The organism is Lactobacillus apis (assembly GCF_003150935.1).
Classification (GTDB): Bacteria; Bacillota; Bacilli; order Lactobacillales; family Lactobacillaceae; genus Lactobacillus; species Lactobacillus apis.
Genome location: NZ_CP029476.1, coordinates 1,475,692 through 1,533,362, shown reverse-complemented (window position 1 = coordinate 1,533,362; position 57,671 = coordinate 1,475,692). Strand labels below are relative to the sequence as shown.

Here is a 57,671-nt window from a genome sequence, read left to right as displayed (position 1 = left end):
TTAAGATCGGTTACGTAAATCAGGTCACCTATTTTGGCTAAATGCAGATTGTCTAAAACCGCTGGTCCATATGATCCCATGTAATGGCCGGCTAAAACGTAGTTGTTTTTGCCGCCCATCGTTCTGTCGGGCAGGCAGGTAACCACACCGTATTCTAAATTTTGATTTTGATCACCGTATCCGGCAAATAAAGGATTATGAATGTTAACGGCTGGAATTGAAATACGTCCAATTGCATAGGCCTTAACTTGTTTTGATTTTAGTATCCTGCTTGCGCTAATCGATTCTGTTTTGCTCGCATCATAGTTAGTCTTGCGCTTTTTGTTTTTGGTGGCTTGTTTAGGGGTTAATTCCGAAGTTGCTTTTTCAGCGTTCTGTTGGAAAAGATAGGAGCTACCAAAGCCTGAACCAAAAAAGATTAGGGTAACGCCCAAGTAAAAAAGGGCACCAATCAGAATAATTTGAATAGAAGACCATATTTTTTGTTTTAATGATGAAGAGTTTTGCTTTTTTTTAGCCAATTTAGTTTACCTTCCGCTATTTTTAATAATCACTATACTTTATTTTAGAGAAAAAAGCGCTATTTGCACATTTATTTGAAATAAATACAAGTACTGATAAAAAATCTTCAAATAATTGTTGAAATCGCTTTAACACTGTTCTATAATCATATACGTAAATAAGTGTGTTACTGATTCGATCAGGCATTAACCTATGAACAACAAGGATATAAGCCCATAGTGTTGTTCATAGGTTTTTTTATTGAAAGAGGAGTTTGCTGAGTGAAATTTATCAAAAATTTTAACAACAACGCTGCCTTGGTGTCGGATGAATCTGGTGTTGATTGGGTAGTAATCGGAAATGGCATTGGCTTTGGTAAAAAGCCAGGCGATCCGATTGATGAAGATAAAATTACCCGTCGCTTTGTTGCAGTTGAGAAGAACATGGAAATGATTGATAGTGTTAGTGATCTTGACGATCGAACATTGTCCTTAACAACCGATGTTATTAATCTAGTTAACAAGCGATTGGACGTAAAGTTTTCTGATTATCAGTATCTGGTTTTAGCTGATCACATCGATTTTATGCTAAAGCGAAACGATGAAGGTGTTGAACTTGGGCAGGATACGCTCGGCTGGGAATTAAATAAACTATTTCCAAAAGAGTATGCGGCTGCAAAAGACGCACTGAGGTTGATTGAAGGGGAAACAGGATTAGCTTTTCCAAAGACGGAAGAAGTTTTTCTTACTTACCACTTTATCAACGCCGGTTCAAATCAAGCTAAAATTCAAGACACAATCAAGATTACCAAGCTGATACGCGGTGTAGTTGAAATTATTGAATATCAATACGGCATGCAACTTGACACTGAATCATTTAATTTTAGTAGATTTATGACGCATCTTAGATCATTTATGGTACGCCATCTCTACCCAATAGATGACGAAGGTGATGGGAGTGAGCTTGATATTTCTTTACTTGAACTAATGAAAGTAAAGTATCAAAAAGCATACGAGACGGTTTTAAAAATCGGCACTTATTTATCTAAACAAGCTGGTTGGAAATTGCAACCTGATGATGAAGTATATTTAACGCTTCATGTATGGCGAGTTACTCATCGCCAGAAGAGTGATCATACTGATGATTCAGAGCAATCTTCAATTAAAAATTAATTACTAGTTTAAACGGTGTGTTACTGTTTACAGGCATTAACCCGAGAACTTAAAGATGAGCTATGTATTTTGCGTAACGTAATTTACAGAGCAGATTCTTTATATTCTCGGGTTTTAGATTTTTGGAGGAAAAAATGGCTTACGAAGAACTAAGTCGTGAAATTATCGCCAACGTTGGTGGTAAAGAAAATGTTGCCAGCGTGGTGCATTGTACAACTCGCCTACGCTTTAAATTGAAGGATACTTCAAAGGCAAATGACGAAAAGATGAAAGCAACTGATGGTGTTTTGTCACTAGTTAAATCTGGTGGACAATATCAAGTTGTTATTGGAAATAACGTTGCTGACGTCTACAATACTTTAATTAAAATTGGTGGCTTTGGAGATGGTGGATCAGTTCCTGATGACTATGTTGATAACAGTAACATGAGTTTAACTGATAAGTTTATCGACTTAATCTCTGGTATCTTCAATCCACTTTTAGGTGCAATGTGTGCTGCTGGTATGATCAAGGGCTTTAACGCAATGTTCTTAGCTTTGGGTTGGTTATCAGCAACCTCAGGTACCTACATTATCTTAAACGCAATTGGTGATAGTTTATTCTACTTCTTACCAGTTATTTTAGGTATTTCATCAGCTAACAAGTTTGGCATAAATACTTATTTAGGTGCAACTATCGGTGCTGCACTCTGTTATCCATCAATTGTTGCAATGACTGGTAGTAAGACTGCATTGTTTACTATCTTTAAAGGTACTTTCTTACAAGCCCCAATTCATATGACTTTCTTGGGCATCCCAGTAATTTCAATGAATTATACTTCATCAGTTATTCCAATCATTATTGCTGTTTGGTTTGCTTCTAAGGTACAAAAAGTTGCTCGTAAGATTATTCCTGACGTTGTTAAGACTTTCTTAGTACCATTTGTTGTTTTACTGATTACTGTTCCAGTTACTTTCCTTGTTATCGGACCAGTTGCAACTTGGGCAGGTAATGGTATTGCTGCAATCGTAAGTGCTATTTACAACTTTAGCCCAATTTTGGCCGGTGTATTAATGGGTGCTTTCTGGCAAGTATTTGTTATCTTTGGCGTTCACTGGGGCTTCGTTGCGGTTATGATGACCAACGTTGCTGCAATGGGCTATGACCCAATCGTTGGTTTATCATTAGCTGCATCATTTGCTCAAACTGGTGTTGTTTTAGCAATGATCTTCCAAACTAAGAATGAAAAGACTCGTAGTATTGCTATTCCAGCCTTTGTTTCAGGCATCTTCGGTGTTACTGAACCAGCTATTTACGGCCTTACTTTGCCACGTAAGAAGCCATTTATTATCAGTTGTATTGCTTCCGCAATCGGTGGTGGTTTAATCGGATTCTTTGGTACTAAGCTCTACATTATGGCCGGAATGGGTATTTTCTCAATTCCAGGTGCAATGGGCAAGAACGGTTTTGACAGTACTGTATACGGTTTGATTATTGCAATGGTTGTTGCAACTGTTCTTGGTTTTGTTCTTCAAATGATTTTTGGTAAGAACAGTGTTGACGAAACTTTAGATGAACAAGTTGCTCTTGCTACTGCTGGCACTGCTGCAGAAGCAGGAAACATTAAATCAGAAGAAGAAACAGAAACTGCTGCAAAGCCAGCAGCTCAAGCTTCATACAATGAAGCTCAAAAATTAGTTGCTCCATTAAATGGTACAATCGTACCTCTTAGTGATGTTAAAGACGAAGTATTTTCAAGCGGTTCAATGGGTCAAGGTGTTGCAATCGAACCAAAAGATGGCCAAGTGTGTGCACCATTTGATTGTGAAATTGCAATGACTTTCCCAACTGGTCATGCAATTGGTTTAAGATCACCTAAGGGTGCCGAAGTTATGATTCATATCGGCATGGACACCGTTGAATTAGACGGTGAAGGGTTTAAACTATTAACTGAGAAGGGTAAAACTGTTAAAGCAGGCGAACCACTCATCGAATTTGATATTGATAAAATTAAGAAGGCTGGCTACGAAATTACAACGCCAATCATTGTTACTAACACTAATAACTACCATAAAGTTAATGTGGTTGCTAGTGGTGATGTAACAGTTGGTGACCAATTGCTAGACTTAGAATAATAAGTATTTAAAGAAAGGAATATCTTTTATGAAGACTAATAATTTCCCAAAAGGCTTTTTATGGGGTGGCGCAACTGCTGCTAACCAATTAGAAGGTGCTTACCAAGAAGGCGGCAAAGGACTATCTCTTCCAGATGTTTTGCCTGGTGGAAAAGAGCGAATGAAGATTATCGCTTCACCTGAATTTGATTTTAAGATTGATCCTAAATATACTTACCCAAACCATGTTGGTATTGATCACTATCACCACTTTAAGGAAGACATCAAGCTCTTTGCTGAAATGGGCTTCAAATGCTACCGTTTCTCAATTGCCTGGTCAAGAGTCTTCCCTAATGGTGACGAAGAGCAACCAAATGAAGAAGGCCTTAAGTTCTACGATGCAGTTATTGATGAATGCTTGAAGTATGACATCGAACCAGTTATCACCATTTCACACTACGAAATGCCACTTCACTTGATTACTGAATACGGTAGTTGGACAAACAAGAAGTTAATTGGTTTCTATGAAAACTTTGCACGCACAGTTTTAACTCGCTATAAGGACAAGGTTAAATACTGGATGACCTTTAACGAAATTAATAGTGCAGCTCACTTCCCAATCATGAGTCAAGGCTTGACATTGAGTAATGGTGCCGGCGACAAGAAGAATATTTACCAATCATGGCATAATCAATTTGTTGCTGGCGCTAAAGCTGTTAAAATTGGTCATGAAATCAACCCTGACATGCAAATTGGTTGCATGATTTTATATGCAACTACTTACAGCTATGATTCTGATCCTAAGAATCAGTTAGCTACTTTGCAAAATAATCAAGCTAACAATTTCTTCTGTACTGACGTACAAGTTCGTGGTCATTACCCAGCTTACACTAAGAGCTTGCTTGCTCGTGATGGCGTTGAATTAAGTGACATTGACTACAATGATGAAGAACTTGATTTACTTGCTAAGAACCCAGTTGACTACATTGGCTTTAGCTACTATATGTCATCAGTAGTTGATGTAACTCACGAAAATCAAGAAACCACTAATGGCAACTTGATGGGTGGTGTTAAGAACCCATTCTTGAAGGCTAGTGACTGGGGTTGGCAAATCGACCCAACTGGTTTGAGAATTGCACTTAACGAATTATCAGATCGTTACGAAAAGCCATTATTTATTGTTGAAAATGGTTTGGGCGCGATTGATAAACCAGATGAAAATCACTATGTTGATGATGATTACAGAATTGACTACCTTCGTGAACATATCGAAGCAATTTCTGAAGCAATTTCAGATGGTGCTGAAGTAATGGGCTACACTCCTTGGGGCTGTATCGACCTAGTTAGTGCTTCAACTGGTGAAATGTCTAAGCGTTACGGCTTCATTTATGTTGATGAAGACGATGAAGGTAATGGTACATTTGACCGCTACAAGAAGAGATCATTTGACTGGTACAAGAAAGTTATCGATACTAACGGTGCAGATTTAGCATAATAGTTCACTTTGCGTAATAGCTCAGAAAACTATCAGTGAATTTGACGAAAAGGAAAAATTCTATGATGAAGACTAATAATTTTCCAAAAGGCTTTTTATGGGGCGGCGCAACTGCTGCTAACCAATTAGAAGGTGCTTACCAAGAAGGCGGCAAAGGTTTATCGATTGCAGATGTTTTGCCTGGTGGAAAAGAGCGAATGGACATTATCGCTTCACCTGACTTTGATTTTAAGCTCAATCCTAAATATACTTACCCAAACCATGTTGGTATTGATCACTATCATCACTTTAAAGAAGACATCAAGCTTTTTGCTGAAATGGGCTTCAAATGCTATCGTTTCTCAATTGCTTGGTCAAGAGTTTTCCCTAACGGTGACGAAGAGCAGCCAAATGAAGAAGGGCTTAAGTTCTACGACGCATTGATCGATGAATGTTTACAGTATGACATCGAGCCAGTTATTACCATTTCACACTATGAAATGCCACTCCACTTGGTTACTGAATACGGTAGTTGGAAGAATAAAAAGCTAATTGACTTTTATGAGAACTTTGCACGCACAGTTTTAACGCGTTATAAGGACAAGGTTAAATACTGGATGACCTTTAACGAAATTAACAGTGCAACTCATTTTCCAATCATGAGTCAAGGTTTGGTATTGAGCAATGGTGCTGGTAATAAGAAGAATATCTACCAAGCATGGCATAATCAATTTGTTGCTGGCGCTAAAGCTGTTAAGATTGGTCACGAGATTAATCCTGATATGCAGATTGGTTGTATGATTGCGTATGGAACTACCTATAGCTATGATTCTGATCCCAAGAATCAATTGGCTACTTTGCAAGATAACCAAGTTAATAATTTCTTCTGTACTGATGTACAAGTTCGTGGTCATTACCCAGCTTACACTAAGAGCTTACTAGCTCGTGATGGTGTTAAGTTAAGTGATATTGATTACAATGATGAAGAACTTGACTTGCTTGCTGAGAATCCTGTTGACTATATTGGCTTCAGCTATTACATGTCACTAGTAGTTGATGTAACTCATGAAAATCAAGAAACTGCCGCTGGTAACTTGTTGGGTGGTGTTAAGAACCCATTTTTGAAGGCTAGTGACTGGGGTTGGCAAATCGACCCAACTGGTTTGAGAATTGCGCTTAACGAATTGTCAGATCGTTACGAAAAACCATTGTTCATTGTTGAAAATGGTTTGGGCGCGATTGATAAGCCTGATGAAAATCATTATGTTGATGATGATTACAGAATTGACTACCTTCGTGAACACATCGAAGCAATTTCTGAAGCAATAGATGATGGTGCTGACGTAATGGGCTATACTCCTTGGGGCTGTATTGATTTGATTAGTGCTTCAACAGGTGAAATGTCTAAGCGCTACGGCTTCATTTATGTTGATGAAGACGATGAGGGTAACGGAACATTTGATCGTTACAAGAAGAGATCATTTGATTGGTACAAGAAAGTTATCGACACTAACGGTGCAGATTTAGCATAGTTACGAAAGATTTAAAAACCCCGAAATTAAGTTATCTTGATTTCGGGGTTTTTGCTTGTAATTATTGTGAGTACGTAACTTAAAACTTGGCTGAATACTCCATGTTTATTAACAGGAATGATTATACAGCAAGTTATCTATAAAATTCAAAGCACATATACTAATTTGTCGTCTTGATATTTTCATCAATCATTCTTTGACAGCTTTTGCTAAGCTCGGTCATACCAATTAGAGAAAGTTGTTCAACTTCTTTTTGGCAATTATCGATGTAGACTTGCTTTGGTTCATCGCGATACTTAAGCAGATTTTCTAAAATCAATAAGAGCATTTTGCTGAAACAAGTAATTGGTTTAGTTGGAACTTGCTTGGACATCTCAATTAGTTCCCAAGCATCAGTATACTTATTCTCGCTTATGCACATTTCAATCATATTAATTAAAATGCCTAAAACAATGAATTGAGTGTCCTCGGCATTACTATTTTTAAATTGGCGAAAAATTTTCTTAGTAATCACCAAATCGCTACCAAAATCATAAAAGTACATAAAGTTCAAAAAAATGGTTATTGTATCTCGATCGAAATTTTCGGCATTAAAGAATTTACTTTTTAATTCGCTCTTTTCTTTTGCACTTAGCTTTTCAGTTGTTTGTTCTATTATTGCTAACACTGAATCAACACGCAGCAAAAGCTCATCTTTATCTGCAAAAGTACTATTAATGATTGTTCGTTTAATTTCTTTTAGGTGTTTAAGGTCGCAATCATAATAAGCATCGGTGATTTGATTAATTATTTCTTTTTCTAGTGCATCATTTGATTTGGTTTGGTAATCAATTTCATCAAAAAAAGACGCAAGATCGACACGATTTCGTCTTAATAATTCAATTAAATCTTCCGCTGAAATACGGCTTAAGCCCTTTTCAACTTTTGAATAAAAGGACGGACTGATAATCTCACCAATCCATGAACGTTGTGTTTTACCAGCCTTAATCCGATACTCTTTAAGTAAATTGCCGATAGTCATTTTTAGTATATCCTTAAAAATATTGTTTCATATATGACACTTTTTAATTTAAAATTCTAACTCAAATATAATAATTGTAAAGAAGTATATTTAGGAGTGAAAAGATGATTGTTTTTTTAAGAAATAAAGAATACCGCAAGTTTTCGATTGCCAGCATCTTATCAAGTGCGGGAGACATTCTATTTTATTTGGCTTTAATGACCTATGCCAGTCGGTTAAAAAATTACTCACTTGCGTTGTCGTTAATTGCAATTTCTGAGTCTATTCCACGCCTTTTATCTAGTTTTGGCGGTTATTTTGCAGACCGCACAAACAATAAATTTTCTAAGATTGTTTGGCTGGCAATGATTAGAGGAGCGCTCTATTTATTGGTTGGTTTTCTATTCAGTCAAAATATTGCTGGCTGGAACTTAGTAATGACCGTAATTGTGATTAACTTTATTTCAGATACTCTTGGAACATATTCAAGTGGACTAAGCACTCCTTTAATTGTTGATTTAGTTAAAGAAGATGAAGTTGGTGAAGCAGAGGGTTTTACTACCGGAGTGTCGCAAGTAATTACACTGATTAGTCAATTTATTGGTTCAGGGTTGTTACTATTTATGTCCTATTCTGTGCTAGCTGTTATTAATGGACTAACATTTATCGTAGCAGGTTTGATTTATCTTAGTATTTCGCGGAAGCAGCACAAGGATACAGCACAAGACAAAGTCCAGGAAGTAGACGACCGAAGCTACTGGGCAACAATGGCTTTGGCTTTAAAACAAGTAAAAAAGGCTGGTGGACTTTTGACCACAGTTTTAGTTATTGCCTTACTGAATGGCGTTTTAAGTACGATTGAGCCTCTATTGTCAATCGTGATAGCTGGTAATCGTCAAACAATGCTAATCGGTACATATAGTTTTACAATTGCTTTAGTCGGTGCAATGGCAGGCGTTGGAGCAGCTTTAGGCAGCATTGCTGGAACTAGATTATTTAAAAATATTTCCCTTTATTTGGTTGTCTTACTTGCAAACGTTGCAGCTACCTTTGTCTGTATTTCAATTATGGGCAAACAATTAATTTGTTGCCTGATTACTTATTGTTTAATGGGCTTCTTTGCCGGAATTGCAGGTCCCAAATTAACGCAATGGCTAGTTACTACAGTTGACCGTAAAATTCTGGCATCATCGGTTGGCCTAATAAACACGGTTTTACTGGTTGTTAGCCCGTTAATGACAACTGCCTTTACAACTTTATCGGCTGCTACCCATGTTAACTACGCTGTGTTAGGTTTATTAATACTGAGTCTTTTAACTTTTGTAGTTACTATCATTGTAATGAATAAGACAAAAGCAAAACCAGCTGCAAAATAAAATGAATAATAAAAAAGCTAACCAGGAATTTCTGGTTAGCTTTTTACTTGCTAGTGTTTTTCTTTAAACTGAAAAAGATTATAAGCATAAAGTTGATTAATAGGGTGAAACCAGTTGTCCAAAAGACGGTTGCATAATTAAACAAACCTGAAATAGTTGATCCCATTAATGAACCAAAAACGGAACCGACAGCTTGGAACGATTGGTTGTAACTGAAGATTCGACCAAAACTTTCTGCTGGCGTATTAAGTGTCAATACAGTTTGAGCTGCAGGAAGCATTGCGGCACTGGCAATACCGAGTAGAAAACGTAAACCTGCAAGGGCCCAAGGAGAATTAGTTAAAGCCATTGGTACAAACAGAATTGCACCAACGATTAAGCCAAGACGTAAAATTTTTAGCGGGCCAATTTCATCCATTTTATGACCGATTTTTGAGGCCGCAAGTAAAGTTCCAAGGCCCGGAGTAGCAGCAACTATTCCGGCAACGAAGGCAATATTCTTACTGTTTGGCATCATCGATTTAACGTATAGCGAAACAATCGGGTCAATCGACATGTTGGCAGCTTGCACTAATAGGGTAGTGATGAACATTGCAAAAATCAATTTAACGTTAGGCAGGGTATGAATAATTTCCTTCATTGGTTTCATCTCTTCACGTGAAATTGGTGTAAATTTCTCTTGTACTAAAAAGGTTGAACCAAGAAAAACTAGTACCATTAAAAAACCAGTAATGAAGAAAGGAATACGATAACCCCAAGCACCGCCAAGCCAGTTGCCAAAAAAGTTTGATAGAACACCGCCAAGTAGTGGCCCAACGAGGTTACCAGCAGTCCCTGCTGTCATCATCTGGCTCATTACCCAACCACTTTTTCTATGCGGTGTTTCGCCAGCAATAAGTGCTGTTGCGTTGTTAATATAACCGGAAAAAGCTCCTTGAATGAATCTCATCACAATGATATAAATCGCGTTTGGTGCAAATCCGGTTGCCGTAATAGTTAAGGCCATGACGCCAGAAGCTCTCATACACATGAGTTTACGCCCCTTACGGTCAGCAAGGTTTCCCCAATAAGGTGACACTATTGCCTGGGCAATAAAGGTCATTGCAAATGCAAGACCGGAGTACATACTGATTTGAAACTTGCTGTAATGCCCAAGATCAGCGATAAAAAGCGAAATAAAGGGCATTGTCATGGAATACCCCATACCGGTAATAAAACAACCTAACCATAGGGTATAAAAGGCTTTATGCCATCCGTCGGGTAATTGATCTGAACTTTTCAAAATATCCTCATCTTTCTTTTTAAAATTTTCAAAAAAACAACATCTTTTTTTATTCTAGCACAATAAAATTGCTAAAAATTTATAAAAACGTGCAACCTCGAATTAAAAACGTGCTAGGATATTGTTTCTGAAAGGAAGAGGTGTTGTATGAGTCAGGATTCACACATGACAAGAAGTGAGTACCGTAAAAAATATGCGGGTGAACAGCAAGAAGTGCCTAATCGGTCCGCTGAAAACAAGTTGTCTGAACAGGATACTGCTTCGACAACACGTACTGAATATCGTCATTTAAAACTAAATTTCTGGGAAATTTTTTCAGATCGGCCTTATGTTGCTGTAGCAATAGTTGTTTTGGCTATTTTCTTTGTAATGGCTAAGTTATGGTGGCTATTGGCAATTCTAGCAATTATTGTTGGTGTGGGAATTTTTATTATCGGTCACAGTCATCATCCCGACCGCGTCCTCAGCCTTGAGTTTAAAATGAAGGCTTCACGTAAATTGAACATGTTACGAGCACTTCAATTTGGTGGCTCGGTTTTGATGTTTCTAGCTACTTATATGAAAAAAGTGGTGACGGTTAACTTTCCGGCCGCTGGTTCAACCGATGGCTTACAAGTGATTCAGGGCATTTTGTCTAACCGTGGTGGAGTATATGGTCAACAAGGTTCGTACTTGTTAAGTTTGCTCAATACTTTTACCGGGGGACAGCTTTGGGGTAAGTACCGTTATGCAACCAATAGCGCTCAAATGATGAATAGTGGCGCTGGTCGGTTGATTATTATGTGGGTTTTATTATTGATGATTGCACCTGCTTTTTGTGTTTTAGCGCAATTTTTTAGAGAACCATATTCCCGTAACACTGCTCTAGTTGCCTCAATCGTTGCAACGGTCAGCTTTGTTTTAACACCACATTTACTCAGTAAGTGGATTGTAGAATATGCAATGGAGAATCGGATGGCTAATGAGCAAGCAAAAGCAGCGATTAGCATTGGTCCGATGGCATATGTCGCAATGCTTTGTGCAGTTTTGGTCTTAGTGATTTCAATTTATCGGGCAATTAAAAGGGATCATTTTGAATAACGTAAAAAAGCAACAAACTAACAGATTTGCTAGTTTGTTGCTTTTTTAGTACTATACTTTATCAATTATCTTTTAGCACGATAGAAAATTATTTCGCGTGCTGCAACCATCGGACCGGAAGAGCGATAAACAGTTAAGCAAACTGATTTGGCGCGCACATCACGCAAACCAATTACCTTATTTTTACTGTCTGCTTTCCAGGTTACATGGTCCGCATACACATGGTAGTTTTCGTTATCAGTTGAAACTGCCAGACTAATTTCGGTTGGGTCACCTTCATGATCAATGTTGCGTGGAACAAAGGCCATGCGACTTAGTTTTTCAACGTCGCTAAATTTGAAAGTTAATTCTAAGGGATGCTCAGGGCTTACTGGTTCACTTGTTTGCCACTCGCTAGCTAGTTTTAAGTCTGTTAGGTAATCAAGTGGATGATTAGCTTTGCTGGTAAAATTGCTTGTAACAGAAATTTCTTGGATGGCATAGTCTTCTGCGGCATGTTTAGTAATTACACCAAAAAGATCTGACCATTCTGAAACTTTATTGCCAATTACGTAACGCATCCGAATGATGTAGCGCGTGTTAGGCAGCAATTCATGGAACGTGAAACTAGTGCCTTCGATTCCTTCATAGAGAAGATTGTTAATTTCAACTTGTACTTCAGCAGGATGAGTCCAAGCTAATTCGAATGAATGGGCTGAAATTTTGCTTGAAGCAACTGACGGTAGCTTAGGCGAAGGTAAAATGCCACTTGTGATTTCATGTCCCAAAACTTCGCTACTGTACGAGAAATCGCGGATAGTGACTTCAATTTTTGTAGTAGCGACCGCATGACTTGCTAACTTGATTTGAAGTGCAGTTTGTTTTGGCAGCTGATACTGTGAGAATTCAGGCAAACTATAGTTAGTATTGTAAAAAATTCCTTCACTTGCGTGAGCAAAAGCATCGAGTGTGCCGTATACCTGGAGGGGTACGATTTGATCATTAACCCTAACTTCAACATTTTCAGGATAAGCGTCGCACATCAAAGTTAGAGCGGTTGGTTGGTCACTTTCTAGCCCAGGATATTGGCCTTCAGTAGGCTCAACTGTGACAACCAATTTTTCTTCGTCAAACGAACTAGTGATTCTTGTCTGGCTGTGATTACTTTCAAAATCAACTGTGCCATTATCATCATAGGTCACACCATGACTAGTACCTTGTGGATAAATGACATAATCTCGTTTGCCAAAGTTGAAGATACTGCCACCACGGACAAAAACAGGTAAGTGCCAGGTTGGATATAAAAGATTATTGTAAACCCGACCACCGGCATATTTTTGGCCTGTAAATAGGTCAATCCACATTGTTTGCTTGCCCGGTAAGTAGAGATTGTCCTTAAGTGAATCACCTTGCTCATTTTCGCGCCCGCTGGTAATTGGTGCAATTAACAGGTTATCGCCGAGCATGAACTCGCTACTAAACAGCTCAGTATAATTGGTACGTTCTTCAGGGAAATCGATAAATAAGGGACGCACAATTGGCTGGCCCAGTCTTGCTAGGGCGTTGAGAGTATAAAGGTAACTTTGCAGGCGTTGGTGCAATTGTAAGTATGCGTGATTAATATCCGTAATTTTACGATTATAAGCAAACGGTGTTTTGCTGTATTGTCCTTGATCATCAAGATTGAATAGTAGAGGTGTAAATGCCTTCCACTCAAAATCACGTACAGTAATTTGGGCGTTACCACCACCAACTGTACCGTCTACTGCTGCACCAGCAAGTGGCTGACCTGATAAGTTAGAACCAACAAGACCGGCAACTTGAGTGGCAATGTTTTCCCAATTGCCACCAACATCGCCATATATGAGTGCGGCATCTTTTTGTGTGCCAACAGAACCACTATCACTGAAAACAATAGCACGTTTGTCTTGCAGCTGATTTTGTAATTTAGCCTTATCCGAATCAATTAAACCAGCATCTGATGTAAAGGCAAAAGCGGTTTTTTCTGGTAGGGCAAGATTATCTTGATGCCAAAAACCAGGAGCAACTTCTTGATTAACTGCATAATCATTGAAAAAGGCTAAAGCATCATTTGCGGCTGTGACATTATAATTAGGCACAAACCAACTTAACTTAAAGTGGGCTTTTTGATAGCGGTCAATCATTGCACGCGCTGAGAAATGATAGTTTTCTTCTCCATTGAGGGAAGCCTTATGGGATGCAAGTTCTTCGTTTTTGGTCCGTGTGTAAAAATCACCGTCAATTTTAGTTGCGTTACGAACGGCAGCCTTACTTGGCTGCCACATTGTTGTACAGAAGTTGCCAATATGTCCTAGACCTAGTGCATATTTTGGTAACATTGCAGGCTTACCGGTTAAGCGATAAAATTTGCTGAGTATTTCTTGTGGTGTAGAGCCTAATAAATAGAAGTTATCGAATAGCTGATCCTGGTGACTAATCGTAGTAATTTTAGAGTCAGGTTTACCAAAATCATAAGTTCCAGCTTGTCTAGTATTACGTAATTCACCGTAACCTCTGTTTGACCAGAAAAATGGCACTTCACTAATGACACCGCCTTTTCCAGTAATATGGTCGCGTTTAATTTTGATTTTTCTACCTTTATGACTGAAATAGCCGTTCTGCAAGCCGCCACCAAAATAGAATTCATTTTTATCTTGATCTAAAAATTCAGTCGTCTGTTGCGCGCTAACTTCAATTGGACTGGATTGGGCCATACGGGTTCCATGCAATGTTTCATCGAAAATACTCATAATAGCTGGTTTTTGCCAAAAAATGATTTGATAATTACCGGAATGAATAATTAAGGAATCATTTGTTGCACGGACACGTGATTTCTCAAAGGCATTGTTATTAAAATGTTCAAACTGAATAAAAGCGGAATTTTCTTCATTAAATTGTTGCTTTGAATCAAGTAAAAGACGGAAAATACCATCAGCCAAGATATAAAAGCGGGCAATTTCCCCTGTTTCAAAGTGCAATTCATAATAGTTATCACGCTTGCTTGCACCTGTTAAAGCTCCAATTTGATGTTTATCTGTTTGCGGTTCTTGTATCATATTTTTGCTTCCTGTTTAGTCTTCTTACACCTATTATAACTAAAAATCGAAAACTTTCCGTTATATTTATAATTCATCTGGTAATGACCAGTTTATTAGTCTAAAATTGATTTTGAAAGCGAATTTACAAGTTTTAAAAGAAAGGCAAAAATTATGACCTATTATATTCACGCAGATAAATTTTTCCTTGAAAATGTAACGGAAGATGGCGGCTATCTAGAAATCCAGGATGACGGCAAGTTTGGCTTTTATTACTCGGAAGATGAGAAGCCAGAAGGTAAAATTGTCGAATATACTGGTAAATGGATTGCGCCCGGATTAGTTGATACACATGTTCACGGTTCACTAAAAGAAGATGTAATGGTAAGTGAATGGGATGGAATCAACCGTCTTTCTGAAGGATTTTTACGTTCCGGTGTTACCAGTTGGCTACCAACGACATATACTGCTGATGAAGCTACTTTGACTAGAATTTGTCAAATGTTTGGTGCACATAAAGGTGAAGAGACTGGTGCAAAAATCCAAGGTTTACACTTCGAAGGACCATACTTTACTGCTGAACATGCTGGGGCAGAAAACCCTAAGTACTTACTAGACCCTAGTGTTAAGCAATTTAATGACTGGCGTGACCAATCTGAAGGTTTGCTAAATAAAATCTCACTTGCTCCAGAACGTGCAGGCGCTAAAGAATTTGTTCGCACAGTAACAAAAGAAGGCGTTGTTGTATCATTAGGTCACTCAAGTGCTACATATGATCAAGCTAAAAGATGTGTTGAAGCGGGTGCAACTATGTTTACCCATACTTTCAACGGAATGCCTGATCCATCACATCATGATTCTTCAATTTCCAATGCAGCAATGGACTTACACAATGTGACTGATGAATTAATCTGTGACGGTCATCACGTTAAGAAGGAAATGGTTCGCACGTTAATTAAGGTCAAGGGTCCAGAGCACATTTGTTTAATTACCGACTGTATGGAAGCAGGAATGATGCCTGATGGCGACTACATGCTTGGCGAATTACCTGTATACGTTAAAGATGGTATGGCTCGCTTAAAAGATGGCGATAATCTTGCCGGCAGTATTTTACAATTAAATACAGCAGTGAAAAATGTTGTTGACTGGAATGCAGCAACTCCTGAAGAAGCTATAATGATGGCATCTTATGTTCCAGCTAAAAGTGCTAATGTCCTAGACAAATGTGGTTCGATTGCACCTGATAAGGCTGCGGACTTCATTGTTTTGAATCCAGACATGACTTTAAGTGAAACTTATTTGAATGGTAAATCACGTTATAAGGCTTAAGCTCGAAAAATAAAAGCACCATGGTTTTAAAATCATGGTGCTTTATTTGTTAGGAAAATATTTGATTTCCCGAATCTGCTTTTTCTTTTATTCATGATTAGTACTCACTTTTCATTAAAGTTAACGGTACTAAAATTACACAAATAGTTTTAAATAATATTAATAGATTGATATGATTAATAATTAAAAAGTAGAGTTAATGTTAGTAGGAGAAAAAATGATTATCAACGTTTTACAGCACACCCCAAATGAAGGACCAGGCTCAATTGAAGCGTGGACAAAACAACATCATCATGATTTTTATGTTTATCATCCATACCAATTTGGTATCTTACCAACAGCGCAGCAAACTGACTTTTTAGTTATTTTGGGCGGGCCAATGAGTCCAAATGATGATTTACCATGGATTGCGCGGGAACGGCAACTAATTAAGGAGCTGTTAGATAAAGATGTTCCTATTCTGGGTGTTTGCTACGGTGCACAGCAAATTGCCAAAACACTAGGTTGCCAGATTATAAAGGCGCCGGTAAAAGAAGTAGGCTGGGCACCAGTTGAATTAAAGTCAGACAAGATTAGTGATTTGCCACAAGAACTAACTGTTTTACATTGGCATGAAGAAATGTTTGAGATACCTGAAGAAGCCGATGTGCTTTTTTCTAACGAAAACTTGACTAATCAAGGATTCGTTTTAGGTCACAAAGCTATCGGACTGCAGTTTCACTTGGAACCTGAACAAAACAATATCAATGAAATTGTAGTAAATGATGCACAGTACATTAAAGGCTCAGTCTTAAATCAAACAGCAGAGCAAATTATCAGTAAAGTAATACCTGCTGCTAATCAAGAAGCAATGTTTAGTATTTTAAATTATCTTGCCAAGGCTAATTAATTGTTATTGCAAAAATAAGATTTAAATTTGCCTTATTTTTATAGTTAACACAAAAAGCTCTATTTCACCGATAGAGCTTTTTTGTATGAATTCAGATGGATATCAAATCAATTATTCATGATTATTTTATCACGATGCGCATTAATATACAGCACCATCGTAGAAATTGAAACGTGCTTTGTCGAAGTCAAAGTCCTTAAGTTCGCTAATTTTAATTGCGTTATCACAAACGCCCCAGCTCATTAAGTTGATTGGCTTACCGTAATCTTCGTCAGGGATAACTAAGACAATGTATTTACCTTGGCTCATTGCATAACCAAGTTCCATCCCAAGACCAACATCTTCTTCTTCAGGTAAGTAAACACCAATCATGATGTCACTTGCCTTAATACCAGTTAAATCACCACGGTAGGTTGCAGTTGCCCATTCACGATCATGTAAGTATTCAGGGTGCTTACCAACATCTATTCCCTTGTATTGGTTGTCGAGTGGGATATAACTATTTTCAAGATCAATGGTTGGGTTGGCGTCTAAAGCTTTCATCGCATCTTGGTAAGCTTTATTTTGTTTTTCGTTGAACCAGCCAGCACCAAAGTAAACAGTCTTTGCTTTGTTCATTTGTGTCTCCTTTTTAATATTAATTAAGATAAATTTTACGCAACTTACTGATCTCTTCATCAGTTATTTTCATCATATCATGTAAATAGTTTTCAACGCCACCATAATTTCGTTGTAATGTTTCAATAACATGATCAATATATTCGGGATGCACAGTTTGTAAGTCTTTTAGGTTGCTTAAGCCTGCTTCGTTTGCGCCCTCATCTTTTGCTTTTTGAAGAAGACCGTTAACAAAGTCTGTTGTTGCGGCATTGGTGAAAAGATAGTCTTGCTTAATTGTGTCTAGCGGAACGCCTAAGGCAGTTAGTGCCAAAAGTGCCGCAAAACCAGTTCTATCTTTGCCGGCTGTACAGTGAAAAATCACGCTACGGTTTTCTTCATCATTTGCAAGCAAGACATCGAAGAACCTTCGGTATGCACGTTGAGCTGATTCACTTTTAATCATGTCATCGTAGGCGATAAACATATGATTATAGCCATCTTTAGGGTTTTGATTATCTTGACTTAAGACTTCATCAATTCCTTTTGATGACTCAGTCAAGTCCTCACTGAAAACAGGGTCAAAATCATAAGTTGCACCTTCTGGGACACGATCTGGTTCACGTTCAACTTCATCTTTACTTCTGAAGTCAACAACGTATTTTACGCCGTAATCTTGTAGATATTTAAGGTCATTTTCATCAAGTGATGCTAAGTTAGCGGTTCTGATTAATTTATGCTTCTTAATCGTTTTGCCGTCTTTAGTTTGATAGCCGCCTAACTCACGAAAGTTACGACCATTTTTGATGTTAAGTAATTGATTTTCTAATTTTATCGTCATTGCATTCTCCACCCTTACTTTCTGACATAAAATCCATTTTAACAATAAAGCTATGTCCAAACAATTATAAAAAAAGTAACTGCTAGCAAAACTATGTTAAAATAAGCTTAGAAAGAATTTCTAAAGGGTGAGGACACAAGTATGAAACAAGACAAAATTTTAGTTCCAGTTGACGGTTCAGAATCAGCTGAAAGATCCTTTGATAAAGCAGTTAAAATCGCAATGGCTGAAAATGCCCACGTTGATGTTCTAAATGTCATTGATACTAGACAATTTTTAGGGGAAATGCAGGATACACTAATTACCGGTGATACTGTTTATCAGATGACACAAGATGCAGAAAAGTATCTTAAGAGTCTGAAGACTTGGGCTCATGACAACCTAGGTTTTGATGATCTTGATTACCATATCCGCTATGGCAGTCCGAAAGCTATTATTTCCTATGACTTTATTAAAGATCATCATAATAATTTGATTATTATGGGAGCTACTGGTCTTAACGCGGTTGAGAGAATGTTAATGGGTTCAGTAACAGAATACGTTAACCAGCATGCATTGGCTGATGTACTTATTGTACGTACGGACGTTGATAATAAGCCACTTAAATAATCTTGAATTTAAAAATTTGAGGCATACACCTTGGTGTATGCCTTTTTGTATCGTAAAAAAGTTGCTACCTCTTTGTTCGTGATTGTTATATTTTTTAAACGATAATTTAAATATTATCGCTAATTTTGTATAAAATTGCGAATATTTATGATATTATTTTATTGCAACGAACGTAATGCTGCTTTTTGAGAAAGGTACCGAAAAATGAGAACAAAGAATGTAACAAATAAATTTTTTGGGCAACTACAACTTTTTTCAATGGCAGACTTATTTGTTCATTTTGCTAATAACAATATCAAACAGAGCTTGGTGTAGTCGGAAACACCGTGCTCTTTTTTGTTGGGATTTTTACCACTTGTGAAAGAAGATGAAGTAATAATAAGCATTAATCATCTGAAAAATTGATAACAAACAGATTGTCGAAAATATAGTTTATTTTAAGGAGTAAAAAATGAAATTGTCTAAAGTTAAGAAATTTCTGTTAGCATTTTTCTTATTGTTTTTAACCGCAGGTTTAACTGCCTGCTCAAGTGGTAAATCAACTTCAAAAAGTGACGGTACGCCGAAGTCGCTGAATGTCCAATTTGTTCCTAGCGTTGGTGCCAACAAGCTCGAAGCTCGGGCAAAGCCAATGGAAAAATTGTTGTCAAAGCGTCTAGGTATTCCAGTTCACGTTTCAATGTCAACTGACTATAACGGCTTAGTAGAAGCAATGAAGTCAAAGAAAGTTGAAGTTGGTTTCCTACCATCTGATGCATACATTTTGGCTCACAAGCAAGGTGCGGCTGACTTGCTTTTGCAATCAGTTCGTTACGGCATTAAACAACCTGGTGGTGTAGCAACCAAGAAACTGGTTAGTTCATACAGAAGTGAAATTTTAGTCAAGAAAGGTTCATCAATTAAGAGCTGGAAGGACTTAAAGGGTAAGTCAATTTCTGTTCAAGATGTTACTTCTGATTCCGGTTATGTTTTCCCAGTAGCAGAACTGAAGAAAAAAGGACTCGATGTAACTAAGAGCTGCAAGATTGTTTCAGTTAAGGGTGCAGACCAAGGCGTACTAAACGTACTTAACGGTGACACGGATGCAGCCTTCGTCTTTGAGGATGCCCGTAACAACGTTAAGGCCGACGAACCTAAGATTATGGAGCAAGTTGTGCCAATCTATTTCTCACAAAGAATTCCAAACGACACAATCTCGGTTATTCCAAGTTTGCCAAAAGCTTTCCAAAAGAAGCTAGCTAAGGCATTCATTTCGATTGCTCATTCTAAAGAGGGTAAGAAAATTATCGAAAGTGTCTATAATCAAGAAGGATATACCTACGCTAAAGACAGTGATTACGATATCATTCGTGAATATAACAAGATCATTGCCTCAACTAAAAAATAAACCAGACTAAGTTATTATTTGGAACGCATTTACCTCAAATTTGGTCTCAGACGAAGTTTTCTGATTAAATTACTTTTCTAAAGGAAACATTTCTGCTATTATTTGTAAGAATAATTTACGGACTGTCGAAAGGGGAGTTAGAGGCATGCAAAAGTATGGATTGCGTACAGCATTCATCAAAGACATTGTTGGCAGCTCTTTTCGTTCCCTTAAAAAAGAGGGTAATGTTCGTTTCTTAATTAATAATGTTATTACCAAAAGACTTAGTGTAATTCACGTTACGTGTTAATTAGATTAGGTCTTTTTTTATGTCTGGGAGGGCACGATGAAGAAATTTAAAAAAGTTTTAGCTGGTGCAGCTGTTATGCTAGTTGCATTGATGGCTACTGCATGTTCTGGTAAAAGCAAGAGCGATAACAGTAGTAGCAATGGCACACCAAAGTCATTGAACGTTCAGTTTGTTCCTAGTCAAGCTGCTACTGAACTTGAGTCACGCGCAAAGCCTTTGGAAAAGATGTTATCTGATCGCTTAGGCATTCCAGTTCACGTTTCAATGTCAACTGACTACAACACAGTTGTCGAAGCGATGAAATCCAAGAAAGTTGATGTTGGCTTCTTGCCACCAAGTGGTTATGTGCTAGCACACGAGCAAGGTGCTGCTGATGTCTTATTACAAGCACAAAGATACGGCGTTAAGCAACCTGGCGGCCGTCCAACTAAGGACTTAGTTAATTTCTATCGTGCTGAAATTTTAGTTAAAAAGGGTTCAGGAATTAAGTCATGGAAGGACTTAAAGGGTAAATCAATCTCCATCCAAAGCCCAACTTCTTCAGCTGGTTACGTTTACCCAATCGCTGAATTGAAGGAAAAAGGTCTTGATGTTAAGAAGAGCTGCAAATTAGTTACTGTTACAGGACAGGATCAATCAGTTTTGAACGTTTTAAACGGTGACACTGATGCAGCATTTGTCTTTGAAGATGCACGTACAATCGTGAAGAAAGACAACCCTAAGATTATGGATCAAGTTGTGCCAATCTACTTCACTAAGCCAATTCCAAATGACACAATTTCTGTTGTTCCAAGCATGTCTAAATCATTCCGTAAGAAGTTAGCAAATGCATTTATTGATATCGGTAAATCTAAGAAGGGTAAGAAGATTATCGAAAGCATTTATACTCATGAAGGATACGTTCCAAGTAAGGACAGCGACTTCGATACTGTTCGTAAGTATGACAAAATTGTCGCATCAACTAAAAAATAAGAGATAAAGGAAGTTTATAATGGCAGATTCTGCAGTTAAGCCAGTAATTGAATTAAAAAACGTTAAAAAGGTCTATGGCAAAGATGTTGTTGGTTTAAAGGACATCAATTTAACGATCAATAAGGGTGAATTTGTCGTTATTGTCGGCTTGTCTGGTGCTGGTAAATCAACACTTTTGCGCTCAATAAATCGGTTAATTGATATTACTGAAGGCGATATTCTAATTAATGGTGAGTCAATTACCAAGGCTAAGGGAAAAGAACTACGGATGTTGCGTAGAAATATCGGTATGATTTTCCAAAGCTTCAACTTGGTTAAACGTTCAAGCGTTTTGCGCAATGTTTTGACGGGTCGCGTTGGTTATTACCCAACCTGGAAGAGTACTCTCAACCTCTTTACTAAAGAAGACAAGCAACGCGCTTATGATGCATTGCAACAAGTTGACCTTGCAGACAAGGTTTACACACGCGCTGATGAGTTGTCCGGTGGACAGCAACAACGTGTGGCAATCGCACGGGTGCTAACGCAAGATCCTGATATTATTCTGGCTGATGAGCCAACTGCTTCACTTGACCCACAGACTTCGCGTCGTGTGATGCAAGACTTAAAGATGCTTAATGAAAAGCATGGCATGACCGTGGTAATCAACTTACACAGTGTTGAGTTAGCACAAGAATTTGGTAAACGGGTTATCGGTGTCCGTGCTGGTGAAATCATTTACGATGGCAAAATGAGTGAAACGCCTAAAGAAACATTTGATCAAATCTATTCCGGTGGTGATCAAGATGAGTAGTACTGAAGAAGAAACTCTAATGACACTGCCAAAGAATAAGTTCAAAATTTTGAACTTATTCTGGATTATTCTCTTTGTTGTTGGTTTAGTTGTTTCGACTAAAGTAACCAAAACCAGCTTAGGCGCACTTTTTGCTAACTTTGGTCAATTTGCGGATATCTTTTTGCAAATGTTGCATCCAAATTGGTCATACTTAGGTGCGGTTATTCCGTTAATCCTTGAGACCATCAAAATGGCAATCTTGGGTACAGTAATCGGGTCAATTCTTGCCTTTGTTTACTCGTTGTTGATTGCTCGCAACATTGTTAAAAATAAGGCGGTGACGGGCATCTTAAGAGTCATTATGAACATTATTAGAACGGTTCCTGACTTACTTTTAGGTGCAATATTTGTAGCAATCGTTGGTATTGGACCTGTTGCAGGTATCTTAGCTTTAGCAATCTGTACGTTTGGGATTGTTGTTAAGTTGTTCTATGAAGCAATCGAAACAATTGATCCTGGTCCAATTGAGGCCTTAACTGCGGTTGGCGCTAATAAGTTGCAAATTATTGTGTTTGCCGTTTTACCACAGGTTATGACTTACTTTATTTCATACTGCTTATACGCGTTTGAAATTAACGTTCGTGCATCGACTGTCTTGGGTTATATCGGTGCCGGTGGTATTGGACTTTACTTGCAAGAAACATTGCAGGTCTTCGATTACCCTAAGACCGGTACAATTATCATTGCAATTATTTTAGTCGTAGTTCTTATCGACTATGTTTCTTCTAAATCAAGGGAGGCGTTGATGAAATAATGGATACTTCAATGAAAAAACTGCCTCCTAAGCCAGTCGATCAGAAAAAGCGCATAGCGCATTGGGCATTGGCAATCGTAACTGTCCTTTTGATTGTTTGGTCATGCACTGGCATTGATTTTGGTGGAATTAAGCAAACTGCAGGTCAAATTGCAGGTGCCATTTTCTCTGGTATTTTCCACCCCGATTGGTCGTATGTCTATAACGGCACGGGTGAAGATTTGGTTTCACAATTGTGGGACACCGTCTGCATTGCCTTTTTAGGAACTTTTATTTCGGCAATTATCTCTTTACCGTTTGCCTTCTGGGCAGCACATACAAGACACAAAAAGTGGTATGTCTCACGGGTTGGAAAAATTGTCTTGGCGATTATTCGGTCATTTCCAGAAATTGTTTTGGCCTTGATGTTCATTAAGGCTGTTGGCCCTGGCTCAGCAGCCGGTGTTTTGGCCTTAGGTTTCCACTCGGTTGGGATGCTTGCTAAACTATTTTCAGAAGCAATTGAAAACTTGGAAGATGGTCCTAACGAAGCAGTTACTGCCGCTGGTGGTTCAAAAACCAATGTGGTCATGTTTTCGATTTTACCGAACCTCTTGCCAGCCTTGATTTCGAATACTTTATACCGATTTGATGTTTCGATTCGTTCGGCATCGGTTCTTGGACTAGTTGGTGCCGGTGGTATCGGCTATCCACTAATCATTGCCTTACAATACCGGCAATGGAATCGGGTAGGAATTATCCTGCTTGGTATTATCATCATGGTAATTGTCATTGACTGGATTTCCGGTTGGATTCGGAAGAAGTTAGTTTAAAAAAAAACGATTTAACCAATTAAAAAAGTTGGACTACTCAAAAAGTGGTCCAGCTTTTTGTTTAACCTTGATATTTAAATGAACAAGTTTCAAGGTGATCGTTAATTAAGCCAATTGACTGTAAAAATGAGTACAGTGTAATTGGACCAACAAAAGAAAAGCCGTCCTTCTTCATTTGTTTGGCCATTTGCACGGTAATTTTACTGGTGCTTGGTACTTCTTCGGCAGTTTGCGCATGGTGAACGATTGGCGTTTTGACAAATTGCTGCAAGTAATGAGCAAAACTGCCTTCTTTGGCATCAACTGCTAGAATCGCCTTTGCATTTTTGAGGGTAGCAGTGATTTTCATCTTGTTACGGACAATTGAACTGTCTTGCATTAAAAGTGCAATGTCATCATCAGTCATTTTTGCTACTTCTGCTGGTGCAAAGTTTTTTAAAGCACTTCGGAAGTTTTCCCGCTTATGCAGAATCATTGACCAATTTAGGCCAGATTGGAAAAGCTCTAAAGTTAACATTTCAAATAAATATTGCTCATCAAGATTGAGCTTGCCCCATTCGTGGTCATGATATTGCTGCATTAATGAGTCGTCTTTTGTGCCCCAAGGGCAGCGGATAAGTTCAGACATCGTAAGTCTCCTTTAAAAATATTTTTTTTGCTATCAATATTAGATACGTAAAAAGTTGTTTTTTCTTTTTTAGATAAATATTATTAGCTCTTATTTAGCGTGAGTAAAATCTGGTTTAAAAAACCCATTAACGAAAGGTAAAATTTTTGCTCACAAAAAGTGCAATAATAGTTTTTTTGGTATAATATAAAATGAACTTTAGGAGGATATCATGGAAAAGTTAGATACAATGACTCTGGCCGATAATTTGGCCGATAATCAAGAAAGTATTTTAAATCAAGAAATAGACTTTGATGCTGAGGCCGTTTATCGTGTGATTGATAATTTGCATGTATTGCACAAGCCAGTTAAAGACTATTTTGGCATGACCCAAGAGCAATACTATGAAACTGAAAGTGACCACAAGCTTACTTTGATTAACTTGTCAGAGCAATTAACTGATTTACATGACCGCATCTTAACTAACCATGTTGACGGTTACGTTGATCAGAATAAAATTAATCTGACTTATAATCATGAAAATCCCTATGAAGATGATTTTTATAATGAGTCAGTTGATTTACACGTGGTTACTTACAGCTTAAAGGTAATCGGTGCTGTTCAAGTAATTGCACCTAAAGTGTTACAAGAAGTATTGTCTAAAGATGCAGTTTTGTCAATCGGCTTAGCAGCCCACGCATTGGCAGATAACGCGTAGTTTCTGAAGCTGTGGCTGACCGCCCGGCTTTTTTCTTTGGGTTGAGGCACAATAATGAATGTTTTTAAGTATTCAATGGGATTATTTGATCGGAAAAATGGGGCTAAAATGCGCCGTCTTTTTAATAAAAGGAAAAATTCACTCGATCCAATGCAAGAATATGTAACGGTCGGTGAATATCATGTTGATGCAGCGCAACATACACCCCAAGGTCTGCCATATAATCTGACCGTTTATAAAGATGAGAATGATGTTTTGCATCAGGCACTCAGTTTAGAAAGTGCTGATAATTTAGCGCCAGAATATGTGCGTGAATTTAGTCCTGAATTGGAACGATACCGTGCGTTTGTTAATCGCAAAACGGGGCGTCGTTATATTGTGGAAGAATACCTTGATGAATTCATTAAACGTGTCAAGGAGCGGACGCATGAGGGTAAAAATTCTGTCAACGTTAGTGTGATTACTGATACCCACTATAAGGATAGTAATAGTACGGATTTTTACGGCTGGAATGGTTTAACTCATGTTAACGAATTTTCCTATCTTGATGATTCTGGCTTACTTGATCTCAAGGTGCATTTGGGTGACTGGATTGATGGCTCTGACACGGGCTTCTTAGGCGAAAGCGAACTAATTAAGTTACGTGATTCGTTTAAATCAACCAAAGTGCCATACTTGATGATTAAAGGCAATCATGACGAAAACGACAAGTATGATGAGCACCACGACTTAAAAGCATCATTCCCCGAGAATGAATTTGAAAAGATTATGTGGCCTGCAATGTATGCCCAGCCTGGTATGCACTATATTTCGCGCCAGCACGGCGTTTGTTACTATGATGTCGATGATATCCGCTTCATTTCAGTCAACACCACTGACTTGCCCTACATTTTAAATGCTCAGGGTCAAAAGTGTTACGATGCCAAAATCACTTTGGCTGTCAGGGAAGATCAGATGGAAGAAATCATCGAAATCTTGGAGCAGTCTTCTAATAAAAGCATTGTCTTTATGAGTCACGGCAATCCGATTAACCGTAAGGGCTCGAATGCGCTTAAGTATAACGGCCGGTCCCTTCACGAACTACTAGTGGCATTTAATCAGGGCGAAAAAGGACAAATGCATTCAAGCAGCGGTATCCCACCAGAATTTCGCTTAGCAAATGACTTTGATTTTACTAATGTGAAAAATGCCCGAATTATTGCTTACTTCTGTGGTCACCGCCACGTTGAAGACCAGTTCAGAATAAATGGTATCCAGTATATTTTGTTTAACTGCTCAGCTTTAATGGGACCGAACCATGTTTTGACGACTAAATATAATAAGAATTGGAATCGTCAAATCGATCATCAAACTGAATTTGCTGGCTACGTTGTAAACATTGATCTGCATCGGCACGTAATCCAGGCCTTTGGTTATGGGGCAGCTAGCAGGCGAAGAATCTTTTACATTTAGGTAAAATGGGTGGACAATTTGGAATTTGGCCGCCATTATCTTATAATGTGAAAGTTAAACTTAAAAACTAACAGGTTACTAACTAAGATTAATTAAGGAAGATAAATCTATGTGCGGAATTGTCGCATTTTATAATCCAGAAATAAATGATAAGCAAGCAGCTATTGGCAAAATGATGGCAGCGATCATGCACCGTGGTCCTGACTCAGATGGTTTTTACACCAACGATAAAGTTGCTTTAGGTTTTAGAAGATTATCAATCATTGATTTACGTGGCGGTAGCCAACCAATTTACAATGAAGACAAAACAAAGGCAATTATCTTTAATGGTGAAATTTACAACTTCCAGCCATTAAGAGACGAATTGATTAAAGCAGGCCATACATTTACCACTAAATCGGACACAGAAGTTCTGTTGCACGGTTTTGAAGAGTGGGGCATGGATGGCTTACTTAAGCGTATCCGGGGTATGTTTGCGTTTGCCATTTGGGATGATAACACTCAAACGCTGTATGGCGCCCGTGATTTCTTTGGTATCAAGCCACTTTACTACAGCGATGAGAATGGTCACTTGATTATTGGCTCAGAAATCAAGAGTTTTTTGCAGTTCCCTGGTTTTAAGCGTCGTCTTAATACAGAAGCAGTTAAGCCATACTTGATGAACCAATATAATGACCTTGATGAGACTTTCTTTAAGGGCATCAAGCGGTTCCCAGCAGGCCACTGGTTTGAATATAAAGACGGTCAAATGAAGACTCATCAATACTGGGACGCTGAATATAAGGCTAACACGCTTAGTTTTGAAGAGACGGTTAATAAAATCGACGAAGATTTGCATGAATCAGTTAAGTTGCACCATATTGCGGATGTTCCTGTTGGTGCCTTCTTATCAGAAGGAGTCGATTCCAGTTACATTACCAGCATCTTAAATCCTGATGATGTCTTCTCAATTTCCTTTGACAATGCAACTTATGATGAGGCATCTAAGGCTAAGGCTTTAGCTGACATGAATGACTGGAATTTCTATTCAGACAAGGTTAAAGCTGACGAGGCAATGCATGACTTCCCAGAAATGCAGTACCACATGGATGAACCCGACGCTAATCCGTCAATCATTCCTCTTTGGTACTTGTGCAAGATGGCGCGTAAGCACGTTACGGTTGCCTTATCTGGTGAAGGTGCGGACGAATTATTTGCTGGCTACGTTAACTACGGGATGCACACGCATAACAACGTTATTAAGGTCTTTACTTCTCAATGTAAAAAGTTGCCGAAGAAGACAAGGGTTAAATTGGCACATAAGATTAAAAAGATGCCAAACTTCCCTGGCAAGGTTCACATGTACACTAACTTGGCTGAACCAAGCGAATTTTACGTTGGTCAATCAGTCATCTATGACATGGATTACCCAACTATTTTCACTTCAGAAGACGCTAATGGCGTTTTGAAGCCATCATACCGCAACAAATTAACCGTTAATGGTATTTATCAAAAGGACTTTGAAAAGGTTAAGGATCTTGATAACGTTCGCCAAATGCAATACATCGATTTGCACCACTTTATGCTAAACGATATTGAACAAAAGGCCGACAAGATTTCAATGGCTCATTCGCTCGAATTGCGTGTGCCATACCTTGACCGCAAGGTTGCTGAACGTGCTAACTCAATTCCAACCGATTACTTGGTTAACAAGCATGATACTAAATATGCTTTGCGTAAGGCATCAGAAAAAGTGTTGCCAGACGAGTGGGCTAAGCGTCCTAAGCTAGGTTTCCCAACCCCAATCAAAGAATGGTTGCAAGAACCACGCTTTTATCAACAAGTGCGTGACTTGTTCAGCGAAGATTTTGTTAATGACATTTTTGAACAAGACAAAATTTTGCAATTACTTGATGAAAATTACAAAGGCGATGGATCACATCGTCGCCAAATCTGGACAATTTACACGTTCCTTGTTTGGTACAAATTATTCTTTGTTGATTACGATGAAACAGTTTCTAAGTATCAACGTGTGCAACCAGAAGTGGCTAGCTTGATTGAACAAGGAAAGCTAGTTTAATAGGAGCAATTTTAAATGAGTCAAGATTTTACACCTATATTACTCGGTAGTGATATTAACGTATATGGGATGGCAAGATCCTTTAATGAAGCCTATGGAATTAGCGTTAAAGCGTTAGCGGATACTCAGCTAGCCCCAACCCGTTATTCTAAAATTGTCAGTGTTGAGCTTCACCCAGGATTTAGTGAAGATCCAACTTTTATTGAAGTAATGCGTGAGCAAAAAAAGCTCTACCAAGATCATCAGGAACCCGTTATTCTGATTGCCTGCGGAGACGGCTACGCTGAGCTTCTTTCCAAGCATAAAGACGAATTAGCCGATGTCTTTGTCGTACCTTACATTGAATATGATTTGTTAGAAAAATTGATTTCTAAAGAGGGCTTCTACCAAATCGCTGAAGAATGCGGTTTGCCTTACCCTAAGACTAAGATTATTACCATGACTGACTTTAAGGCAGAAAACTACCTTGAATTGCCATTTGACTATCCAATTGAACTAAAACCAGAAGATCCAGTTTCTTGGCTTGATGTTCACTTTGAAGGACGTAAAAAGGCCTTCACAATTCACAACGAAACAGAATTGCGTGACATTGTTGGCAAGATTTATGGCAACGGCTATCAGGCCGATTTAATTGCACAGGACTTTATCCCTGGTGACGATTCCAATATGCGTGTTCTTAACGCGTATGTTGACCGTCATCACCATGTTAAGATGATGTGCTTGGGTCATCCACTCTTAGAAGACCCAACTCCACAAGCCATTGGTAACTACATGGCAATTTTGCCTGAATATAATGAAAAATTGTATGAACAGGTTGAGGCTTTCTTGGAAAAGCTCAACTACACTGGGATGGCCAACTTCGATATCAAGTATGATGCGCGTGATGGCAAGTACAAGTTCTTTGAAATTAACTTGCGTCAGGGCCGCTCAAGCTTTTACGTAACCTTAAACGGCTATAATTTAGCTAAGTGGTATGTTGATGATTATGTTTATGACAGCTTGCAAGACAAGGAAACAGTCTACGGCAATAAGCTTAAGTCCAAGCATGTTCTATGGCTTGGTCTACCTGTAAAAGTCTTTAAGCAATATGCACATGACAATGAAGCTAAACAGCTTGCCGAGGAACTAATTCACGAAGGCCGCTATGGAACAACTGTCTTTTATGATAAGGACCGTAACTTCAAGCGTTGGCTACTAATGAAATATATGTTCCATAATTATAATGGCCGGTATAAGAAATATTACCAAGAAAACAAAGGCCAATTTTTTGAAAACTAAATTAAGGATGATTACAGTTTAGACTGATAATCATTCTTTTTTATGTGTACCTAAATTCTATTCACCACCACGTTTTTAGGACTTTGAACTGTTAGGTGAGGGTGTTAATTTAGCGTACTTCTTGCTACACTGTTAAATGGAAATTAAAACAAGAAAGGACTGAATAAATGAAACTCACACACGGATCAAATACTGGAACCGAAGTTAAATTACGTTGGTTATTGCTAGGGGAACTAGCAACCTGGATCGGTTCAAGTTTTGTTTGGCCACTTACTTCAGTTTACTTAAATAAGCAATTACACATTAGCCTTTCAGTTATCGGGCTTGTACTTTTCTGCAACTGTGCAAGTAATGTTTTGGGGTCATTCACCGCAGGGCGCTTGTATGACCGCTTCAATCCATATCCGTTAATTGTTGCTGGACTAGGCACTGATGCTGTGGTCCTGTTTTTTATGGCCTTCTTTCATGGCTGGCCAGCTTACTGGATTTGGCTAATTATCACTGGGTTTGTTAGTGGTTGGAACGGAACAATGATCAATTCCATTTCCACCAGTATTAAGAAATATCCTGGGCGCTATGTGTTCAACTTGATTTACTTTGCCCAGAACGTCGGTACGGTTACTGGAACCCTGCTCGTTGGTTATCTCTATGATTTCTCAATTGAGTTCCTGTTCTTACTAGCTTCTTCATTATTTGCAATTGCCTGCGTTAATGCGGCAATTCACTACCGGCCAATTATTAATTATCATAAAGAACGCAAAGCTAAAAACAAGGGAGCAAGCGGTAAAGTTAAAACTGAACCAATGCCTAAGTACAACGTCATGTTGATGGTCGGCTTTCTAATTTCACTAGCAGTAACTTGGCTAATGTACATGAACTGGGAATCAAATCTATCGGTTTACATGGTTTCACTCGGAATTCCGTTTCATTTATACAGTTTACTGTGGACGCTTAACGGTGCAATTATTGTGACTGTCCAGGTTATTTTGGCTCGTTTTCCGCGCCTATTTAAAAATTTGTTCCAGCAAATAATATTTGGGACGACGATGTTCGCTCTTTCATTTGCGACACTTATTTTTGCCCACGACTTTGCCCACTTTGCTTTGTCAATGGTGGTGTTAACGTTAGGAGAAGCCACAGCGTTTCCTGCTGTCCCAGCGTACATTAACGACTTGTCACCGATGACAAGTAAGGGTAAGTATCAGGGGGCAATTAGTGTTGCGCGTGGAATTGGTCAAGCCTTTGGCCCACTATTTGGAGGGATGATGATTGATCATGCAGGTTACATTCCGTTCTTCATTACGGCTGCAATTTGCATTTTCATGATGGTTTTATTGCTAATTCCTCTTCATGCAAAATTGCGTAAACACATTAAAGTTTTCAAGTAATTTGTAAAGGCTTTTTAACACTTATCAATTGATTAAAATGATAATATTAATTTAGTTTATTTTTAATTTTAGAAAAAAGGGGAGGACTCTCTCAATGAAAAATATTTCGGCAATTCGTGGCGGTAGCGGCAACGTCATTGAACCAAAAGTTGGCACAAGACCTCAGGATAACTTATACCTAGCTGTTAACTCTGAGTGGATTGAAAAAACTAAGATTCCAGAAGATCGTTCACGTATGGCATCATTTGATGGCATTGACGTTAGCGTTGAAAAGCATTTAATGCAGGATTTAGCTGATTTTGCATCAGGTAAAAAGGAAATTCCTGATGTTCCTAACTTGGATGAAGCAGTTAAGCTCTATAAATTAGCATGCGATTTTGACAAGCGTAATAGAGAAGGTGCTGATCCAATTAAGGACGATTTAGCTATTCTTGACGGCATTAAGGACTTTTCTGACTACAACTTAAATGCGCCTGCCTTATCAACTTTTGCTTCAATCCCATTTGGCTTTGATGTTTCACCTGACATGAAGAATACTAAAGTTAATGCTTTGTATTTTGCAGGTCCAGGAACATATTTACCGGACACTACAACTTATCAAACTCCTGATGCACCAAAACTATTAGACATTTTACAAAAGCAATCGGTTAAGCTTTTAACCATGGCTGGTATTGATCAAGCTAAAGCAGAAAAATATGCAGAAAATGCTATTAAGTTTGATGCTAAGCTCTCTAAGATCGTTAAGTCTACAGAAGAATGGGCAGACTATCCTGCTACTTACAATCCAATGAAGATTGCAGACTTTGAAGCTAAGTTTGATCAATTCAAGATTGCTTACTACTTGAAAGAAGCAATTGGTGAAGAACCAGAACGAATTATTGTTGAAGAACCACGCTACTTGGATTACATTAACGAAATTATCAATGAAGAAAACTTTGATGAAATCAAAGGCTGGATGATTGTTAACTTTATTAATGCTGCAGCTCCTGCTTTATCACAAGAATTTCGTGAAGCAGCATTCCCATTCAGCCAAGCATTAAATGGTCAACCAAAATTAACAAGTGGCGAAAAGCAAGCATATCAATTTGCTAACGCAGACTTCAGCGAAGTTGTTGGTGTATACTACGGCAAGACATATTTTGGTGAGGATGCCAAAAAAGATGTTGAAGAAATGATTCATCACATGCTTGACGTTTATAAGGATCGCTTGCAAAACAATAGCTGGTTGTCAGAAGCAACTAAAGAAAAGGCCATTGTTAAGGTTAACGCTTTAGAGCTAAAGATTGGTTACCCTGACAAGATTGAAGAAGTCTACAATCGCTTAAAGGTGGTTCCAGCTAATGAGGGCGGTAGCCTTTATTCAAATGAACGTGCATTTGGCATTGTGGAGCAAAAGTACAACCTTGAACAATTGCACAAGGAAGTTGATCGGACAGTTTGGGCAATGCCTGGTAACCTCGTTAACGCATGTTACGATCCACAAAGAAACGACTTAACATTCCCTGCTGCTATTCTTCAGGCACCATTTTATGACTTAAAACAAGACCGTGCTACTAATTATGGTGGTATCGGTACTGTTATTGCCCACGAAGTTTCACACGCCTTTGATAATAATGGTGCGCAATTCGATGAAATTGGTAACATGAAGAACTGGTGGACTGACGAAGACTACGCTGAATTTAAGAAGCGTACGCAAGCTGAAATTGACCTGTTTGATGGTATCGAATATGGCCCAGTTACTCTTAACGGTAAGCAAATTGTTTCAGAAAACATTGCAGACCAAGGTGGTTTAACTGCTGCAGTCGAAGCTGCTAAGAATGAGAACGAAGACTTGAAGAAATTGTTCGAAAACTTCGCTCGCATTTGGGCTAACAAGCAATTGACTGAATCAATTAAGAGTCAAACTGCAGTTGATGTTCACGCTCCTGGTCCATTACGTGCAAACGTTCAGACTCAATGTCAAGATGACTTCTACAAGGCTTTTGATGTTAAGCCAGAAGATGGTATGTGGTTAGATCCAGATAAACGCGTTTATATTTGGTAATTAAAAAATATCGATTAGTTTTATAAAAAAGTTGGTAAGTACTAGACCTTGCCAGCTTTTTTTATTGTCTGCTAATTTAACATCATTTACGGTGTACTATTTTGGCTTATAAATAATCAAAAGCGCTAAAAATGCAATTATTAATGTTTAAAGTTAAGATCGTATAAAAGACGGTAAACTATTTTAAATTTTTAAATAATATAGCACAAAACTAGAAAATGGCAGTCCAACCATAGATATGCGTTTGATTTTGATCTTTAGCAAAGTTGATTTTTAACTTTTTCATTCTAAAGTTTATAATGTATTTATTGTATAAACTTGTTCTCAGTAATAGAAAAGAAAGTTAAGTTCATGAAAGATAACCAGCAAAGTAAAAAAGATTTCTACGATATTTTTAAGTATACAGTCGTTTTATTCATCGCCTTTGTCGTAATCAATTTTTTGTTAACCAAGTTTGTAATAGTTAAATGCTCTGTATCAGGCATTTCAATGCAACCAACTTTTGAAAATCAAGAGCGCGTCATTGCTTATCGCCATAGTGAACTAAAGCGTAACGAAGTTATCATTCTAAAAGCACCTGATGAACCAAAAGCGTTTTATATCAAACGAATCATTGGCTTACCAGGTGATACAGTTACTGCAAAGAACAATAAGATTTATGTTAATGGCAAAAAGATTGACCAGAGTTATTTAGAACCGGGCTTTAAACTGATAGACCATGAGTATGGCTTCAATGGTACGCATTACTCTGACACTGGAAACTTTTCGATTCGTTCGTTAGCAACTAAAAAAGACTATAAGAAAATTTATACGGCAGCGCAGTTGAACTTGATGAGAAAAACTAATAAGGTTCCGAAAGATTCATACTTTGTATTGGGGGACCACCGGAGTGTATCAAAGGATAGTCGTTACATTGGGGCAATTCCTAGAAGTAAAATTGAAGGTGTGGTCAAAGTTCGATATTGGCCACTTAACCGGCTTAGCGTTTATTAGCGATAACATGTTAGATTCAATTTCATCGACATAAAAAAGCACCTGAAGATTTTCTTCAGATGCTTCTTTGTTTCTTATTCAGTTTCCTGATCTTTTAAATTAGAGTAGTCCTTTGGTGCAACACGCTTAATGTGCAATTTTGTCTCAGGACGACCCAGAATTAATGGGACTTGCTCAACCACCGTATCAGTGTATTCCAGACCAAACCAAGATGCTGGATTGGAAGATAAGTTTTGTAACCAGATACGAGCTTTTAGCATTAGCTTTTCAAAGCCCTTAAGTTTGGTAAGTGGACTGAAGACTTCGTTAACGATAACGAATGAGAAGTCTCCAACTTGGCGACCAGGCGTAGTAGTGTAATCCTGCGGTTGTGCCTCAATTGTTCCATCCTTGATTAAGTCCTGAACGATTTGCCGTAAGTAAACATTCACGCTAGTTTGCTTTTTAAAACCTAAGAAAAGCTGAACATTGATGACATTTTTGGTGCCATATGTATTAACCGCATAGCGCGCTGTATAAGGCTCATTAGTAATGTTAACTGAAACGAACCAGTATGCAGCCGCTCTTTTTGGCCGTTTATCCAAAATGGAGTACATGATTTCACGTTTAATAAACTTGTTGTACTTCACTTTAGCCATATAAACTAAGTTAGTTGCATATACTGGGTAATCATCATCATGACTTAAGTCGGTTAACATATCAGTGTATTCGTCTAAACGGACGTAGGTTTTTGCTCCTTCATGTTTATCACGTACCTTGTTACCAAAGTACCAAATGAACATGATTACACCGATAAAGCCAGCAATTAAAACAGTTACGTAACCACCGTGCATAAACTTGGTTAAACTTGAAATCAAGAACATGCCTTCGATAAAGCCAAAGACAAGCAAGAAGCAAAGACGCAAAATAAGCGGGTGATGCTTAGAAGCCAAGTACTCGAATAAGAGTAGGGTGGTCATTAACATGGTAACCGTAATTGACAGACCGTAGGCGGCTTCCATGTGCTCCGAAGTACGGAAGAAAAGAACGACACCAATGGTTGCGACACAGATCATCTTGTTAACAGATGGAATATAAATCTGACCGTGTTCGGTGGTTGGATAGTTGATTTTCATCCGTGGTAAAAACTTCAAACCACTGGCTTCAGATACAAGTGTGAATGAACCAGTAATCAAGGCTTGTGAGGCGATAATTGCGGCAATAGTTGCCAAAATGATAGCAAATAAGCGTAAGTTAGCTGGTACAGCTTCGAAGAATGGGTTTAATTCGCCACCGTTTGTTTGGTAATTAGGGTTTTGTAAAATCCAAACACCTTGACCAAGATAGTTTAAAGCTAGGCAAACAAATACGTAAGGCCAAGATCCTAGGATGTTGCCACGGCCAACGTGACCAACATCTGAATATAGTGCTTCGGCACCGGTAGTTGCCAAGAAGATTGATCCTAGAATGAAGATACCGGCTTTGTTTGCAGGGCTGAATAAAATTTTGATTGCCCATACGGGATTAAGTGCTTCGATAATTGACCAGTCATGCGCCATATTGCTAATACCGATTACACCTAAAAAAGTGAACCAGACCAACATTATTGGTCCAAACGCTTTACCGATACTACTTGTTCCCAACATTTGAATTGAAAACAGTATCAGCAAAATGATAATGGTAATCACAATGACAGAGTTCTGATTGGGAACAGGAACACTACTGCCAAAATGCATATTTTTCAGACCTTCAATTGAGGTCGTAACGGTAACTGCAGGTGTTAGCGTCCCGTCTGCAAGTAGTGCAGCCCCACCAATTAAGGCAGGCATAACCAACCATTTGGCTCGCTTACGAACTAGTGCATATAAGGCAAAAATACCACCTTCACCACGGTTGGTTGCGTTAAGTGCAATTATGACGTATTTAACAGTCGTTAATAACGTAACTGTCCAAAAAATCAGTGAGATTGAACCTAAAATCAATTCGCGGTTAACGTTAGTGATGCCGCCGTTACCATTAACAATCGACTTCATAACATAGAGCGGACTAGTTCCGATGTCACCGTACACAATCCCAATTGTAATTAACAAACCGGCCGCGGAAATCCGCTTCTTCTTGTGATCCATAGTAATCTGATACTCCCATTAGACTATTTCAAGATTTTATTTAATTAAGTAAAAAAGAATGTCAATCGACATTCCCATTTAAGTACCTATTTTGTTCTTTTTTTCGTAATAGTACAAGTAAATTATGATAAAGAAGTAGAAATATTATTACGCCGGTCTTCGTACCAGTTGTTCCAATCGCTGTATGAAGTCATTTCTTCAGGCTTAATACTATCTTGCTTAACAATTTCGTCTACTATATTTTGGAAGTTGTTAGCGTGGTATTGCAAAGCATGCTTAACCAATTCATTACGTGAAAATTTGATGTTATCCATTACATAGTGGTTAATATCAACCATGTTTGAATCAGGATCATAAGTGTTCATGATTTCCAAGTCGCGCTGGTTGAATTTAGCAATGTAGAAGTCAGTGAAAACTCTTAAATAATCAGGTTGTTCAGCAAATTCTTCTTCAGGCATTGTTGTCCATTCAGCTTCAGGCATGACAACCTTTAATTCTTCATTTTCTTGTTCTTGTTCATTATCTTGCTCTTTGATATTTGTTTCTTTTTCAGTCAAAGCAGACACCCCTTTAGTAAAAATAGGAAACGTGAAAGTCAATAGTCATTTTACAGAGTTTAAGCGGTAAAAGCAACTATCAGTAGCTACTTGAGATAAACCTAGTAGCTCATTTCTTCAGTTAGTCAAATTATAGCATTATTGTTGCACATGATTAAATGGCTAAAAATGCCCAAGTTAAAAGCGTCTTAGCTAAAATACTTAGACGCTTTTAAAACTTTTCTTCATTATAAAGTATCAATTATGGTTTTAGATAGCTTTGCACATCATTCTTAGTAATTTGATCAGGATTTGCACGTCCAGATTTACGGTAAAGATCGATTAGATCTTGAGGACTCCATGCCATACCTTCGTAACCAAGTTTAGTTACACGTTTACGCAGTTGAGCAATTTGGTCATTTGTAACGGTTTGACCGTGAACCTTGTGGTCGCCCATTGAGCCTTCACCAGTTTTACCTGCATTACCAGTGTCACCGCTATTAGAATTAGCACTGTTAGAACTACTATTAGAAGAAGATTCAGCTTCATTCTTATTATCTTTAGCAGCCTGCTTGTTCTTATCAAGGCCATCGCTAGCTTGTTTCTTATATTTAGCGTAGTACTTGCCATCAATATAAGGTAAATCTAGCACCTTTTGGTATTGATCAGCAGCTTGATCGTATTGTTTGTTATCTTCGTTTTGCTTAGCAGCTGCAAAAATTGGCTTAATTTCGTGTTCATAATTATCTTGAACATCCTTGATGGTTTTAGTCAGCTTTTTACCGTGACTAACTAAAACGGAATAACCGTTGCTCTGCTTAATGACATCATTAGTCTTGGCAAGGGCGTCATCGTATTCACCATCTTTAGTTGCTTTAATTGCAGCCGTCATATTGTCAGCTTGTTCTTTATAAGCTTGTGCTTGATTGGTCTTCTTAATCGAAAGGGCCTTATCAAACGCGTTACTTGCTCTAGTGTAATTTTTGTCTTTAACGGCTTCTTTACCAGATTGAATAGCACTGTTATAAGAAGCATCTACTTGATTGCTATTTGATTTTTGGGTTGCGTAAAAGACGCCACCGCCGAGGGCAATAATGACCACGGCTGCGATCGTCCAAATCGTAGATTTTTTCATAATAGGAATTTATCCTCCTTACTAATTCTTACATTAATTATAGAGGGTTAATGTTGGTTTGACTACCGATACACGTTTTTTGCCAATAATATAAAAAATTCTCAAGAAATTTGTTACACTTTGCCGTCATAGTGTAAGACATCTAGCGCGCTACTTCTTACATTGTTAGTTTCAATAATTCAATCAAAAGGATGGTAAAAAATATGAGTTTAGATTTATTAGAGCAAACAATCCAATATACTTTCTACAATCAACAAGATGGCAAAGATAATATTAAGTCGCGTGTCTTTAAAAATGTGAAAAAAGGCGCGTCTGCCGCAGGTTTGGCTAAGGTGGGGGATGCACTTGCAAGTTTGCAAGGTGCTGATCTGACTGCTGCAACTTTAATTCAAAAGCAGGCAATTCCACTAATTGACGCCGTTAACTAAAAAGATTTTGTTAATTATATAGGAAAGAAAAGGAGCGAGATTAACTTGGTAACTAAATCAAAAACTTTACAATTAGTATTTTTAAATGGTGATGATAAAAAGGTCACATTGGCCTTACCGGATGCCGCTGATCACTTGACTTCACTTGAAGTTAAAACGGCAATGAAGACAATTGCAGATGCTGACGCGTTTGCAAAAGATGGAGTTGATGTCTATAAGATTCCACAATCTGCTTCATATGTTGAACGTGTGGTTACAAGTTTGTTCGATGATTCTGCAGGTAACTCAAAAAGGGCTGCAACTGTTCAAGCTCACAACTAGTTTGATTAGGAAAATCAAAAACTTTACTAGTCGAAGATAATTATTTATTAAAAAGTCATGCCTTGTTTAACTAGGTATGACTTTTTACTTTATTTCCTGTTAATTTGTTAATGTTTTGTAAAATTAATGTTGCATAAAATAATTTAAGAACACTGGCTGATTTTTAAAAGTGTAAAAATAATTGCTACATAAGCTTTTGCAAATTAACTAACAGAAAGAGCTTTTGCTTAAATCTGTAAGCGTTTATTACAAAAGTGTGTAAAATATCCGCACACCTTGCAATTTTAGCTAAAGGTAGGTACAATATGAAATGTGGTAAGTGATAGCTATGCTTCAGGCGCGTTAGTCTGTACGCATGCGCGTTCTTCAGCCTGAAAGCTACCTCATAAGAGTTATAAACTTATGGATTCGGCTTGAAGGATGTTGTAACAATGTAGGCTCTAAACGACTGAACCTATAGTCTATTACTATTTTGTATATACACAAGGAGGAAAGACCACATGAAGAAAAATTTAAGAATTGCTAGTGCTGCTGCAGCTGCTTTATTAGCTGTTGCACCAGTTGCTGCTTCTACTGTATCAACTGTTTTAGCTGATACTAATGTCACTGTTGAAGGTGGTACAGCACAAAGTACTACAAATAAAGCTACTTTGAAGTTATCTTTAACTAACCTTGCTAGTTTAGTTGTAAATGATCCTGCTTCAAAAGCTACTGCTTCACTTTCAACACCAGTTTTACCAGCTGGCGCAAACGTTGCAGTTTCAAAGGCTCAAGTTTATACTGCTGTTGCTGACGCTACTGGAAATGATAAAGGTAAAGTTGGTAGCGGTGAAGCTGTAAAGCAACTTGACAACACCACTACTACTTACTATGTAGCAGCTAAGGTTACATTAACTGGCTTATCAGCAAGCACTGATTACGCAATTACTGCTAATGGTACTACTGTAACTGTTAAATCAGATGCTACTGGTACAATTGCTAACTTTGGTATCGTTAGTGATGGCTTTACTCTTAACGATACATCTAAGCTTGGTGCTCCTTACCTTAAGGAAAACCGTACAGGCGGAAAAGCTGTTCAAAATGGCACAGTAAGTCTTGGAAATGGTCAATACAGCGTTGCTGCTATCGTAGCAGCTATTAGAGGCGCATATGCAGCTGATATTACAGACGCTTCTGCTAACAAAGCAACTGCTAGTTTTGCTCACTTAACTCAAGATGTACGTGATGCAGTTAAAGCAGCAGGAATTACAACTAAAGCAGATGCAAACGAAAGCTTTGACAAGCCTGCAGCTCCATTTAACGTTACTGTTAACTTAAGTGCAACTAATGGTAAGACTGGCTCAGCTGTTATTACTGTAGATCCTACTTCAAATGCAGCTGATACTACTTACCCTAGAATTAGCTACTACGTAAAGGGTACTACTGCAGCTACTAAAGTAACTGTTCCTTCAGCTAACGGTAAAGAAGCTTCAGCTTCACTTGATTCAATTGACAACCTTGTTGATTCATCAAACAAAGAAGTTAGCTTTAACTATGTACCAGTTAACGGAACTGTTGACACTGCAGCTATCAAGAGTGCTTTCTCTGCACAAGTAAGTGAAAACAACACAACTGTTTTAGATGTAAATGTTGATGCTTCTAAGGTTAACACTAAGGTTGCTGGTAAGTACCCAGTAGTTGTTAGTGCAACAAATGCTGACAAGAAGACTGCAAAAGTTACTTTCATGTTAACTGTTGGTGCTAAGGGTGCTACTTACAAGACTGTTCAATCAGATGGTGATGTACCTGTTTACAAGATTGAAGGTAACAACGTAACTGATTCTAAGACTGCTGTTAAGAACGGTGACCAAATTGCTATCTTTGGTGAACCAATCAAGATTGGTGACAAGTCATACACTCGTATCAACAGTGCTGATTCAGACCTTTACGTAGAAAGCAAATATGTTGATGGTACTTTCAAGCCAGCTGACAAGGTTGCTAAGAAGGTTATGCACAACGCATTCATCTACGACAAGGATCACAAGCGTGTTGGTACTAAGACTTTAGCAGCTTACTCAAACGTTAACGTTTATGGTGCAGCTACTAAACTTGCTGATGGTAGCTTAGTTTACCAAATCGGTGACAACGAATACGTAATGGCTGACAACATCGATGGTACTGTTCGTACTTTAACTCACAACGCTTACGTATACAAGACAAGTACTAAACGTGCTGACCGTCGTGTATTACGCAAGGGTGCTAAGGTTACTACTTACGGTTCACCATACAAATTCAAGAATGGTGTTTCATACTACCGTATCGGTGGCCCAGCTAAGCAATACGTTAAAGTTGCTAACTTTTAATTAATTAGTTAAATTAATTACAGAAACGGAAACGGCATTAGTCGCTTCCGTTTTTTGTTTACTCTTCTATGAAACCGATAACAATTTGTGTATAATTGTATAGAGAAAACTATATGGAGAGGACTGAATGAATGTTAGCAAAGAAGCAGCAGACCTTAAATCTACCGCGAGAAAAGGAACACCGTGTGTGGTCCAAAGATATTTTGCGACAAAAAGTTGGAGTAGATCAAACAATTAACATGTATCTTACAAAAGATGCAAATTATCAAATTAATCGGGATACAATTGCGATATATGAATTCCAGAAGGAACCGCTATTAGGTAAATATAAAAGCGTAATTTTTGATTGTCAGAAAGGGATAGTCTTATGTCAAAATAGTACACGCTCATTATTTACCGCTTTTGGACAGAAATGTCTTCTAGCTGGCTTGGAATTTCAACGTGATTTTGCTAGTAAATTAAACCTGACTAGTCGTAACATTATTGCTACGGGAAGACTCGCATATTTTTCATTACGCAGTTATAACTCAGGCAACATTGATTGGTGTCATTGCATCAGATGATTGGTTTTAGGGCCATTAATATTTCTTCAGTTGTATTTAAAACAGTACCGTATGGAGAAGTAAGCTACATTTTTGCTTATTATGATTGTAGCCGTTATGTGGTTGACCAGATTTCCAATAGTCTGGTTTATAATCATATCCTTTGTGAGCTATTAATTGCTCATTTTGAGCAGTCACTAGGCTGGCAAGTTCAGCGGCCTAAGGGAGAATCCTTAATCGATCAACCGGAGTATTTTCATCCACATGAGCCATACAATGACCTTGCAATTAAGCCATTATTACTTGAATTACAGGATAAAAGGCAGCAAAGATATGGTCGCTGTCTAGCTGATTATTTGGAATTACCACTGTTGACTGAATTTCATCAAGCTGTTTATAAAACCAGTCTACGTCGTGATACCCTGTTTTGATAAAAAAGCGAATTAGCACAAGTTAATTCGCTTTTTGTTTATCCTTTTTTAGTACGCTTTGTTGAATTAATTAGTCCTCAAATATCAAAGGGCTATGATTTATGCTTGAACAGAGAATGTGCTTAACTCAATTGTTACCGCTTTCGGCTCTTGTTTTTACGCAATACTAGAAACTTGCTAAGCTACTATATGCACAAGCGCTTGTGACACCAAAAATGAAAAGGAAAATGTCACAAATGGAAATAAGTCAACAAGCTTTTTTACAGGCATGGGAGAACCAAAAGTTAGTAAGAGGGGCATTAAAGTATGCACATGTAAGACAGAACTATACTAATTATGAGGATTTTTTACAGGAAGGGATTATTATTTATGCGCAAATGCTCACACAAAATCGAACCCTTCCGCGAGAAAAAGTCGACAGGAGTAGCTTTCGCAAAATAATCTGGCACACAACGGATTTGTTACGCAAGGAGCAACACTCATCTGAACGTGAGAGTGAACTAACAGACCTGCAAATAGCTGGAGACGAGCATAATTGGGATAATTATCTAGCATTAGAAGCAGAGCTACCATACTTGTCCGACATAGAACAAAAACTATTTTTAAAGCACCTGATTGAGCGTGAGTCGGTTCAACAGCTTAGTAGGCAGATAGGTGTTAGCAGGGGTCAATTACAGCGTATTAAAAGTCAATTATTAAATCGATTACAGGAAGTTTTAGAAAGATAACTTTTTCTTGTAATAAAAGTCGAGCTATATTACTTTTTGACTACAATTAAATGCTATCTATTGTTTCTCGTGAAATTGCTCGATACAATAAAGATGTCGATTAAGGAGGCAAACACACATCTATGAAAAAGAAACTAATCACTGGTTTTTCAGCTGCGTTACTCGCTGCGTCTGCTGTAATTCCAGTTACCAACAACTTAATTGCCGCTTCACCAGCTCGAGCTGATCAAGTCTCAGCTGCTACAGCAACAGAAACAACTTTTTTAAACACTGCTACCAGACAAGCACAGAAGGTCGCTAAGAAATATGGTCTATATCCTTCAGTAATGATTGCACAAGCAATTGTTGAGTCGAATTGGGGGCAATCTGGGCTTGCAGTTAATGCTAACAACTTATTTGGTATGAAAGCAGATGATAGTTGGCCAGGTGCTACTTATTCCGCTAAAACGCGTGAAGAAGATAAGAACGGCAAGAGCTACTATGTCACTGCTAAATTCAGAAAATACAATACTTATCAAGAGTCCTTCGATGACAATGGTAAGAAGTTGCGTCTAGGTGTTTCTTGGCAACCTGACCGTTACCAAGGCGCTTGGCTTGAAAATGCATCTTCATACACAGACGCCACCAAAGCATTGACTGGAACGTATGCAACAGCCAATAACTACAACACGATTTTGAATAGTCGTATTACTGCTTACAATCTTACGCAATATGATCCGACGATTTCTAACGCGTCTAAGTCCTACGTAGTGAAAAAAGCAGGTGCTACCTATGCTTGGCCAACTGACCATGCAGTTTCTGCAAAAACAAGTTCAGTAAATAAGGGCGATGCGGTAACTGTAACCAAGACAATTACTTTTTATAACGGCAAAAAACGGATGTACATCTCAGGTAAAGGCTGGGTTAATGATACATTGCTAAATGCTGGTAGTGCATTACCTCCTGCTTCTCAAGCACCTAAAGGCGATGAGAAGGTTAATAAGACTCTGATGCATACTTCTTACGTTTATGACGCAGAAGGTAAACGAGTTAAGGGTATGAAAGCAATTAAGGCTGGCGATGAAGGCAAGGTTATCGCAACTTATGGCACTAAAAAGATTAATGGCAAGAAGTATTACCGGATTGGTGAAGATCAGTACATAGCCAGTGGCAACATTGACGGCACTTTTAGAACACTAAAGAAGAATTCTTATGTTTATAACGATTTTGGCAATCGTGACAATAAGAAAGTCTTGAAGAAGGGACAGTCAGTTGCAACATATGGGGCTGCAATAACAATTTATGGGCACAAATACTACCGGATTGGTGTTCATCAGTATGTAAAGAAGGCCAATTTTTAAAACAAAAACCAGATAACAAAAAGAAATGAGGAATTAACGTTTAGAATGAAGATAAAGAAACTAATAACTACTGTTGCTATCGGAGTAGGTTTAGTTGCGCCTGTTTTTAAAGTCAGCCAGAAGACTCAGACAGTTGAGGCGGCATCGATTAATGCGGTTGCTAAGCAAAATAGTTATGTTGGGGAAACTTACTTGTACAAGATGTTGCAAACAGCCAACATCAAGTACAACAAGTTTTATGCCAATGGCAACATTATCAAGTACAGAAAAGGTAAGCCAGAAGGAATTGTAATTCACGAAACGGCAACGCCAAATGCTTCTGCTTATAATGAAGCCATCTACTTTAACCGTGAATGGATGAATATGTATTCCTATGTTCATGCCTTCGTTGACAGTAAACAGGTAATTCAGATGATGACACCAAATTATGGTGTCTGGGGTGCTGGTGCAGTTGCAAACGGTCGCTATATCCAGATTGAACTTTGCCAGGAAAACACTAGGGATAAGTTTGCTAAAAGTGTTAACAATGATGCAATTTATGCAGCTAAATTGTTGCACCGCTATGGCATCGTCCCAACTAATGCTTCAAACACTGGTCAAGGAACAATTTGGTCACACCACGCAGTTTCTCGTTTTCTAGGCGGAACCAATCACACAGACCCAGATGGCTACTTTGCTAAATGGGGTTACTCAATGGATGATTTTTTCTCCTTGCTTAAGTATTACTACAATCTTCAAGCTGGTGAAACAGATACCTCTACTGGTCAAGACGGAGTATCTAACAGTAATAGTACTGCTACTGATCCAGATCCTGTTTCACAAGCGCCAACAGGTAAGAAGAAGTTGATGCATGATGCCTATGTCTACGATGCAAATGGTCAACGCACTGCTGCACCACTGAAGACTGCTGGTATCGAAGTAAACGTAACTGCTACAAAAATGATCAATGGTAAGAAGTACTTACAAATTGGTGAAAATGAATATGTTGTTGCAAGTAACATCATTGGTACCTCAAGAGTTCTAACGCATAACGCATATATTTACGATACTACTGGCCTACGTGCTGACAATACTAAACTATTGCGTGGCACTAGTGTTCATACTTACGGTGGTAGAATTAATATTGATGGTCAAGTCTACTACGCAATTAGTGAGAATCGCTTTGTTAAAGCGGCAAATTTCTAATACGCTAGTTAGTTAATTTTTAAAGACTATCAAAAGAGCTAATCGCAAATTTCTATTGTGATTAGCTCTTTTTTATTTTGTACTTAATTTTTTGACAAACCTTTTTTGTTTTTTTAGACATTGATAACCCAGTTTTTCATAAAATGTGTGTGCAGCTACTCGTTCCTCTCCCGAACTCAATCTTATTTCATTGATACCGAGTTCTTGTGCAAGCTCTTCTAATCTGCTCATTAACTGAGTGCCAATACCTTTTCCTTGCGTTGAACCGGCAACAGCTAAAGCTAAGACATCCAATAATGGCTCGAAGTAGGTTTCTTCAAAAATTTCAGCGTGAAGATAGCCTTCTACTTGATGGCTTACTTCATCTTCATAAACTAATAGATAATGATGATTTGCATTCTTTAAAATACGTTGCAAGTTTTTAGTTGTTTGCTCAAGTGAGCAATCGTAACCTAATTGTGTCCGATTAATTTCTTGAATTGCTGAACTGTCAGTTACTTGTGCATTTCTAATCATTAAAACTACCTCCTAACGAAGCTTATTGTTACGATTACTTTAGCACAATGTGCTGGTTGATTAAGCTTTGTCTTCAATTTTTTTAAGTAATTAAATAGATTGCAAACTATTGCTAAAACTGCGTTGTTGTTCGTTTTGCTTGATACTATTTTCGTGTATAATTTTCACAGTATTTAAGGAGGCTTTTCATGGCACAGCTATCTTTATTTTTGGTTGTTTTGTTTGCCTTAATCGTACCGATTATGATGGCGCGACTTAAAGTAACGGCAATTCCAACTGCGGTGGCAGAAATCATTATTGGCATCATTTTGGGTGCTAGTGGCTTTAACTTTGTTCAGCCAACGCATGACTTAAACTTTTTATCCAGTTTGGGTGTAATCTTATTACTATTTCTGTCAGGGATGGAAATTGATTTTGAATTATTGAAGCCTGGCAAGAAAAAGTCAGATCAGCAAGTTGATCCTTTGAAAACAGCGATTAGTGCCTTTATTGGCGTTACTGTTTTGTCGGTGTGCCTGGCGCTTGTCTTAAAGATGTTAGGATTATTCAGTGACGTAATGCTTGCAACTATTATCTTTATGACCGTAGCCTTGGGAGTCGTAATTGCGACACTGAAAGAAAAGGATATTTTGGGGCGACCGGTTGGACAGACTATTTTGTTAACAGCTGTTTTGGGTGAAGTTATCCCACTGATTCTTTTAACAGTTTACGCTGCAATCAATGGTGGTAACACTAGGCAATTATGGCTGATTATTCTATTGTTTGGCGCAGCGATTTTATTATTGTGGCGTTTTAAGCAACCATATTTATGGTTTGCCAAGGTAACTAAGTCGACAACGCAATTAGATGTGCGTCTTGCCTTTTTCTTGATTTTTGCTTTAGTCACAGTTGCTGAAAAAGTTGGCGTGGAAAATATTCTGGGAGCCTTTTTGGCAGGAATTGTGATGAAGCTGCTTGAACCTAGTCATGAAACGGCAGACAAATTGACGTCGATTGGTTATGGCTTTTTCATCCCGATTTTCTTTATCATGACGGGAGTGAAGCTTAATTTAAGATCATTGTTTGCTCATCCTAATTCATTGATTTTACTACCAATTCTCGTTGTATTTTTGCTCTTGGCTAAACTACCGGTAGCCCTGATTTTTATGAAAAAGTTTGGTTCGCGTAATGGTCTTGCTGGTGGCTTTTTGACAGCAACCACAATTACAATAGTTCTGCCAGCGCTGGAAGTTGCACGTAAGCTAAATGTTATTTCTCGACTTCAGTCCGATGTCTTTATCTTAGCAGCTGTTATTGTCTGCATTCTTTGTCCGATTTTATTCAATGCTCTTTTTAAACTGCAACCTGAAGACCGCATAAAAGAAGAAGTTGTCATTATGGGGACTAATGCGCTAACTGTGCCAATTATGCATGACTTGCACGACAATTGGTACTCCGTAAAAATGTATACGACAAGCAGTGAACACTACGATATCTATAAGAGTCGGGTGCCCAACTTAACTTTGTTACCACATCTGGAAGAAACCGATCTTAATCAAGCCGGTGCATTCAGTGGCAATATTTTTGTCGCTGCTTTACGCTCAGATGAAACCAATTTACGTTTAGGTGAGCAGGCAAAAGCTAAAGGCAAGTTTAAGAGAATCATTATTTGTCAAAAGCGTGCGGATATTGCTAAAGTAAATGAACTACGGCAGAACGGAATGGAAGTTTATGATTTAAGTAACGTGACTTCATCGTTATTACGCGCACTGATTGAATCACCAGGGGTATACAGTGTACTAACAGATACCAAGAATGCTGTCTATTCAGTTGTTGTTCGCAATATGAAGTATTCAGGACGTGAATTAATGGACTGGGACTTAGCCAAAGATATTACTGTTAGCCGTATTCGTCGTGGGCAAAAGTGGCTGGTTCCACACGGCCATACTGTAATTGAGGCTGGCGATGAATTAATCTTTTCTGCTAAATATGAAGCTGCAGACCGAGTACGTCGAATTGTTGGTAAAAAATAATAAAAGTCCTATTTAGTAATAACTCTAAATAGGACTTTTATTTTAATGTGATTAATTTGCTACCGACTTTTTCGCTTGTGCCAACACATCCATGACCGTGATGCTATGATCATATAATTCATCAGCGGTTTTAGTGTCGTGGTTGTCAATGATCTTAACAAAGTCATTGAACTCACTAGCCATCCGGTGCTTGTAATGATTAAATTCAAAGCTATCAGTATCACCATTTCTCAACTCAATGCTGAAGCGATCAATCACGCCAGTTGAGCCGTCAAAGAAAATTGAACCTTTTTCTCCCTCAATAAAGGAACGTGGAGTAGTGTAGCAATCTTTTGAGGCAATTAGACTAGCCTGCATTTCAGGATATGTCAGATTTAGAATACCTGAAGTATCGATTCCTTTTTGCATCACAGGATAGTATTGCACGGCTTCTGGCTTGCCAAAAAGTCCAACGGCTAAATGAATATTATAGATATTTAAATCCATTAACGTGCCACCGTCTTTTGCAGGATCAAAAACTGGTGCGATTTTTCCTTCCAGGAAATCATCGTAGCGACTAGAATACTGCGTGTAATTAAGGCTAGCAATATGGATAGGCGCAATTTTAGAAAGAGCACGTTTAATTGCTAAGTAATTTTCTAAATGAATATTAGTGATTGCTTCAACGATAATGACGTGATGCTCATCAGCTAATTTTTTCAATTCCCTTGCTTCAGCAACCGTTGCAACGTATGGTTTTTCACAAATCACGTTTTTGCCATTCAAGATAGACTGTTTAACTACATCGTAATGTAAAGAATTAGGGACAGCAACATAGACAGTATCGACATTGGGATCACGATAGAGCTCGTCATTATCGGAAAAAACTTCAGCAATCTGATATTGCTCAGCTAAATCCTGTGCAATTTGCTTGCTGCGTGGAGTGGTTGAAATAGCTGCTAGTTCTAAGTCGGCTATTTTATCCGCAGTTGTCAAAAAATCATGAACAATTTTTCCACTACCAATAATTCCTAGCTTCATCGATATCCTCCATTAAATCTACTTTGATTTTGCCTTTTTGGCATTTATAACCTCATCGGGTAGTTTAAGATCATTATACCCATCAAAGTGATTTGTGGATATGGTCTCACTAAATTTCATTAATTTTGCCAATTTTAAGGTAACATTGCCAGTATAGCCAACAAGTTTTTCATCTTTAATTGTGTAGGCAAATTCGATGTTGGTAAACTTGACACTTTTCTTGAACTCCTTAATTTCTTTCTTACTAAATTTAGCTTTTTTGTAAAACTCTAGGAATAGCTTTTTCATTTTAGGTGCACTTACATTAACAGTTAGGGTGTACACGCCATCTTGATCCGGTCCAGACAATTCACTATTGTCATCTAGAGCTTTAATAAACAAATCACCGGTTTTGGTATATGTCTTAGGGTCGCTCAAGAGATTAAATAATTGAGCCTCTGCACCTTTAGGCTTCTTTTTTGAAGGCTTTGGTAAGGACGTGTATTCCCATTTACCCTTATTTTTGCTATAAAGACGATTAGTTTCTTCTGAAGTCCACATTTCCTCAGTTTTATTCGTCTTTTTGCCGTAGCTAGTCTGTAGTGTTACATGAGCTAGGGCAGGATTAATTTTTAATTCACTATTTATCTTGAATATAATTGGCTTTTCCTTGTTAACTTTTACATCAAAAGTAGCATCTAAGCCTGTACTTTGGGTTTCTGGAGTACCTTTTTTAACAATTGATACTGCTTGTTCTTTATCAAGAGCAGCCGAAACGATGTGTGTTTGACTTAACCCACCTGCTAGGAAGGTGAAGGTTAATAATATACTAGAAATAACCTTTTTAGTTTTCATAATTTTTCTCCTTGTTTAATCTTAATTTAATTCTGATTTTACAGTAATTAATTGGTCTAGTCTATTCTTTTCGAGAAAGAAACACTATTTCTTCAAGAAATAGTGCTCTTTTTTATAAATTTAAATTACTTTTTCTTATTTTCTTTTGGTAGTGGCTTACCATCTAGCGCATTGTTAGGAACCTTCAGGAAGTCGTGGCGACCCAAGTTACTATAACTTTGTCCTGCACTCATTTTCATCATCTTCCCAATTTTGAGGTTAACGGTATAACTGAAAGTGGATAACTTAGTGCCTTTTACTACCAGTTTCACGGTCATATCTTCAAATTTGCCTACCTTAGCTAACTTTTGATAGATTTTTTGCTGCTGCGGACTTTGGGTATTAGTTGTAAAGATTGGTGCAACTGCAGCTTTCATAATTTTTTTATCAGTGATTTTTGCTGTTAACGTGTAGGTTTTACCGGAACGCTTCATTTTATAAGCATCAGTTAAACCCTTAGGTGGATTCATTAACATTTCGTTGTTTAAAACTGCATCTAAAACGTCGGCATATGAGTGACCGGACATTTTTTCAATTTCAGTTTTATACCATGTGCTCTGACCATTGATGTAAAGATTACCGGTGTTGCTAATCCATTCATCCATGTTATGAGTTTTACCCTTAGCTTCGGTTTGGTAGTTAACGTGAAAGACGGTTGGGTCACCACCGAATGAATAGTTAGAAGCAACGACTTGACTAGAAGTGTCAGTTTTCAAATTGACAATTTGCTTTGCTTCACCACTCTTGAAGGACTTCTGTGATTTTTGAATGACTTGCGTTTTAGTTAAAATTGGATCAGCTTGCTTTTTTTGTTTAGAGCAACCGCTAGAAATTAGTGCAACGACAACGCCTATACTTAACAATACTTTTTTGAATTTCATCTTGGTTAGATATTCTCTTTCCTTATATTCATTAATATCTCTATTGTATCGTAAATCAAAAATTTAAAAAACGATTTTTAGCCCTAAACCCTATGAAAACAAAATTTAAATGTGTAAAATAGTAAGTGAAGCTTTTAATTTGCAAAGGAGATATTTTTTCATGTCGAAATTAGTTTTAATTCGTCACGGCCAAAGTGAATGGAACCTTGAAAACAAGTTCACTGGTTGGGTTGATGTTAACTTGTCAGAAAAAGGTGTAGAAGAAGCAAAGAATGCGGGTAAGTTAATTAAGGAGCACGGCCTCAAATTTGACCAAGCTTATACCTCAGTTTTGACTCGTGCAATCAAGACTTTGCACTTCGCTTTAGAAGAAAGTGGTCAACTTTGGGTTCCTGAAACTAAATCATGGAGACTTAACGAACGTCACTATGGTGGTTTACAAGGCTTAAACAAAGAAGCAACTGCTGAAAAATATGGTGACGAACAAGTTCATATTTGGCGTCGTTCATACGATGTTTTGCCACCAAAGCTTGAAGATGATTCAGAGTTTAGTCAAGTACATGACCGTCGTTATGCAGATCTTGACCCACACATCATTCCCCGGACTGAAAACTTAAAGGTTTGTCTTGAACGAGTAATGCCATTCTGGGAAGATCACATTGCACCAGACCTATTGGCTGGTAAGAACGTTATCATCGCTGCTCACGGAAACTCACTTCGTGCTTTAACTAAGTACATTGAAAACATTTCTGATGAAGACATCATGAACTTAGAAATGAAGACTGGTGAACCAGTAGTTTACACATTCGATGAAAAATTAAACGTTACTAACAAAGAAAAGTTAGACGACTAATTTAACTTTGAACTAAAAAGCCATTTCGAAATTATTTTCGAAGTGGTTTTTTGCTTAAATAATTTAATCATAAAAAGAGCTCCTAATAGACAGGCTATAGGTCTAAATATTAGGGGCTCTTTTACTTTTTACTGGTTATTCGTTAGTTTTTAGTCATCTTCATTAAGGTTTAAGACAGCATCGAAAACACTTTGAGGTAATTTAATATCGCTTTTGACCGCTTGACGCTTGTTTAAACTTTGCCGACGCAATAGTTGTTGCTTTTTAGAAATGCTCCGCTTTTCACCGTTAACAGCTGCATTTTTACGTAGTGGAGGAACGTCCACACGGGCAATTGATTTGTTTTCAACCATTGCTTGAACCGGCATTGGATAGAGACGACGTGGCACAGTGTATTTTAGTTTTTCAACCAGTTTATGGGCAATTCTATCTGCATTTTGGCGTGGCACAATGATGTCAAGTGCATCAACGGCTGCGTAGTTAATCTGAATTTGAATTTTGACCACATCAACAAGTTCGTAATCAAGAAATTCTGTATCTAGTGTTGCGTAACCGTGGGTAATTGACTTTAAGCTGTTGAAAAAGTTATAGGCAATTTCCGAAACAGGTAGCTTATAGGTTAATGTGACTAAATCCTGTTGGTTATCGAGGTCAACCATTTCACCAAAATGTTGGTCGCAAAGCTTCATTACGGCACCAAGATAACTTTCTGGCGTGGTGATGACTGCTTTAACATAAGACTCAGTCACGTAGTCAATTTCTGAGAAGTCAGGGAATTTAGCTGGATTAGTGATGGTCAGGTATTCTTGCTTTGGATCAGGTGACTTCAAATAGACGTGGTAAGTAGCGTTTGGTGCAGTTGTTAGCACCTCAACGTGGTACTCGTCACGCAGACGTTCCTGAATAATTTGTAAGTGGAAAATTCCGAGAAAACCGCACCGGAAACCGGCATCAAGTGCCTCTGATTGCTCAGGTGTGTAGTGAAAAGCTGAATCATTAAGTGCGAGCTTGCTGATGGCCTGCTTCAGTGCCTCATAGCTGGTATCACCTTTAGGGTAAAGTCCGGCGTAAACCATTGACTGTGCTGGCTTAAAGTTAGGAAAAGCTTGTGCTGTTGGAATAGCTGCATCAGTTAGGGTTTCACCTACTTGAACAGCAGCCACGTCCTTTAGACCGGTAACTAGGTACCCAACTTCGCCAGTTTCGAGTTTTTCAACGGGCTTCATATTAGGTGTAAAAATCCCAACGGCTTGAGCATTAAAGGTTTCACCTTGACTCATCAATTTCAATTTCTGTTGGGTGGTTAGTTGACCATCAATCATTCTTACTTCAGCGACGATTCCTTGATAAGGGTCGTATTGGGAGTCAAAAACAAGTGCCTTGAGCGGAGCCTTGGGATCACCAGTTGGAGCAGGAATCTTTTGATAAATTGCTTCCAGAACGTCATGCACATTTTTACCTGTTTTAGCGGAAATTTTCAAAATATCGCAATCCGCAAATTCGGGGCGTAGTGCGCGAATTTGCTTTTCAGTTGATGCAACGTCTGCGGATAAACTATCAATTTTGTTGATAACCGGAATAATGGTTAATTGATGCTTCACTGCAAGTCGCAGGTTGGCGATTGTTTGTGCTTGAACACCTTGAGTGGCGTCTACAAGCAAAATCGCACCGTCACTAGCGGCAAGACTTTTTGAAACTTCGTAAGAAAAATCAACGTGTCCAGGTGTATCAATCAAATTGTATTCATATTCCTGACCATCATCACCATGATAAAAGTTACGCACGGAACGCGATTTGACAGTTACACCATGCGCTTGTTCAACTTCCATGCTGTCTAATAACTGGGCACTAAGTTCGCGCTCGCTCACTGTTTCAGTTTGCTCCATTATTCGATCGGCAAGAGTAGATTTACCGTGATCAATGTGAGCAATAATGGCAAAGTTACGGATATTTGCAGTTTTCATTTTCAATTATCTCTCCAATTCTTTTTGCAATCCTTGTAGATAAAACTCGAGCAGTTGGTTTGCTTCTGTTTCTAAATCAATTTGAAATTCTTTAAAATCGACTGGCAGTTGGTCATGATGAAATTCATCAAGATTCATCATATTCATTAAGCCGCTAATAATCGCACTCTGAATTACAAAAATATGGCTAGCCTTTTTAGCCGATAATTCTGTAATACTATTTGCAATGGCCTGACCAAGTTCTTGACTGATTTGATAGAGAGCAGCTCTTCCGGCAAGCGTCTGTTCACGATCAGCAGCTGCTTCCAAGATAGGTGCGCGCAGTGCATTAAGCCGCAATAAATCAGCCTTTTCGTGAATTAAATAGTGATTTTCCTTTAATAAAAAAGCAGTTAATTGGCCCCAGGTAGTAATTTGGGAACCAGTTTGCCAATCGAATAAGACCTCTTTTAAGTAGTCTTGGTAGCCGGATAAAAGAAGGTACATAAAAATATTTTCTTTGGTTTTAAAGTAGTTAAATAGTGTACCTTTGGCTACACCAGATTCATTGGCAATTTGTGCCATTGAGATTTCGTTAAAATCGTGTTCTTGAAAAAGTTTGCTTGCAGCTGTTGCAATCAGCTGTTTTTTGGCTTGTTTTTCTTCAGGAGTTAAGACGTGCATAAGTGTCTCCTTTTTAATAATGACCAACGGTCATTTTACAAGTCGGTCGAAATTTTGGCAAGCAAAAATACCCATTAAAAGTCAAAAAATAAAAATTTAAAAATAAAACGTAAAAGATAAAAGTTTTAAAATAAAAAATAAAACGTAAAAATTAAAAAGCGCTTGACTTAAAGTGCACTTGAAGGAATATCGTAAAGTTGTTAAAAATAATAGGTTAACTAGGAGTAATGATGACTGCAAAAGAACATTATCGTATTGGTCAATTCAGTGAATTGACGCATTTGACACCATCGACTTTACGCTACTACGAGCAAGAAGAATTACTTGTTCCTAAAAGAGATAAAACAGGGCAACGTTACTATACAGATGATGATCTCAGCTGGCTTGAGTTTGTTTTGCATCTAAAAGGTACTGGAATGACAATTCCGCAATTAAAAGAGTACATCCAGCTGCGTGCCCAAGGGGATGCAACTATTCCACAGCGACTAGCTTTGTTAAAAGAAGTTCAAACTACTGCTGAAGAAAAGTTGCTGGAATTGAATAGCAATATGAAAGTGCTTGGACAAAAAATCGACTGGTACCAGGCAAAGCAGGATCACAGCATTGCTGACGACGAAACTTTTGCAGCTTATCTAAAACAGATTGGAGAGACCAAGAATGACAAATAATGAAGAAAGCGTCAAAAAAGGTTTGTTTCCTTTAGGCGAAAAGAATGAAACATATCAAAAATATTTCATTGGTCAAAGTTACTTAGAGAATTTAGTTGCAGATCCTGCATTAAATGTTGGTGTTTCAAATGTTAGTTTTGAGCCAGGATGCCGTAACAATTGGCATAAGCACAACAATGGTTTCCAGATTTTAATTGCAACTGCGGGTGAGGGCTGGTATCAAGAAGAGAATAAGCCAGCACAGAAATTACATCCTGGGGATGTAGTGGTAGTTCATGATGGTGTCAAGCATTGGCACGGTGCTACTAAAGATAGTTGGTTTGCGCATCTTGCAATTACAGCAGGAACGCCAGAGTGGCTAGAACCTGTAACAGATGAATATTATCAAGGATTGGAGAATTAATTATGAAAAAACAAACAGCAGGACGTGATAATTTAGGTGAATTTGCTCCTAAATTTGCAGAATTAAATGATGATGTTTTATTTGGTGAAGTTTGGTCTCGTGAAAAGCAGTTGCCAGCACGTGATCGTAGCTTGATTACTTGTGCTGCTTTGATGTCAAAAGGAGCATATCCACAATTAAAATCGCATATGGGTATTGCAAAAACTAATGGTGTCACCAAAGAAGAAATGGTAGAACTAATTACTCATTTAGCCTTTTATTGTGGCTGGCCCAATGCATGGACTGCCTTTGATTTAGCTAAAGAAGTTTACAGCGAATAATTATAAAAAAGTCTCTAAAATAAGGCGCAAAAATTCCGTTTTAATCATTTCAATCCGAGCTGTATAAATGTTAGAATTGGCTTAACCGCTTATAGCTAGGAGAGACGAATATGACAAAGAAAATTCTGATTTTGCATACTGGTGGGACTATTTCAATGTCTGAAGATGCAGATGGTAATATTAAACCGAATGACCAAAATCCACTTACTGCCATTCAGCTAGAGAATAAAGGCGAAGTTGAATTAGTAACGGAAGAAATTTTTAATGTACCGTCACCGCATATGACACCTCAAAGAATGCTTGAACTTTCTTTACGAATTCGTCGTGCTGAAGCTGAAGGCTTTTTTGGCGCAGTTGTTACTCATGGTACCGATACGCTTGAAGAAACAGCAATCTTTTTAGATTTAACTATTTCAAGTAAAATGCCAGTTGTGGTAACTGGTGCAATGCGCTCGTCTAATGAAGTGGGTAGCGACGGTTTATATAACTTTAGAACTGCGATTACAGTTGCCAGTTCACCTGAATCTGTGGGTAAAGGTGTAGTAGTGGTAATGAACGATGAGATTCATTCGGCCCGCTATGTGACCAAAACCCACACCACCAATGTTGCGACTTTCCGGACACCAACTTTTGGTCCAATTGGAATTGTTTCCGAAGGGCATGTTAATTATGTTCAAACGATTAAACCACAAGCGCATGAACCAATTGATCATGTTGTCTCAAATGTTTATTTGGTTAAAGCATATGCTGGAATGGGTACCGAGCTACTCCACGCATTAAACAAACCTGAAACTAATGGTATTGTGATTGAAGCTTTGGGTGCCGGAAATATGCCACCAGAGACTTTACCTGAGTTGCAGTCTTTACTTGACCACAATATCCCACTAGTCCTGGTATCACGTTGTTTCAACGGAATTGCTGAACCAGTTTACGACTACGAGGGCGGCGGCGTTAACCTTGCTAAAATGGGTATCATTTTCTGTCGTGGATTAACCGGACCAAAAGCTAGAATCAAACTGCTAGTTGGTCTTAGCGCTGGACTTAAGGGTGAGGAATTAAAGAAATATCTCAATAACTAACATTGAGTTTCGCTTAGATGAATATAAAAATATCTTGGTAAAAAGAAGGAAGATAACTTCCTTCTTTTTTGCATAGTTATAAATTGAAAAATATAAATACAATTTATGACAAAATCTTTGATGTAAGCGCTTATGTGATTTATGGAACAAATGACAAAAGTGGTTTTTTGTTTAAATAAGTAGGACAATTTTTTAAAATAAATCATTCCAAAAGTAATATTAGTGATAAAATTAACTTATTAATGAAAGTGATTACAAAAAAGAAGAAGGACAGAATCATGATTTATCAAAAAGATACTAAATGGGATGCTAATTACGATGTTGTTGTATTAGGCTTTGGTGGTGCTGGTGCAACTGCTGCTCGCTTTGCAGCTGATAGTGGCTCAAAAGTACTGCTTGTTGATGCAGCACCAGAAGGTCATGAAGGAGGCAACACACGTTATTCAGCCCAATTAATCGGAACTGGTAATGATTTTGATGAGTTAAAGAAGTACTACAAGAACTTGACTGCACCAATGTCACTTGATGAAGAGATGATTGATACTTACGTTAAAGGGATGGTTAACACACCAAACTATGTCACAAAATATTTAGGTGTAAAACCATGTAGCGCAAAGCAATACGCACCTGAACGTTTGCATCATGCTTACGAAGAATTTCCTGAATTTGAAGGATCAGAATCCTATGATTTCACAACTGTTCGCGAATCTTGGTTTGACGCAGCTTTATGGAAAATCCTAAGAGCAAAAGTAGTTGAACGTAAGGATAACATTGATGTTATGTACAGCACACCTGCCAAGGAACTGATTCAAGACCCTGAGACTCGTAGGATTGAGGGAGTTTTGATTGAACGCGAAGGTAAACTGCTTAAGGTTCAAGCTAAAAATGGTGTGGTAATGACAACCGGTGGTTTTGAAAATAACCAAAC

Annotated in this window: 53 protein-coding genes (2 of these 53 only partly in view); 37 read left to right on the top strand and 16 right to left on the bottom strand. The window is 38.1% G+C overall.

The features are described from left to right. A protein-coding gene (locus DKL56_RS07265; protein ID WP_109715927.1) for a class A sortase crosses the window boundary here: on the bottom strand, positions 1-521 show its 5' portion. The gene continues 433 nt to the left of window position 1, outside the view; the window shows 521 of its 954 coding nt (coding positions 1-521); its start codon is at positions 519-521; its stop codon lies off the left edge, out of view. Between the two features lie 261 nt (positions 522-782). Between DKL56_RS07265 and DKL56_RS07260 the strand changes: the two genes are divergently transcribed. The 4 genes from DKL56_RS07260 to DKL56_RS07245 all read left to right on the top strand — a co-directional run bounded on the left by DKL56_RS07260 (position 783) and on the right by DKL56_RS07245 (position 6,772). Beyond that, a complete protein-coding gene (locus DKL56_RS07260; protein WP_109715926.1) occupies positions 783-1,673 on the top strand; it encodes a PRD domain-containing protein in 891 nt (296 codons plus the stop codon). A gap of 134 nt (positions 1,674-1,807) precedes the next feature. Next, positions 1,808-3,787, top strand: a complete 1,980-nt coding sequence (locus DKL56_RS07255; RefSeq protein ID WP_109715925.1) for a beta-glucoside-specific PTS transporter subunit IIABC — start codon at positions 1,808-1,810, stop codon at positions 3,785-3,787. Positions 3,788-3,815: 28 nt separating this feature from the next. Next, positions 3,816-5,261, top strand: a complete 1,446-nt coding sequence (locus tag DKL56_RS07250; protein WP_109715924.1) for a glycoside hydrolase family 1 protein — start codon at positions 3,816-3,818, stop codon at positions 5,259-5,261. 62 nt (positions 5,262-5,323) lie between these two features. Then, positions 5,324-6,772 carry a glycoside hydrolase family 1 protein gene (locus DKL56_RS07245; protein WP_420812389.1) on the top strand — a complete coding sequence of 483 codons (1,449 nt, stop codon included), beginning with the start codon at positions 5,324-5,326 and terminating at the stop codon, positions 6,770-6,772. Between the two features lie 160 nt (positions 6,773-6,932). Here DKL56_RS07245 and DKL56_RS07240 read toward each other — a convergent pair whose 3' ends face one another. Then, complete coding sequence (locus DKL56_RS07240) at positions 6,933-7,793, bottom strand: helix-turn-helix domain-containing protein (protein WP_109715923.1); 861 nt, start codon at positions 7,791-7,793, stop codon at positions 6,933-6,935. Between the two features lie 104 nt (positions 7,794-7,897). On the opposite strand from DKL56_RS07240, the gene DKL56_RS07235 reads away from it, so the two are divergent. Next, positions 7,898-9,148, top strand: a complete 1,251-nt coding sequence (locus DKL56_RS07235) for an MFS transporter (RefSeq protein WP_109715922.1) — start codon at positions 7,898-7,900, stop codon at positions 9,146-9,148. A gap of 43 nt (positions 9,149-9,191) precedes the next feature. On the opposite strand, the gene DKL56_RS07230 is transcribed toward DKL56_RS07235, so the two are convergent. Next, entirely contained in the window at positions 9,192-10,430 is a 1,239-nt protein-coding gene (locus DKL56_RS07230; protein WP_222710193.1) for an MFS transporter, read from the bottom strand. Positions 10,431-10,577: 147 nt separating this feature from the next. On the opposite strand from DKL56_RS07230, the gene DKL56_RS07225 reads away from it, so the two are divergent. After that, a complete protein-coding gene (locus tag DKL56_RS07225; protein ID WP_109715920.1) occupies positions 10,578-11,510 on the top strand; it encodes a cytochrome C5 in 933 nt (310 codons plus the stop codon). A 65-nt stretch (positions 11,511-11,575) separates the two neighbouring features. Here the strand turns inward: DKL56_RS07225 and DKL56_RS07220 are convergent, their stop codons facing one another. Continuing rightward, positions 11,576-14,566 carry a TIM-barrel domain-containing protein gene (locus DKL56_RS07220; protein WP_109715919.1) on the bottom strand — a complete coding sequence of 997 codons (2,991 nt, stop codon included), beginning with the start codon at positions 14,564-14,566 and terminating at the stop codon, positions 11,576-11,578. Positions 14,567-14,719: 153 nt separating this feature from the next. On the opposite strand from DKL56_RS07220, the gene nagA reads away from it, so the two are divergent. Both nagA and DKL56_RS07210 read left to right on the top strand, forming a co-directional pair. After that, a complete protein-coding gene (gene nagA, locus DKL56_RS07215) occupies positions 14,720-15,874 on the top strand; it encodes an N-acetylglucosamine-6-phosphate deacetylase (protein WP_109715918.1) in 1,155 nt (384 codons plus the stop codon). A gap of 217 nt (positions 15,875-16,091) precedes the next feature. Beyond that, positions 16,092-16,763 (top strand): type 1 glutamine amidotransferase, encoded by a 672-nt coding sequence (locus DKL56_RS07210; RefSeq protein ID WP_109715917.1) that lies wholly within the window; start codon positions 16,092-16,094, stop codon positions 16,761-16,763. Positions 16,764-16,904: 141 nt separating this feature from the next. Here DKL56_RS07210 and DKL56_RS07205 read toward each other — a convergent pair whose 3' ends face one another. After that, positions 16,905-17,381, bottom strand: coding sequence for a nucleoside 2-deoxyribosyltransferase (locus tag DKL56_RS07205; RefSeq protein ID WP_046307869.1), 477 nt, complete (start codon positions 17,379-17,381; stop codon positions 16,905-16,907). A 19-nt stretch (positions 17,382-17,400) separates the two neighbouring features. Then, positions 17,401-18,201 carry a tyrosine-protein phosphatase gene (locus tag DKL56_RS07200; RefSeq protein WP_109715916.1) on the bottom strand — a complete coding sequence of 267 codons (801 nt, stop codon included), beginning with the start codon at positions 18,199-18,201 and terminating at the stop codon, positions 17,401-17,403. A 141-nt stretch (positions 18,202-18,342) separates the two neighbouring features. Between DKL56_RS07200 and DKL56_RS07195 the strand changes: the two genes are divergently transcribed. The 7 genes from DKL56_RS07195 (at position 18,343) to phnE (DKL56_RS07170) (ending at position 23,859) form a co-directional block, all read left to right on the top strand. Then, entirely contained in the window at positions 18,343-18,810 is a 468-nt protein-coding gene (locus DKL56_RS07195) for a universal stress protein (protein WP_109715915.1), read from the top strand. Between the two features lie 457 nt (positions 18,811-19,267). After that, positions 19,268-20,197: a phosphate/phosphite/phosphonate ABC transporter substrate-binding protein gene (locus DKL56_RS07190; protein WP_420812403.1), complete on the top strand. Its 930-nt coding sequence runs from the start codon at positions 19,268-19,270 to the stop codon at positions 20,195-20,197. 145 nt (positions 20,198-20,342) lie between these two features. Next, positions 20,343-20,486, top strand: a complete 144-nt coding sequence (locus DKL56_RS07880; protein ID WP_162542518.1) for a hypothetical protein — start codon at positions 20,343-20,345, stop codon at positions 20,484-20,486. A 36-nt stretch (positions 20,487-20,522) separates the two neighbouring features. Next, positions 20,523-21,458, top strand: coding sequence for a phosphate/phosphite/phosphonate ABC transporter substrate-binding protein (locus DKL56_RS07185; protein WP_109715913.1), 936 nt, complete (start codon positions 20,523-20,525; stop codon positions 21,456-21,458). A gap of 19 nt (positions 21,459-21,477) precedes the next feature. Beyond that, positions 21,478-22,251: a phosphonate ABC transporter ATP-binding protein gene (phnC, locus tag DKL56_RS07180; RefSeq protein WP_046307862.1), complete on the top strand. Its 774-nt coding sequence runs from the start codon at positions 21,478-21,480 to the stop codon at positions 22,249-22,251. Continuing rightward, the gene (phnE, locus tag DKL56_RS07175) at positions 22,244-23,047 is read left to right on the top strand and encodes a phosphonate ABC transporter, permease protein PhnE (RefSeq protein WP_109715912.1); all 804 of its coding nucleotides are present in this window, start codon (positions 22,244-22,246) and stop codon (positions 23,045-23,047) included. Before phnC ends, phnE (DKL56_RS07175) begins: the two co-directional genes overlap by 8 nt. Further along, a complete protein-coding gene (gene phnE, locus DKL56_RS07170; protein WP_109715911.1) occupies positions 23,047-23,859 on the top strand; it encodes a phosphonate ABC transporter, permease protein PhnE in 813 nt (270 codons plus the stop codon). The genes phnE (DKL56_RS07175) and phnE (DKL56_RS07170) overlap by 1 nt, the downstream gene beginning before the upstream one ends. 61 nt (positions 23,860-23,920) lie before the next feature. On the opposite strand, the gene DKL56_RS07165 is transcribed toward phnE (DKL56_RS07170), so the two are convergent. Continuing rightward, on the bottom strand, positions 23,921-24,487 hold the full coding sequence (locus DKL56_RS07165) for a DNA-3-methyladenine glycosylase I (RefSeq protein ID WP_109715910.1): 567 nt from the start codon (positions 24,485-24,487) through the stop codon (positions 23,921-23,923). A 211-nt stretch (positions 24,488-24,698) separates the two neighbouring features. Here DKL56_RS07165 and DKL56_RS07160 point away from each other — a divergent pair, with 211 nt between their 5' ends. The 7 genes from DKL56_RS07160 (at position 24,699) to lepB (ending at position 34,398) form a co-directional block, all read left to right on the top strand. Then, positions 24,699-25,184 carry a hypothetical protein gene (locus DKL56_RS07160; RefSeq protein ID WP_109715909.1) on the top strand — a complete coding sequence of 162 codons (486 nt, stop codon included), beginning with the start codon at positions 24,699-24,701 and terminating at the stop codon, positions 25,182-25,184. Positions 25,185-25,238: 54 nt separating this feature from the next. Then, positions 25,239-26,636, top strand: a complete 1,398-nt coding sequence (locus DKL56_RS07155) for a metallophosphoesterase family protein (RefSeq protein ID WP_109715908.1) — start codon at positions 25,239-25,241, stop codon at positions 26,634-26,636. Positions 26,637-26,745: 109 nt separating this feature from the next. Further along, entirely contained in the window at positions 26,746-28,695 is a 1,950-nt protein-coding gene (gene asnB / locus DKL56_RS07150) for an asparagine synthase (glutamine-hydrolyzing) (protein WP_109715907.1), read from the top strand. A 15-nt stretch (positions 28,696-28,710) separates the two neighbouring features. Next, positions 28,711-29,973, top strand: coding sequence for a carboxylate--amine ligase (locus tag DKL56_RS07145; RefSeq protein WP_074425921.1), 1,263 nt, complete (start codon positions 28,711-28,713; stop codon positions 29,971-29,973). 167 nt (positions 29,974-30,140) lie between these two features. Then, on the top strand, positions 30,141-31,361 hold the full coding sequence (locus DKL56_RS07140) for an MDR family MFS transporter (RefSeq protein WP_109715906.1): 1,221 nt from the start codon (positions 30,141-30,143) through the stop codon (positions 31,359-31,361). A gap of 94 nt (positions 31,362-31,455) precedes the next feature. Next, positions 31,456-33,405: a M13 family metallopeptidase gene (locus DKL56_RS07135; RefSeq protein ID WP_109715905.1), complete on the top strand. Its 1,950-nt coding sequence runs from the start codon at positions 31,456-31,458 to the stop codon at positions 33,403-33,405. A gap of 351 nt (positions 33,406-33,756) precedes the next feature. After that, positions 33,757-34,398, top strand: coding sequence for a signal peptidase I (gene lepB, locus DKL56_RS07130; protein WP_109715904.1), 642 nt, complete (start codon positions 33,757-33,759; stop codon positions 34,396-34,398). A gap of 74 nt (positions 34,399-34,472) precedes the next feature. On the opposite strand, the gene DKL56_RS07125 is transcribed toward lepB, so the two are convergent. The 3 genes from DKL56_RS07125 to DKL56_RS07115 all read right to left on the bottom strand — a co-directional run bounded on the left by DKL56_RS07125 (position 34,473) and on the right by DKL56_RS07115 (position 38,174). Next, positions 34,473-36,503: a KUP/HAK/KT family potassium transporter gene (locus tag DKL56_RS07125; RefSeq protein WP_109715903.1), complete on the bottom strand. Its 2,031-nt coding sequence runs from the start codon at positions 36,501-36,503 to the stop codon at positions 34,473-34,475. A 122-nt stretch (positions 36,504-36,625) separates the two neighbouring features. Beyond that, positions 36,626-37,060, bottom strand: coding sequence for a hypothetical protein (locus DKL56_RS07120; RefSeq protein ID WP_109715902.1), 435 nt, complete (start codon positions 37,058-37,060; stop codon positions 36,626-36,628). 241 nt (positions 37,061-37,301) lie between these two features. After that, positions 37,302-38,174 (bottom strand): hypothetical protein, encoded by an 873-nt coding sequence (locus tag DKL56_RS07115; RefSeq protein ID WP_109715901.1) that lies wholly within the window; start codon positions 38,172-38,174, stop codon positions 37,302-37,304. A gap of 203 nt (positions 38,175-38,377) precedes the next feature. On the opposite strand from DKL56_RS07115, the gene DKL56_RS07110 reads away from it, so the two are divergent. From DKL56_RS07110 to DKL56_RS07075, 8 genes are all read left to right on the top strand, one after another. Further along, on the top strand, positions 38,378-38,602 hold the full coding sequence (locus DKL56_RS07110; RefSeq protein ID WP_109715900.1) for a DUF1659 domain-containing protein: 225 nt from the start codon (positions 38,378-38,380) through the stop codon (positions 38,600-38,602). Between the two features lie 45 nt (positions 38,603-38,647). Continuing rightward, positions 38,648-38,923, top strand: coding sequence for a DUF2922 domain-containing protein (locus DKL56_RS07105; protein ID WP_109715899.1), 276 nt, complete (start codon positions 38,648-38,650; stop codon positions 38,921-38,923). A gap of 500 nt (positions 38,924-39,423) precedes the next feature. Further along, a complete protein-coding gene (locus tag DKL56_RS07100; RefSeq protein ID WP_109715898.1) occupies positions 39,424-41,265 on the top strand; it encodes an SLAP domain-containing protein in 1,842 nt (613 codons plus the stop codon). 131 nt (positions 41,266-41,396) lie between these two features. Next, positions 41,397-41,828, top strand: coding sequence for a hypothetical protein (locus DKL56_RS07095; protein ID WP_109715897.1), 432 nt, complete (start codon positions 41,397-41,399; stop codon positions 41,826-41,828). Further along, entirely contained in the window at positions 41,825-42,238 is a 414-nt protein-coding gene (locus DKL56_RS07090; RefSeq protein ID WP_109715896.1) for a hypothetical protein, read from the top strand. The genes DKL56_RS07095 and DKL56_RS07090 overlap by 4 nt, the downstream gene beginning before the upstream one ends. Positions 42,239-42,474: 236 nt before the next feature. Then, complete coding sequence (locus tag DKL56_RS07085; RefSeq protein ID WP_109715895.1) at positions 42,475-42,966, top strand: sigma-70 RNA polymerase sigma factor region 4 domain-containing protein; 492 nt, start codon at positions 42,475-42,477, stop codon at positions 42,964-42,966. Positions 42,967-43,088: 122 nt separating this feature from the next. Beyond that, complete coding sequence (locus tag DKL56_RS07080) at positions 43,089-44,306, top strand: SLAP domain-containing protein (RefSeq protein ID WP_109715894.1); 1,218 nt, start codon at positions 43,089-43,091, stop codon at positions 44,304-44,306. Positions 44,307-44,351: 45 nt separating this feature from the next. After that, positions 44,352-45,491 (top strand): SLAP domain-containing protein, encoded by a 1,140-nt coding sequence (locus DKL56_RS07075; protein WP_109715893.1) that lies wholly within the window; start codon positions 44,352-44,354, stop codon positions 45,489-45,491. A 72-nt stretch (positions 45,492-45,563) separates the two neighbouring features. Here the strand turns inward: DKL56_RS07075 and DKL56_RS07070 are convergent, their stop codons facing one another. Then, on the bottom strand, positions 45,564-46,007 hold the full coding sequence (locus tag DKL56_RS07070; protein ID WP_074425905.1) for a GNAT family N-acetyltransferase: 444 nt from the start codon (positions 46,005-46,007) through the stop codon (positions 45,564-45,566). Between the two features lie 188 nt (positions 46,008-46,195). Here DKL56_RS07070 and DKL56_RS07065 point away from each other — a divergent pair, with 188 nt between their 5' ends. Then, positions 46,196-48,019: a cation:proton antiporter family protein gene (locus DKL56_RS07065; protein WP_109715892.1), complete on the top strand. Its 1,824-nt coding sequence runs from the start codon at positions 46,196-46,198 to the stop codon at positions 48,017-48,019. Positions 48,020-48,070: 51 nt separating this feature from the next. Here the strand turns inward: DKL56_RS07065 and DKL56_RS07060 are convergent, their stop codons facing one another. The 3 genes from DKL56_RS07060 to DKL56_RS07050 all read right to left on the bottom strand — a co-directional run bounded on the left by DKL56_RS07060 (position 48,071) and on the right by DKL56_RS07050 (position 50,793). Continuing rightward, positions 48,071-49,039 carry a Gfo/Idh/MocA family protein gene (locus DKL56_RS07060; RefSeq protein ID WP_109715891.1) on the bottom strand — a complete coding sequence of 323 codons (969 nt, stop codon included), beginning with the start codon at positions 49,037-49,039 and terminating at the stop codon, positions 48,071-48,073. An 18-nt stretch (positions 49,040-49,057) separates the two neighbouring features. Continuing rightward, positions 49,058-49,873 (bottom strand): hypothetical protein, encoded by an 816-nt coding sequence (locus tag DKL56_RS07055; RefSeq protein WP_109715890.1) that lies wholly within the window; start codon positions 49,871-49,873, stop codon positions 49,058-49,060. Between the two features lie 125 nt (positions 49,874-49,998). Beyond that, positions 49,999-50,793 (bottom strand): DUF6612 family protein, encoded by a 795-nt coding sequence (locus tag DKL56_RS07050; protein ID WP_109715889.1) that lies wholly within the window; start codon positions 50,791-50,793, stop codon positions 49,999-50,001. A gap of 160 nt (positions 50,794-50,953) precedes the next feature. Here DKL56_RS07050 and DKL56_RS07045 point away from each other — a divergent pair, with 160 nt between their 5' ends. Beyond that, positions 50,954-51,646 (top strand): 2,3-diphosphoglycerate-dependent phosphoglycerate mutase, encoded by a 693-nt coding sequence (locus DKL56_RS07045; protein ID WP_074425900.1) that lies wholly within the window; start codon positions 50,954-50,956, stop codon positions 51,644-51,646. Between the two features lie 149 nt (positions 51,647-51,795). Here DKL56_RS07045 and lepA read toward each other — a convergent pair whose 3' ends face one another. After that, the gene (lepA, locus tag DKL56_RS07040) at positions 51,796-53,610 is read right to left on the bottom strand and encodes a translation elongation factor 4 (RefSeq protein ID WP_109716051.1); all 1,815 of its coding nucleotides are present in this window, start codon (positions 53,608-53,610) and stop codon (positions 51,796-51,798) included. A 6-nt stretch (positions 53,611-53,616) separates the two neighbouring features. Further along, positions 53,617-54,273: a TetR/AcrR family transcriptional regulator gene (locus DKL56_RS07035; protein WP_074425897.1), complete on the bottom strand. Its 657-nt coding sequence runs from the start codon at positions 54,271-54,273 to the stop codon at positions 53,617-53,619. A 227-nt stretch (positions 54,274-54,500) separates the two neighbouring features. Between DKL56_RS07035 and DKL56_RS07030 the strand changes: the two genes are divergently transcribed. The 5 genes from DKL56_RS07030 to DKL56_RS07010 form a co-directional block, all read left to right on the top strand. Further along, entirely contained in the window at positions 54,501-54,941 is a 441-nt protein-coding gene (locus DKL56_RS07030; RefSeq protein ID WP_074425896.1) for a MerR family transcriptional regulator, read from the top strand. Next, a complete protein-coding gene (locus DKL56_RS07025; protein ID WP_109715888.1) occupies positions 54,931-55,344 on the top strand; it encodes a cupin domain-containing protein in 414 nt (137 codons plus the stop codon). Before DKL56_RS07030 ends, DKL56_RS07025 begins: the two co-directional genes overlap by 11 nt. After that, positions 55,344-55,664 (top strand): carboxymuconolactone decarboxylase family protein, encoded by a 321-nt coding sequence (locus DKL56_RS07020; RefSeq protein ID WP_109715887.1) that lies wholly within the window; start codon positions 55,344-55,346, stop codon positions 55,662-55,664. Before DKL56_RS07025 ends, DKL56_RS07020 begins: the two co-directional genes overlap by 1 nt. A gap of 110 nt (positions 55,665-55,774) precedes the next feature. Next, positions 55,775-56,743: an asparaginase gene (locus DKL56_RS07015; RefSeq protein ID WP_109715886.1), complete on the top strand. Its 969-nt coding sequence runs from the start codon at positions 55,775-55,777 to the stop codon at positions 56,741-56,743. A 278-nt stretch (positions 56,744-57,021) separates the two neighbouring features. Then, on the top strand, positions 57,022-57,671 hold the beginning of the coding sequence (locus tag DKL56_RS07010; RefSeq protein WP_109715885.1) for an FAD-binding protein. Its footprint extends 1,159 nt past the window's final position; only the first 650 of its 1,809 coding nucleotides appear in the window; its start codon is at positions 57,022-57,024; its stop codon lies beyond the right edge, outside the window.

Excerpts from the sequence above, each read along its gene's own strand:
- DKL56_RS07235 (WP_109715922.1), top strand. The coding sequence starts at position 7,898 with ATGATTGTTTTTTTAAGAAATAAAGAATACCGCAAGTTTTCGATTGCC.
- DKL56_RS07025 (WP_109715888.1), top strand. The coding sequence starts at position 54,931 with ATGACAAATAATGAAGAAAGCGTCAAAAAAGGTTTGTTTCCTTTAGGC.
- DKL56_RS07045 (WP_074425900.1), top strand. The coding sequence starts at position 50,954 with ATGTCGAAATTAGTTTTAATTCGTCACGGCCAAAGTGAATGGAACCTT.
- DKL56_RS07030 (WP_074425896.1), top strand. The coding sequence starts at position 54,501 with ATGATGACTGCAAAAGAACATTATCGTATTGGTCAATTCAGTGAATTG.
- phnE (WP_109715912.1), top strand. The coding sequence starts at position 22,244 with ATGAGTAGTACTGAAGAAGAAACTCTAATGACACTGCCAAAGAATAAG.
- DKL56_RS07200 (WP_109715916.1), bottom strand. The coding sequence starts at position 18,201 with ATGACGATAAAATTAGAAAATCAATTACTTAACATCAAAAATGGTCGT.
- DKL56_RS07070 (WP_074425905.1), bottom strand. The coding sequence starts at position 46,007 with ATGATTAGAAATGCACAAGTAACTGACAGTTCAGCAATTCAAGAAATT.
- DKL56_RS07055 (WP_109715890.1), bottom strand. The coding sequence starts at position 49,873 with ATGAAAACTAAAAAGGTTATTTCTAGTATATTATTAACCTTCACCTTC.
- DKL56_RS07075 (WP_109715893.1), top strand. The coding sequence starts at position 44,352 with ATGAAGATAAAGAAACTAATAACTACTGTTGCTATCGGAGTAGGTTTA.
- DKL56_RS07205 (WP_046307869.1), bottom strand. The coding sequence starts at position 17,381 with ATGAACAAAGCAAAGACTGTTTACTTTGGTGCTGGCTGGTTCAACGAA.
- DKL56_RS07880 (WP_162542518.1), top strand. The coding sequence starts at position 20,343 with ATGCAAAAGTATGGATTGCGTACAGCATTCATCAAAGACATTGTTGGC.
- DKL56_RS07140 (WP_109715906.1), top strand. The coding sequence starts at position 30,141 with ATGAAACTCACACACGGATCAAATACTGGAACCGAAGTTAAATTACGT.
- DKL56_RS07245 (WP_420812389.1), top strand. The coding sequence starts at position 5,324 with ATGATGAAGACTAATAATTTTCCAAAAGGCTTTTTATGGGGCGGCGCA.
- DKL56_RS07050 (WP_109715889.1), bottom strand. The coding sequence starts at position 50,793 with ATGAAATTCAAAAAAGTATTGTTAAGTATAGGCGTTGTCGTTGCACTA.
- DKL56_RS07255 (WP_109715925.1), top strand. The coding sequence starts at position 1,808 with ATGGCTTACGAAGAACTAAGTCGTGAAATTATCGCCAACGTTGGTGGT.
- DKL56_RS07060 (WP_109715891.1), bottom strand. The coding sequence starts at position 49,039 with ATGAAGCTAGGAATTATTGGTAGTGGAAAAATTGTTCATGATTTTTTG.
- DKL56_RS07155 (WP_109715908.1), top strand. The coding sequence starts at position 25,239 with ATGAATGTTTTTAAGTATTCAATGGGATTATTTGATCGGAAAAATGGG.
- DKL56_RS07160 (WP_109715909.1), top strand. The coding sequence starts at position 24,699 with ATGGAAAAGTTAGATACAATGACTCTGGCCGATAATTTGGCCGATAAT.
- DKL56_RS07145 (WP_074425921.1), top strand. The coding sequence starts at position 28,711 with ATGAGTCAAGATTTTACACCTATATTACTCGGTAGTGATATTAACGTA.
- DKL56_RS07240 (WP_109715923.1), bottom strand. The coding sequence starts at position 7,793 with ATGACTATCGGCAATTTACTTAAAGAGTATCGGATTAAGGCTGGTAAA.
- DKL56_RS07195 (WP_109715915.1), top strand. The coding sequence starts at position 18,343 with ATGAAACAAGACAAAATTTTAGTTCCAGTTGACGGTTCAGAATCAGCT.
- DKL56_RS07080 (WP_109715894.1), top strand. The coding sequence starts at position 43,089 with ATGAAAAAGAAACTAATCACTGGTTTTTCAGCTGCGTTACTCGCTGCG.
- DKL56_RS07225 (WP_109715920.1), top strand. The coding sequence starts at position 10,578 with ATGAGTCAGGATTCACACATGACAAGAAGTGAGTACCGTAAAAAATAT.
- DKL56_RS07115 (WP_109715901.1), bottom strand. The coding sequence starts at position 38,174 with ATGAAAAAATCTACGATTTGGACGATCGCAGCCGTGGTCATTATTGCC.
- DKL56_RS07125 (WP_109715903.1), bottom strand. The coding sequence starts at position 36,503 with ATGGATCACAAGAAGAAGCGGATTTCCGCGGCCGGTTTGTTAATTACA.
- DKL56_RS07090 (WP_109715896.1), top strand. The coding sequence starts at position 41,825 with ATGATTGGTTTTAGGGCCATTAATATTTCTTCAGTTGTATTTAAAACA.
- DKL56_RS07085 (WP_109715895.1), top strand. The coding sequence starts at position 42,475 with ATGGAAATAAGTCAACAAGCTTTTTTACAGGCATGGGAGAACCAAAAG.
- DKL56_RS07210 (WP_109715917.1), top strand. The coding sequence starts at position 16,092 with ATGATTATCAACGTTTTACAGCACACCCCAAATGAAGGACCAGGCTCA.
- DKL56_RS07185 (WP_109715913.1), top strand. The coding sequence starts at position 20,523 with ATGAAGAAATTTAAAAAAGTTTTAGCTGGTGCAGCTGTTATGCTAGTT.
- lepB (WP_109715904.1), top strand. The coding sequence starts at position 33,757 with ATGAAAGATAACCAGCAAAGTAAAAAAGATTTCTACGATATTTTTAAG.
- DKL56_RS07135 (WP_109715905.1), top strand. The coding sequence starts at position 31,456 with ATGAAAAATATTTCGGCAATTCGTGGCGGTAGCGGCAACGTCATTGAA.
- DKL56_RS07165 (WP_109715910.1), bottom strand. The coding sequence starts at position 24,487 with ATGTCTGAACTTATCCGCTGCCCTTGGGGCACAAAAGACGACTCATTA.
- DKL56_RS07015 (WP_109715886.1), top strand. The coding sequence starts at position 55,775 with ATGACAAAGAAAATTCTGATTTTGCATACTGGTGGGACTATTTCAATG.
- DKL56_RS07095 (WP_109715897.1), top strand. The coding sequence starts at position 41,397 with ATGTTAGCAAAGAAGCAGCAGACCTTAAATCTACCGCGAGAAAAGGAA.
- DKL56_RS07035 (WP_074425897.1), bottom strand. The coding sequence starts at position 54,273 with ATGCACGTCTTAACTCCTGAAGAAAAACAAGCCAAAAAACAGCTGATT.
- DKL56_RS07100 (WP_109715898.1), top strand. The coding sequence starts at position 39,424 with ATGAAGAAAAATTTAAGAATTGCTAGTGCTGCTGCAGCTGCTTTATTA.
- nagA (WP_109715918.1), top strand. The coding sequence starts at position 14,720 with ATGACCTATTATATTCACGCAGATAAATTTTTCCTTGAAAATGTAACG.
- DKL56_RS07110 (WP_109715900.1), top strand. The coding sequence starts at position 38,378 with ATGAGTTTAGATTTATTAGAGCAAACAATCCAATATACTTTCTACAAT.
- DKL56_RS07250 (WP_109715924.1), top strand. The coding sequence starts at position 3,816 with ATGAAGACTAATAATTTCCCAAAAGGCTTTTTATGGGGTGGCGCAACT.
- phnC (WP_046307862.1), top strand. The coding sequence starts at position 21,478 with ATGGCAGATTCTGCAGTTAAGCCAGTAATTGAATTAAAAAACGTTAAA.
- phnE (WP_109715911.1), top strand. The coding sequence starts at position 23,047 with ATGGATACTTCAATGAAAAAACTGCCTCCTAAGCCAGTCGATCAGAAA.
- DKL56_RS07220 (WP_109715919.1), bottom strand. The coding sequence starts at position 14,566 with ATGATACAAGAACCGCAAACAGATAAACATCAAATTGGAGCTTTAACA.
- lepA (WP_109716051.1), bottom strand. The coding sequence starts at position 53,610 with ATGAAAACTGCAAATATCCGTAACTTTGCCATTATTGCTCACATTGAT.
- DKL56_RS07065 (WP_109715892.1), top strand. The coding sequence starts at position 46,196 with ATGGCACAGCTATCTTTATTTTTGGTTGTTTTGTTTGCCTTAATCGTA.
- asnB (WP_109715907.1), top strand. The coding sequence starts at position 26,746 with ATGTGCGGAATTGTCGCATTTTATAATCCAGAAATAAATGATAAGCAA.